General features: G+C 47.1%; 40 protein-coding genes and 1 tRNA gene (2 of these 41 cut by a window edge). 18 read left to right on the forward strand and 23 right to left on the reverse strand.

All coding sequences use genetic code 11. The features are described 5' to 3' along the window. The 4 genes from SGRA_RS06115 to SGRA_RS06135 all read right to left on the reverse strand — a co-directional run. Positions 1–6,856, reverse strand: partial view of a T9SS type A sorting domain-containing protein gene (locus SGRA_RS06115; RefSeq protein ID WP_041329525.1) — the 5' portion only. Its footprint begins 305 nt before the window's first position; 6,856 of the gene's 7,161 nt are visible here — the first part of the coding sequence; the start codon lies at positions 6,854–6,856; its stop codon lies beyond the left edge, outside the window. Between the two features lie 516 nt (positions 6,857–7,372). Continuing rightward, a complete protein-coding gene (locus SGRA_RS06120) occupies positions 7,373–9,313 on the reverse strand; it encodes an OmpA family protein (protein WP_245538648.1) in 1,941 nt (646 codons plus the stop codon). A 653-nt stretch (positions 9,314–9,966) separates the two neighbouring features. Further along, positions 9,967–10,524, reverse strand: coding sequence for a cob(I)yrinic acid a,c-diamide adenosyltransferase (locus SGRA_RS06130; protein WP_015691744.1), 558 nt, complete (start codon positions 10,522–10,524; stop codon positions 9,967–9,969). Positions 10,525–10,530: 6 nt separating this feature from the next. After that, positions 10,531–11,097 (reverse strand): CopD family protein, encoded by a 567-nt coding sequence (locus SGRA_RS06135; RefSeq protein ID WP_015691745.1) that lies wholly within the window; start codon positions 11,095–11,097, stop codon positions 10,531–10,533. 65 nt (positions 11,098–11,162) lie between these two features. Here SGRA_RS06135 and SGRA_RS06140 point away from each other — a divergent pair, with 65 nt between their 5' ends. The 3 genes from SGRA_RS06140 (at position 11,163) to SGRA_RS06150 (ending at position 13,397) form a co-directional block, all read left to right on the forward strand. Continuing rightward, positions 11,163–11,576, forward strand: coding sequence for a secondary thiamine-phosphate synthase enzyme YjbQ (locus SGRA_RS06140; RefSeq protein ID WP_015691746.1), 414 nt, complete (start codon positions 11,163–11,165; stop codon positions 11,574–11,576). A gap of 353 nt (positions 11,577–11,929) precedes the next feature. Then, positions 11,930–12,502 carry an RNA polymerase sigma factor gene (locus SGRA_RS06145; protein WP_015691747.1) on the forward strand — a complete coding sequence of 191 codons (573 nt, stop codon included), beginning with the start codon at positions 11,930–11,932 and terminating at the stop codon, positions 12,500–12,502. A gap of 4 nt (positions 12,503–12,506) precedes the next feature. Continuing rightward, entirely contained in the window at positions 12,507–13,397 is an 891-nt protein-coding gene (locus tag SGRA_RS06150) for a hypothetical protein (RefSeq protein ID WP_015691748.1), read from the forward strand. A 16-nt stretch (positions 13,398–13,413) separates the two neighbouring features. Here the strand turns inward: SGRA_RS06150 and SGRA_RS23780 are convergent, their stop codons facing one another. From SGRA_RS23780 to SGRA_RS06185, 6 genes are all read right to left on the reverse strand, one after another. Continuing rightward, entirely contained in the window at positions 13,414–14,022 is a 609-nt protein-coding gene (locus tag SGRA_RS23780; protein WP_187288185.1) for a hypothetical protein, read from the reverse strand. A 57-nt stretch (positions 14,023–14,079) separates the two neighbouring features. Then, positions 14,080–15,762 (reverse strand): TonB-dependent receptor, encoded by a 1,683-nt coding sequence (locus SGRA_RS06165; RefSeq protein ID WP_148268286.1) that lies wholly within the window; start codon positions 15,760–15,762, stop codon positions 14,080–14,082. Positions 15,763–15,967: 205 nt separating this feature from the next. Next, positions 15,968–19,117 (reverse strand): tetratricopeptide repeat protein, encoded by a 3,150-nt coding sequence (locus SGRA_RS06170; RefSeq protein ID WP_015691752.1) that lies wholly within the window; start codon positions 19,115–19,117, stop codon positions 15,968–15,970. A 417-nt stretch (positions 19,118–19,534) separates the two neighbouring features. Then, positions 19,535–20,245 (reverse strand): tRNA (adenosine(37)-N6)-threonylcarbamoyltransferase complex dimerization subunit type 1 TsaB, encoded by a 711-nt coding sequence (tsaB, locus tag SGRA_RS06175; protein WP_015691753.1) that lies wholly within the window; start codon positions 20,243–20,245, stop codon positions 19,535–19,537. A 264-nt stretch (positions 20,246–20,509) separates the two neighbouring features. Then, entirely contained in the window at positions 20,510–22,357 is a 1,848-nt protein-coding gene (gene rpsA, locus SGRA_RS06180; RefSeq protein ID WP_015691755.1) for a 30S ribosomal protein S1, read from the reverse strand. A gap of 129 nt (positions 22,358–22,486) precedes the next feature. Continuing rightward, positions 22,487–24,427: an ABC-F family ATP-binding cassette domain-containing protein gene (locus SGRA_RS06185; RefSeq protein ID WP_015691756.1), complete on the reverse strand. Its 1,941-nt coding sequence runs from the start codon at positions 24,425–24,427 to the stop codon at positions 22,487–22,489. A 373-nt stretch (positions 24,428–24,800) separates the two neighbouring features. Here SGRA_RS06185 and SGRA_RS06190 point away from each other — a divergent pair, with 373 nt between their 5' ends. After that, the gene (locus SGRA_RS06190) at positions 24,801–27,053 is read left to right on the forward strand and encodes a hypothetical protein (RefSeq protein WP_015691757.1); all 2,253 of its coding nucleotides are present in this window, start codon (positions 24,801–24,803) and stop codon (positions 27,051–27,053) included. Between the two features lie 382 nt (positions 27,054–27,435). On the opposite strand, the gene SGRA_RS06195 is transcribed toward SGRA_RS06190, so the two are convergent. Then, positions 27,436–30,708: a fibronectin type III domain-containing protein gene (locus SGRA_RS06195; protein WP_015691758.1), complete on the reverse strand. Its 3,273-nt coding sequence runs from the start codon at positions 30,706–30,708 to the stop codon at positions 27,436–27,438. A gap of 238 nt (positions 30,709–30,946) precedes the next feature. On the opposite strand from SGRA_RS06195, the gene SGRA_RS06200 reads away from it, so the two are divergent. Next, complete coding sequence (locus tag SGRA_RS06200) at positions 30,947–31,354, forward strand: hypothetical protein (protein ID WP_015691760.1); 408 nt, start codon at positions 30,947–30,949, stop codon at positions 31,352–31,354. Between the two features lie 13 nt (positions 31,355–31,367). Then, the gene (locus tag SGRA_RS06205) at positions 31,368–31,787 is read left to right on the forward strand and encodes a hypothetical protein (RefSeq protein WP_015691761.1); all 420 of its coding nucleotides are present in this window, start codon (positions 31,368–31,370) and stop codon (positions 31,785–31,787) included. 438 nt (positions 31,788–32,225) lie between these two features. Here the strand turns inward: SGRA_RS06205 and SGRA_RS06215 are convergent, their stop codons facing one another. Next, entirely contained in the window at positions 32,226–34,259 is a 2,034-nt protein-coding gene (locus SGRA_RS06215; protein ID WP_015691762.1) for an OmpA family protein, read from the reverse strand. Positions 34,260–34,416: 157 nt separating this feature from the next. Next, the gene (locus SGRA_RS06220) at positions 34,417–35,874 is read right to left on the reverse strand and encodes a S1C family serine protease (protein WP_015691763.1); all 1,458 of its coding nucleotides are present in this window, start codon (positions 35,872–35,874) and stop codon (positions 34,417–34,419) included. Between the two features lie 352 nt (positions 35,875–36,226). Between SGRA_RS06220 and SGRA_RS06225 the strand changes: the two genes are divergently transcribed. The 3 genes from SGRA_RS06225 to SGRA_RS06235 are packed head-to-tail and all read left to right on the forward strand — an operon-like array spanning position 36,227 to position 37,714. Then, the gene (locus SGRA_RS06225; protein ID WP_015691764.1) at positions 36,227–36,508 is read left to right on the forward strand and encodes a hypothetical protein; all 282 of its coding nucleotides are present in this window, start codon (positions 36,227–36,229) and stop codon (positions 36,506–36,508) included. A 42-nt stretch (positions 36,509–36,550) separates the two neighbouring features. Beyond that, positions 36,551–37,348 carry a diaminopimelate epimerase gene (gene dapF / locus SGRA_RS06230; RefSeq protein WP_015691765.1) on the forward strand — a complete coding sequence of 266 codons (798 nt, stop codon included), beginning with the start codon at positions 36,551–36,553 and terminating at the stop codon, positions 37,346–37,348. Between the two features lie 9 nt (positions 37,349–37,357). Next, positions 37,358–37,714 carry a gliding motility protein GldC gene (locus tag SGRA_RS06235; protein WP_015691766.1) on the forward strand — a complete coding sequence of 119 codons (357 nt, stop codon included), beginning with the start codon at positions 37,358–37,360 and terminating at the stop codon, positions 37,712–37,714. A gap of 50 nt (positions 37,715–37,764) precedes the next feature. On the opposite strand, the gene SGRA_RS06240 is transcribed toward SGRA_RS06235, so the two are convergent. After that, a complete protein-coding gene (locus tag SGRA_RS06240; protein ID WP_015691767.1) occupies positions 37,765–38,901 on the reverse strand; it encodes a hypothetical protein in 1,137 nt (378 codons plus the stop codon). A 906-nt stretch (positions 38,902–39,807) separates the two neighbouring features. Then, entirely contained in the window at positions 39,808–41,310 is a 1,503-nt protein-coding gene (gene hutH, locus SGRA_RS06245; RefSeq protein ID WP_015691768.1) for a histidine ammonia-lyase, read from the reverse strand. Between the two features lie 102 nt (positions 41,311–41,412). Here hutH and SGRA_RS06250 point away from each other — a divergent pair, with 102 nt between their 5' ends. Together SGRA_RS06250 and SGRA_RS06255 are read left to right on the forward strand one after the other, a co-directional pair. After that, positions 41,413–42,090, forward strand: coding sequence for a hypothetical protein (locus tag SGRA_RS06250; RefSeq protein ID WP_015691769.1), 678 nt, complete (start codon positions 41,413–41,415; stop codon positions 42,088–42,090). After that, positions 42,083–42,673: a carbonic anhydrase gene (locus SGRA_RS06255; protein ID WP_015691770.1), complete on the forward strand. Its 591-nt coding sequence runs from the start codon at positions 42,083–42,085 to the stop codon at positions 42,671–42,673. Before SGRA_RS06250 ends, SGRA_RS06255 begins: the two co-directional genes overlap by 8 nt. Positions 42,674–42,815: 142 nt before the next feature. On the opposite strand, the gene SGRA_RS06260 is transcribed toward SGRA_RS06255, so the two are convergent. The 5 genes from SGRA_RS06260 to SGRA_RS06280 form a co-directional block, all read right to left on the reverse strand. Further along, positions 42,816–43,739: a hypothetical protein gene (locus SGRA_RS06260; RefSeq protein WP_015691771.1), complete on the reverse strand. Its 924-nt coding sequence runs from the start codon at positions 43,737–43,739 to the stop codon at positions 42,816–42,818. 691 nt (positions 43,740–44,430) lie between these two features. Then, the gene (locus SGRA_RS06265) at positions 44,431–45,714 is read right to left on the reverse strand and encodes a beta-ketoacyl-[acyl-carrier-protein] synthase family protein (RefSeq protein ID WP_015691773.1); all 1,284 of its coding nucleotides are present in this window, start codon (positions 45,712–45,714) and stop codon (positions 44,431–44,433) included. Continuing rightward, complete coding sequence (locus tag SGRA_RS06270; protein WP_015691774.1) at positions 45,701–46,162, reverse strand: 3-hydroxyacyl-ACP dehydratase FabZ family protein; 462 nt, start codon at positions 46,160–46,162, stop codon at positions 45,701–45,703. Before SGRA_RS06270 ends, SGRA_RS06265 begins: the two co-directional genes overlap by 14 nt. 6 nt (positions 46,163–46,168) lie before the next feature. Then, positions 46,169–46,954, reverse strand: a complete 786-nt coding sequence (locus SGRA_RS06275; RefSeq protein WP_015691775.1) for an enoyl-ACP reductase FabI — start codon at positions 46,952–46,954, stop codon at positions 46,169–46,171. Between the two features lie 27 nt (positions 46,955–46,981). After that, positions 46,982–48,040 carry a type III polyketide synthase gene (locus SGRA_RS06280; protein WP_015691776.1) on the reverse strand — a complete coding sequence of 353 codons (1,059 nt, stop codon included), beginning with the start codon at positions 48,038–48,040 and terminating at the stop codon, positions 46,982–46,984. A gap of 139 nt (positions 48,041–48,179) precedes the next feature. On the opposite strand from SGRA_RS06280, the gene SGRA_RS06285 reads away from it, so the two are divergent. From SGRA_RS06285 to SGRA_RS06305, 5 genes are all read left to right on the forward strand, one after another. After that, on the forward strand, positions 48,180–49,085 hold the full coding sequence (locus SGRA_RS06285; protein WP_015691777.1) for a pyridoxal-phosphate dependent enzyme: 906 nt from the start codon (positions 48,180–48,182) through the stop codon (positions 49,083–49,085). A gap of 3 nt (positions 49,086–49,088) precedes the next feature. Then, entirely contained in the window at positions 49,089–50,018 is a 930-nt protein-coding gene (locus tag SGRA_RS06290) for a bestrophin family protein (RefSeq protein WP_015691778.1), read from the forward strand. 689 nt (positions 50,019–50,707) lie between these two features. Then, positions 50,708–50,792, forward strand: a tRNA-Leu gene (locus SGRA_RS06295). A gap of 170 nt (positions 50,793–50,962) precedes the next feature. Next, complete coding sequence (locus tag SGRA_RS06300) at positions 50,963–52,366, forward strand: trigger factor (RefSeq protein ID WP_015691781.1); 1,404 nt, start codon at positions 50,963–50,965, stop codon at positions 52,364–52,366. A gap of 256 nt (positions 52,367–52,622) precedes the next feature. Next, positions 52,623–52,958, forward strand: a complete 336-nt coding sequence (locus SGRA_RS06305) for an ArsR/SmtB family transcription factor (RefSeq protein ID WP_015691782.1) — start codon at positions 52,623–52,625, stop codon at positions 52,956–52,958. Positions 52,959–53,085: 127 nt separating this feature from the next. Here SGRA_RS06305 and SGRA_RS06310 read toward each other — a convergent pair whose 3' ends face one another. Beyond that, entirely contained in the window at positions 53,086–54,282 is a 1,197-nt protein-coding gene (locus tag SGRA_RS06310) for an IS256 family transposase (protein WP_015691783.1), read from the reverse strand. Positions 54,283–54,344: 62 nt separating this feature from the next. On the opposite strand from SGRA_RS06310, the gene SGRA_RS06315 reads away from it, so the two are divergent. Continuing rightward, positions 54,345–54,683 (forward strand): ArsR/SmtB family transcription factor, encoded by a 339-nt coding sequence (locus tag SGRA_RS06315; protein ID WP_245538650.1) that lies wholly within the window; start codon positions 54,345–54,347, stop codon positions 54,681–54,683. An 86-nt stretch (positions 54,684–54,769) separates the two neighbouring features. Here SGRA_RS06315 and SGRA_RS06320 read toward each other — a convergent pair whose 3' ends face one another. Together SGRA_RS06320 and SGRA_RS06325 are read right to left on the reverse strand one after the other, a co-directional pair. Beyond that, positions 54,770–55,291, reverse strand: a complete 522-nt coding sequence (locus SGRA_RS06320) for a hypothetical protein (RefSeq protein WP_015691785.1) — start codon at positions 55,289–55,291, stop codon at positions 54,770–54,772. 38 nt (positions 55,292–55,329) lie between these two features. Continuing rightward, positions 55,330–56,445 carry an endonuclease/exonuclease/phosphatase family protein gene (locus SGRA_RS06325; protein ID WP_015691786.1) on the reverse strand — a complete coding sequence of 372 codons (1,116 nt, stop codon included), beginning with the start codon at positions 56,443–56,445 and terminating at the stop codon, positions 55,330–55,332. 459 nt (positions 56,446–56,904) lie between these two features. Between SGRA_RS06325 and recJ the strand changes: the two genes are divergently transcribed. Continuing rightward, positions 56,905–57,671: the start of a single-stranded-DNA-specific exonuclease RecJ gene (gene recJ / locus SGRA_RS06335; protein WP_015691788.1), read on the forward strand. Its footprint extends 928 nt past the window's final position; the window shows 767 of its 1,695 coding nt (coding positions 1–767); the start codon lies at positions 56,905–56,907; the stop codon falls past the right edge of the window.

Below are 57,671 nucleotides of genomic sequence, written 5' to 3' on the forward strand. Positions count from 1 at the left end.
CGTTAAAGTCGACTTGTCGCAGGCGGTAGTAAGTTGTATTCTCGTAGCTATTATAGTCGGTATAGCTATAGTAGTTGGCGGTTGAGCTATTGCCTTGACCTTGGACAAAATCGATTTGGCTAAAGTCGGTTTCATAGTCAAACATGCGTTCTACCTCAAAGCCGCGGTTATCTCTTTCTGTTTCGCTGGCCCAAGAGAGGAGCACTTCAGAAGAAGACTGGCGTTCGGCATCGAAGAAGAGCCATTCGATGGGGAAATCGACATAAGTATTGGCATCGCGCCAGTCATTATCGTCGAGTCCGTCATTGTTGGGAGTTGGAGCGGTAGTACCGAGGGCGCTACCATTCACATTATCGTCAAAAATATCGGCGAGACCATCATTATCGGCATCGATCCAGAAAGGAGAGTTAGGATCGAGGAAAGGAGGTGTTTGGTTATTGGTATAGCCATCTCCGTTGAGGTTATCTAGCCAATCGGGTAGGCCATCGCCATCGCTATCGGTATTGGGATAGTGAGCGGGGTTACCGCCGTTGGCGACATAGGCTGTGGCCATTTGGATAATTTCGTCGGCGGCATTGCCATCGCCAGCGGTGGCGGTACCGAAGCCATTATCAAAGCCTTCGGCCCAGTCGAAGCCGCTATCATTATCAGAGTCGAGATCTAGATAATCTGCGGGAGCGGTGCCATCATTATTATCCTCATTGGGCGTAGCGCCGATATTTGCGCCTGCTGCTTGGTTGGCAGCATCTAGGCCTTCGTAGATATCGAGTACACCGTTTCCATTAGCATCGGCGCCAGAAGGCGTCATGCCGAAGGTGGGGCAAGTTGAGCAAACGGCTTCTAGATAATCTGGGATACCGTCATTATCGGCATCGATATCATAGAGGTCGGCAATACCGTCGCCATCTGTATCTAGGAGGTTAATGGTTCCATTTTGGAGGTCAGACCAGCCGTCGTTATTAGCGTCGGTAATGGGACCATCTTCAATTTGGCCATCGAGGGTACCGTTGGCGGGAGAATCGGTATTAGCGGCTCCGGTTACTGCTCCTGCTGCGGCTTCTACTACATCGGTAACTCCATCATTATCGCTATCGAGATCGAGGAAGTTAGGTGTAGCGTCGGCATCTGCATTAGCATTTGGATAGCTATCTGGAGTGCCATCATTGTTATTGTCGGCGCCAGTCAAAATGAGTACGGCAGCGCTATTATCGGCAGTACCATCATTATTGGGGTCACCGTCTACGGCATCGGCAAAGCCATCGCCATCGGCATCAGTAAAGACATCTACTTGGCCGTCTCCATCGGCATCCGTTCCATAGGCTTCTAGAATATCTTGGACTCCATCGTTATCGCTATCGAGGTCATAGATATTAAGAATACCGTCGGCATCGAAATCGCCATTGGGGTAGCTATCGGGTTCGCCATCATTATTATTATCGGCTCCAGTAAGGATAAGGACTTGGGCGCTATTCTCGGCGGTACCGTCGTTTCCGACATCGCCATCGAGGACATCATGCAGGCCGTCATTATCGGTATCGACAAAGTCGTCGGCAAAACCGTCTCCGTTGGTATCGGTTCCGCCAGCTTCTACCACATCTGCGATACCGTCATTATCGCTATCGAGATCATAGATATTAAGGACTCCATCGCTATCTGCGTCTCCGTTAGGGTAATTATCGGGGGCACCGTCATTATTGACATCATTGCCTGTAAGGATAAGAGCTTGAGCGCTGTTTTCTGCGGTGCCATCGTTTCCGACATCTCCATCGATAACATCATGCAAACCGTCGTTATCGGTATCGACAAAGTTATCGGCTAGGCCATCGCCATCGGCATCTGTTCCGCCGGCTTCTACTAGATCGGGTATACCGTCATTATCGCTATCAAGATCGAGGTTATTCGGAATACCGTCACCATCGACATCATTGTTAAGATAACTATCGGCTAGGCCATCATTGTTATTATCGGCACCAGTAAGTTGGAGTGCATTAGCGGTATTTTCGGCGGTGCCATCGTTTCCGACATCGCCATCTACGGCATCATGAATACCATCGCCATCGGCATCGACAAAGTTATCGATTCTGCCATCGCCATCGGCATCAGTTCCGCCGGCTTCTACGGCGTCTGGAATACCGTCATTATCGCTATCGAGGTCAAATTGGTTAGGAATGCCATCGCCATCATTATCGGCGAGGAATTCATTGCTACCGTCGGCATCGCGGTCGAGCAATACAGAAGTAGAATTAGCGGCAAGGCAGCTAGGTTGGGGGCCACAGGGGCTAGTGCCTTCTGGGCCATCGGTATCATCATTATCTACTGCATCGGGAAGGCCATCGCCATCCGAGTCCGTTAAATCATCGAGAATACCGTCTCCATTGGTATCTACGCCACCAACTTCAACTAGGTCAGGAATACCGTCATTATCGTTATCCAGATCTAGGTGATTGGGTACGCCATCGCCGTCGAGGTCGAGGTTAGAGCAAGTCCCGTTAGCGTTGAGTCCGCCACAAGTGGGGAAATCAACATCGGCATAATTGGGTGTGCCATCGCCATCTAGGTCGCCATCGGGATCGGGGAGGCCATTGGCACAGCTCCAGCCGTTCACGCCATCGAAGAAGGCGGCGCAATAATCGGGATCGGCATAATCGGGAGTACCGTCGCCATCATGGTCACCATTATAGGCTTCCACTGCATCGGGGATACCGTCATTATCTTGGTCGAGATCAGCTTTAGGATCTCTCCAATCGAGTTCGGCATTACCGGCATCTGCATCGGGATGGCTATTGGGAGTAAGTCCTGTATTTGTAGCATCTGTGCTGCTGGTATTATTATCAAAACCATCAAGGAGGCCATCGCCATCGGCATCAACAGCCCCTCCGACACCTGTATTAGCATTGGGGCTATCGCTAGCATCTACAAGGCCATCGCCATTTGTATCATGTCCTTCGATAAGGTCGCCTTCACCGTCATTATCGGTATCGAGGTCGAGATAATCGGGATTATCGGTAGCATCTGTATTTACGGGAGTAAGGCCAGAATTATCGCCACCGAAGAGGCCATCATTATTATCGTAAGCATCATCGATACCGTCGCCATCGGCATCGCTACCTGTGGGAGCGATATAGCTGCCTGTAGCTTGGGCTTCTGTATTATCTACGATACCATCATTATCGGCGTCAATATCGAGGAAATTGGGATTATTATCGCCATCCTGATTAGCTGTAGTATAGCTATCGGGATAGCCATCATTATTGCCATCGGTAGTTGTAATGGGCGTAGTTCCAGCATTAGCGGCATCGCTAGTATTTGACCAACCGTTGCCATCGGCATCATTAGTAGTGGCATCATCCATTTGGCCATCGGCATTAGCGTCAGAGGCGGCTAGGCCAGCTTCAACGATATCGAGGATACCGTCATTATCGCTATCGAGGTCATAGAGGTTGAGTACGCCGTCGCCATCGAAGTCGCCTTCATTGTAGTTATCTGGGCGGCCATCGCTTCCAGCATCGGGACCGGTAGCAATCAATGGGTTAGTGCCTGCGTCGCCAGCTACGCTATCATTATTGGCATCTGAGTCATATTGGTTAGAGAAACCGTCATTATCAGTATCTGTAAAGTTATCTACTTGGCCGTTGCCATCTACATCAGCTCCTCCAGCCTCTACTAAATCAGGAATACCATCATTATCTGAGTCTAGATCATAAGCGTTGAGGTAATTATCGCCATCGGCATCGGCTGTAGGATAACTATCGGGATGGCCATCATTATTGCCATCGGGGCCAGTAACTACCAGGGCGCCGGCTGTATTTTCGGCGGTACCATCGTTTCCGACATCGCCATCTACAGCATCATAAAAGCCATCATTGTCCGTATCGCTAAAGCCATCAATAACGCCATCGCCGTCGGCATCTACGCCACCAGCTTCTACCACATCAGGGATACCATCATTATCGGCATCTAGGTCTAGATGATTGAGCAGGCCATCACCATCGGCGTCGGCATTGGGGTAGCTATCGGGAGCGCCATCATTATCATTATCGGCTCCAGTAAGGACAAGGGCATTATTAAAGTTATCGGCAATACCGTCATTATCGGGATCTCCATCAATAGGATCATGGAAACCATCGCCATCGGCATCGGCAAAAGCATCGACTTGGCCATCGCCATCGGTGTCTGTTCCGCCAGCTTCTACCAAATCGGGAATACCATCATTATCGGCATCTAGGTCATAAACATCTAGGATACCGTCGCCATCAAAGTCTCCTTGAGGAAAATCATCGGGTTGGCCGTCGTTATTGCCATCGGCACCTGTAGGTTGAAGGGCTTGAGCTAGGTTTTCTGCGGTGCCATCATTACCTACATCACCATCAACAACATCATTGAATCCGTCTCGGTCTGTATCTACATAATTGTCCGAAATACCATCGCCATCAGTATCTGTTCCCCCTGCTTCGACAACATCGGGAATACCATCATTATCAGCATCTAAATCCAAATAATTAGGAACACCATCATTGTCGGTATCTAGGTTGGCGATAGGAGTGCCAGCAGGCAGGCCTAAAGTATACTCCAAAGACACAGATTGTACACAAGAAGAAATTGTATTTCCTCCACAAGTTGTATTTACGTTATTATTTGCATCCAAAGTCAACTGAATAGTCCCATCATCATTCCAACTATTCCATAAAGCAACTGGAATAGTAAATGCAAAATTCATATACGGGGTTACACAGTCAGCATAAGCAGGATTATCAGAATTAGAGCGATCTATAGTTAGTAATACATTGCCCAATTCATCTAGAAGTGAAATCTCTTCTCCTGCGTTACCATAGTCTCCAGCCAAGGAAAATCGCCAAACAGCATTCGTAGTAATATCAACGGTTGATACAGTAAAATTCATTACATGATTAGGACCATTTCCCCCCAAACATTCATCAGGAGAAGTCGCAACCTCATTGGTAACAAGTAAATCATCATAAGCATCCGCCAGACCATCGGCATCAGCATCTACAAAAGTATCTACTCGGCCATCGCCATCAGTGTCTACTCCTCCAGCTTCCACTATGTCAGGAATACCATCACCATCGGCATCAAGATCATAGGCATTGATAATACCATCGCCATCAGCATCATAAAAATCGCTAACGCCATCAAAATCGGCATCTACAAAGTTTACATCATCGGGGTCGAGATAGTTGGGGATACCATCACCATCAGTATCATCTTCAGGATCTAAACCATTATGTTCTAAAAGGTCTGGAATACCATCATTATCATCATCAGTATCTACAGCATCGGCGATACCATCACCATCAGCATCACAATCAGGTGTACTTCTAGTAAAGGGAGCAGATGAAACATCGTAAGACCAGAACCAAGTAACAATAGTTCGGGCATTACCATAGTCATCGCAAAGGTCTGCAGGAGTTGCTGAGCCAGCTCCTGCTGTAGGGGCAGGAGAGGCAAAGGTAGCTGCTCCATCCCAAGCATGTGTTGGGCCTAAGAAGCCCTCCAACATATTTGTTGAAGCCACACCAGTGGCTGTACTGTTGTGATTACCTACATCAGAACAGTCTCCGATAGGGTTTAAGTTAGTATCATCCCAATAAAGTTTTCTATTTCCTAAAGCTGGAAAAAAAGCATTTACAGAAAATCCACTAGAGTTTAGCTCGGCATCATGCATAGGAATAGCTGTTCGCCCTCGAAAAAGAGTAGCCGTAATTTCAAAGCTAGTGGCTCCAGAAACAGGGTTTCCTTGGCCATCTAGACCATCCCAGTTTAGTACGTGATTACCTGCGGCTAAATCATAAGCCTCAAGAACTCTATCTGCCGTTCCTGACTGATAGCCTGCAACACCATTTAAATCTAAAAGAAGTGCCGCATCTCCTGGATCAGGTAAAAACAAAGGGATATAGTATGCACCTGGACAACCATATACATTGGCTGGAATAGCTGGGGCAGCTGAAGGAGGTACTACACGAAAAATGCTTGTATCAGGCACTGCCAAAAAAACCTCATAGCCATCAGCAAATGCAGGGGAGTTTTGTCCCGAATAAACTGAAGCCCGATCATTGACAAAATCTCCATTATCAACAACTCCATACTTGTTCATCGCCAATACATATCCCAAAGGGCGAAAGCCAGTTTGAAAATTCATCCGAACAACAGAGCTATCTGAAGTATACGCATAATAATCTCCTTCAAAAGAAAAGTTAATAGAAGGCGTAAAGTCTGGACTTGCAGGGTCATATGTAATAAATGACCAGCGCTGACAGTGTAAACGTCCCTCTAAGAAAGTATTGGTCCCATTCTCTGCTACTGTAATATCAAAGTAGGGAAAAAAGATTTCGCCGTTGGCAGAGGCATCTGCTGTAGCTCCACCATCTGTACTTTGAAATAGCTCAATACGATAATCCCCGTTTTGAGTGGGGGTAAATGTAAGCGGAGTATAGCCAGCAGGATTTGTTCCTCCAATATTTGGCCCTGCTACTGCTTCATTATAGGTATTGATGAAGCCAGCTCCTGCTGTTTGTAATAAAAAGGCTGGAACGACTACAGTACCTAAGGGGTCGATAACTCGAATATAGACATTATTAGGTCTGCTCACTGCAGGAAGCCGCTCGTACATATTAAAGCCCAAATAAATTGTCTCCGTACTAAAGTCAGAAATAGAGACCTTTAAGCCATTGTTTACCCCAGAGTTGAGGTAAGAGCCATTTCCCAAGGACTGCCGAATCCAGAGGGCCGTTCCATTGGTACTGTTAGGCATTACCTGGGCTGTCCCTTCTGCTCTTAACTGGGCAGAAAAGAACAAAAGCAATGCACTTAAAATTAAGTGATAGTAAATTCTTTTCATATTGGTGGTTTTGGTTTAGTAATCGACTAGGCAATACAAATATGATACGATTAGGGCGATTTTGTGACATAATCAAAATCTAAAAAACTCATTCATTATCAATACCCTAAATTTCACTGATCAACATATATAACATAAAATCATGAGAACAAATAATTTAAGCTGTAAAATGTGACTGAGTTTTTTATCTCTGCAGAGATCCTCTCCTTTCCAATGCGTCACTTTTTTCAAATTTTATTTTCATATATTTTTTTACCTAAATTATAATAAATATCATATTTTATCAAAACAATTTAATAAAGTCCAAAAACAAGGCTTTTCAGCTTATACAGTCCTTTCTCCAAACTGTACAAATACTGGACAGGCCCCTCTTTTATAGTCTTCTCTGCCATTACGACTATTTTGTACCTACGGACTTCTAAGCAGAAATAAAAATCTGATAATCAGCAAAAACAAGGGGTTGGCCCGCATTATAATGCGGGCCAACCCCTAAATACGAGCTGCCTATTTTAGATCCTAGCGATTGAGGATGATGATCTCTACCTTCCGCTTTTGATGCTTGGCCATATTACTTTCTATTACGCCTCGGCCATCGGTTGTAATTTGGGCGCTTGTGATGCCCAGCTCCTTCATAAACTTAGTGACATAACCCGCCCGTTTCTGCGAAAGGGATAGATTGAACTCCTTATCCCCCACATCATCGGCAAAGCCTGTTACCTGAATTTTTAGACTTTCTGGATCTTCAAATTGCTCTAGTAGTTTTTGTATTTGCTCTTTTTGCAACTCACTCAAATCATATTTTCCGGTCTCAAAGTAGACCGATAAGTTTTTGCGCAAACGAGGCTTGGGCGGCTCGGCCATTACGGGCTCTTCTTCAGGGATTTTTCCGTTGGGGCTGAGCTGTACATCTATTCGCTTGATGGCCTCCCCTGCCGCTCGCTCAAAGTAGTCGGCCCCAATAAAGTTATCATAGCCCTCTTTAGAAATAATATAGGAGTAAGAAGCTCCACTAGGCAAACAAAGGAAAAATCGGCCCGCCTTATCCGTTTCAAAGATGCCAATGTTTTCGCCTTCATTTCTCAGGCGAACTCTAGCCCCGGCCAAAGGTTCGGCTGTGGCCTCATCATAGAGGTAGCCATCCAAAAATACATGCTCTACGGCAGGAGCCATAGCAGCGGGAATATGACAGCTATAAAGGTCCAAGCCCCCTTTTCCTTCTGGTCGGTCAGAAGAAAAGTAGGCATACTCGCCATCAGGAGAGACCACAATGCCCGCTTCGCGGAAAGGAGAGTTGACGCCCTCTCCCATATTTACTGGTCTAGACCATTCACCATTTTCTAATAATAAGGTCCGAAAAGCATCGGCTTCGCCCAATCCCGGATGTCCATCAGACACAAAGTAGAGGGTTTGACCATCTGGCGCAATAAAAGGCGCTTCTTCATCTCCTTCTGTGTTGATTTTTGGTCCCAAGTTCTCAGGCACTCCCCAACGCCCATCGGCCATTAGCTCCGAAACCCAGATATCGCTGCCGCCAAAGCCCCCCTCTCGAGTAGAGACAAAGTACATTTTATAGCCATCGCAACTAATAGAGGGCTGAGAGTCCCAGGCTTCGCTATTTAGGCCTATTGCTGGCCCCACGCTATCTACTATTTCATTTTCGCTATCATATTCGGCCACATAAATATCGCAGCCGCCCTGCACATTTTCCCAGGCACAGGCGGCAAAGAAAATCCGTCGACCACAAACTGTAAACTTGGCCATGCCTTCATTATAAGGTGTATTGATGGCTGGTCCAATAGATTTTGGCGATTTCCATTCGCCCTTCTCGTTTTTGCGCAGCATCAAAATATCTTCATCTCCCGAGCGGTTGGAGGTATAGAGGAGCATATCGCCATTGGCCCGCAAGGTGGGCAAAAACTCATCAAATTTGGAGTTGGCCATGCCGGGCAAAAGCTCGGCCTTGCCCGTAGAGCCGGTATATTCCATTTCTATAGCATATTCGCAGCTCTTAATGTTTCGGTCCAAATACGCATCATAGTTGCGGGCCGCCCCCTCTTCTTTGATGCTATAGTTTTTGGGGTCTGCATATTTGTAGAGCTCAAAGTACTCTAAGGCTTTAATATAATTATAGGCCTTCATCTGTAGTTCGGCGGCCTCAAAATAGGCAGATCTAGACAAAAGCGGATTTTGCTTAAAGAGCTGCTCATAAGCCATTCTTGCCGTTTCATAATCGCCTGTTTCTTTGGCCACCACCCCCAACAAGCGCTGAGCCGCAGCAAAGTTGGGCTTTTGCTTAATGGCTTGCTTTAGACTAGCTGCAGCCGCCTCATATTTGGCATTATTAAAATAGTATTCGGCATCTTCCATATGTTCTTTGGCCGATTTGCTCAGGGGCTGGGCCCTAAGACTGAGGCTACAGAAGAGCAGTAAAAAAAGGAGGTGTATAGCTTTCATCATGATTATTGTTTGCCTTAGTTTGTTTGGCGGTCTGGGCGGGCCGAAGGCCCGCCGGCCTAGCGATGTGCAGCAGTGCGGCGCAGCCGCAGACCCAGGCCGTCAGGCCGCAGGGCCGAGCAGACCTGCGAGCTGCGGAACGTAGCGCCGACGAGCGAAGGGAGGCGGAGGCCCCAAAACAGCAGCGAGCTGCGACAACCAGCCTCGAAGAGGCGCCAGTTCGACGACCAAAGGGAGTAAACGTAGCGCCGACGACCGAAGGGAGGCGGAGGCCCCAAAATAGCAGCGAGCTGCGACAACCAGCCTCGAAGAGGCGCCAGTTCGACGACCAAAGGGAGTAAACGTAGCGCCGACGAGCGAAGCGAGGCGGAGGCCCCAAAATAGCAGCGAGCTGCGACAACCAGCCTCGAAGAGGCGCCAGTTCGACGACCAAAGGGAGTAAACGTAGCGCCGACGAGCGAAGCGAGGCGGAGGCCCCAAAATAGCAGCGAGCTGCGACAACCAGCCTCGAAGAGGCGCCAGTTCGACGACCAAAGGGAGTAAACGTAGCGCCGACGAGCGAAGGGAGGCGGAGGCCCCAAATCTCCTACAGCATTTTATAATAAACGCTTCTGCCATAAAAAAAAGGGCCAAAAGGCCCTAAAGTTCTCTTAAAATCAGCCTCTTGGCTTCCAAAGTACTTCTTCTGCCTGATGGCAATGGGCGGCAAAGCGGCCAAAAATAAAGAGGTAATCGGATAGGCGATTGAGGTATTGCAAGACCACCGCAGGCAGGGCCTGTTCTTCATTTAGGGCCACGGCTAGGCGCTCGGCACGGCGGCAAACGGTACGGGCAATATTGGCCCGAGACACCTGTGGGTGCCCACCTGGCAAAACAAAATTTTTGAGGGGCGCCAAATGTTCATCCATGGCATCCATCCAGTTTTCGAGCTGCAAAACATCCTCGGGCAAAACATCGGGCTGCTTGACCTTATCGGCCTTTTCGGGGGCGGTGGCCATGATGGTCCCTAGACTAAACAAACGTTCCTGAATCTGCAAAAGCTGCTGCCGCTGTTCTTCCTGCTCGCAAAAATCTCTTAACAATCCTAAGTTCGCATTCAGCTCGTCTAGGCTGCCATAGGCCTCAATTCTCAAATGGTATTTGGGTAGGCGCCCCCCGCCCCAAAGTGCGGTAGTCCCCTTATCTCCAGTTTTGGTATAAATCTTAAACGACATAATTTACTATACTTCTCCCTTTTGCTCCCGATAGCGCTTATAGGCCTTAATGCCTATCATCAGGCTTATTCCAAAGGCAATCAAACTCAAAAAGGCAATCAAAAAATCAGTTCTACTTTTATAAACGGCCAAAAGCACAATGGCCAAGAGCAAGAGGGTGGCAATCTCATTGTACATCCTAAATTTGGCCGAACTCATCACAAATTCATTGCGGGCCAAACGCTGCATAATGCCCTTGCTGTAATAATGATACCAGACCAAAAGCACAATAAATCCCAGCTTCCAGTGCATCCAGATATTGGCCACAAACCAATCCCAACCATAATAAATGAGCATCATGCTCCCCCCAAAAAAGGTAATAAACATGGCCGGCGTCATAATAATATGATACAATCGGCGCTGCATAATGGCGTATTGCTCCGTCAAAACTCCCCGCTCTGCCTCGGGCCGCTCCAAAGCCTCGGTATGATAAATAAATAGACGAGGCAGGTAAAATAGGGCCGCAAACCAGCTAATGAGCCCAATAAAGTGAATAACTTTACCCAAGTTATAGAGCCATGGCGTATCAAACATATTGCTTAGTTATTTTTTTCAAGGGCGAAGATAAGGATTATTAACGCTCAAAATTGTGATTTTCTATGTCTATTCAACATCATTCTATTGCTCTTCGGGCCAAAAGCCGAGGCTTCCACCTCATTACCGCAGAGGTTTTGCAACAATTGCCGGCCCTACCTCAAAACGGACTGCTACAGCTTTTTATCCAACATACTTCGGCCGGCCTGACCATTAACGAGAATGCCGATCCCGATGTCCGTATGGATTTTGAAACGATTTTTAATCGCCTGGTCCCCGAAAACCAAAAGGGCCTTTTGCATACCCTAGAAGGCCCCGACGATATGCCCGCCCACATTAAAACCGCTTTTACAGGCACAAGTTTAAGTATTCCCATTATTCAAGGCCAACTCGCCCTAGGTACTTGGCAGGGCCTCTATCTTTGCGAGTTCAGAAACCAAGGCGGCCGCCGAAAACTGATCGCTACGATTATGGATTAGGATTTGGGAAGTCTGTTTATTATCTCTGTAGGTTAAAACCTCATAAAGCTAATCCTTTGAATATACAGGATAGTGAATAGTTGGGGATTTTGGGGCCTCCTGCCTGCGGCAGGCGCTACGTTTCGCAGCTCGCTATTCGCTCGGCCCTGCGGCCTGACGGCCTTGGTCTGCGGCTGTGCCGCACTGCTGCACATCGCTAGGCCAGGCTGGCCGAAGGCCAGCCTTCTAGATCCAAACAGATTTGGCCCTTTCTACAGACTTTTGTAATTTTTTAGGCCCTTAGGGCTAACCATCAGCCCCTTTGGGGTATTACTCATTGAGCCCACAAGCTTACCCCCAGAAACCTCTTTTTTATGGATATTTCAATTGCGGCCCTTCGGGCTGGAGACCAAAGGGCCTACAAAGCCCTCTATGAACAGGCCTATTGGTATTGTGCTAGTTATTTGCTCCAACAGGGCGCCCAAGAAACCGATGCCAAAGCCACTTTTAATCGTGCCCTAGAGATTTTTTGGACCAAAATGCAAACGCCCGATTTCGAGCTCAGTTGCCAACCCAAAACCTATCTCTATGCCGTTTGCCGAAACCTCTGGCTCAAACAGCTCCGCAAACAAAAGAAAAACCCCATCCTCCAAGATGAGGAACGCCTGCTGCAAGAGCCCCTCCCCCATTTGGTCCAAGAAGAGGTCTACTTTTTAGAAGAAGAAGAGGCCGACCCCCTACTCATGACCGCCATGAAAGCCCTAAGCAGCATGAAGAATACCGATTGCCAAAAAGTGCTGGAGCTCTACTATTTTGAGAAGAAGTCGCATCGAGAAATTGAGCAAATTATGGGCTTTGCCGATAATTACTCTAAGGTGAAGAAAAATAGCTGTATCAAACAGCTCAAAAAACAATTGCTGCGCCTGCTGGGCCAGCCCAAAGCCTAAATTTATGGATTTTCATAGCCCCGAATGGCTGGATGCTTTCCAGCAAAACCAACTCTCTGCCGAAGAGCGAGCCGCTACCCTTGCCTTGGCCCAAAAAGATGCCGCCTATGCCGCCCAGCTGCAGGCCCATGGCATCGCTATCCAAGCTATTCAGGCTTTTGGCCGCCAAACTGCCGTAGAAAAAATGGCCCAAGAACTTGAGGAGGAAGGCCTTTTTGAACGCCCCATAGAACAAGCCCTACAGACCCAAGCCGCACAAAACCAAATTGGCCAAATTGCCCAAGAGTTAGAAGCAGAAGGCTTTTTTGCCCAAAAAGAAGAAAAGGAAGAGGAGATTAAGGTGCGCCCCCTCCCCCGCTGGCGCCCAATTATGGGTATTGCCGCTAGCCTAATTTTATTGGTGAGTCTAGGCTATTGGTGGCAGAAGTCGCAAAGCCTGCCCAGCTGGTCTCAAGAATATGCTATCGCTAGCGCAGAGTCTACCCAAAAAGAATTACAACTGCTTTTAGGCGCCCAAGGCTTTGGCCAAAATGAAGAAGCCCTCAGACAGTTGCAGCTTGGCCTCGATGCCTATGAGAAAAAGGATTGGACCAAAGCCAAAACAGAGTTGCTGGCCTACCAAAAGGCCAATTCTATCTTTGCCCAAGAAGAAACCCAGTTTTATCTGGGCCATATCGCTTTTGAGCAAGGAGAACTAGGCAGCGCAAAGTCCTACTGGCAAGAGCTGGCCCAATTGCCTAGCCTGCCCCCCCATATTTCCGAAAAACTCAGTTGGTATCAGGCGCTCTTGGCCCTACGCGAAAACCAAAAAGAACTGGCCAAAAGCTACCTGAAAAAGGTCCCTCAAGGCCCCTATCAAGAAAAAGCCAAAGAGCTCTTGCAAACGCTAGAGTAATACAAGGCCTTGCTCCTTAGTAGAATATTAGATGATCCCCTCCTCGGAGGGGATTTTTTTTGTCCCCTATTCGATAGAGATCAAATACCCCATCAAGGGCTTGATGCCCTATTCGACAGAGATCAAATACCCCATCAAAGGCTTGATGCCCTATTCGACAGAGATCAAATACCCCATCAAAGGCTTGATGCCCTATTCGACAGAGATCAAATACCCCATCAAAGGCTTGATGCCCTAGTTGACAGAGATCAAATACCCCATCAAAGGCTTGATGCCCTATTCGATAGAGATCAAACACCCCATAAAAGGCTTGATGCCCTATTCGATAGAGATCAAATACCTCATAAAAGGCTTGATGCCCTATTCGACAGAGATCAAATACCCCATCAAAGGCTTGATGCCCTATTCGACAGAGATCAAATACCCCATCAAAGGCTTGATGCCCTAGTTGACAGAGATCAAACACCCCATCAAAGGCTTGATGCCCTATTCGACAGAGATCAAATACCCCATCAAAGGCTTGATGCCCTAGTTGACAGAGATCAAACACCCCATCAAAGGCTTGATGCCCTATTCGACAGAGATCAAATACCCCATCAAAGGCTTGATGCCCTAATTGGTCCAAAAACAAAAGGGGCTGCTCGATATCGAGCAGCCCCTTTGCAGCAGGTCCTAAGCGATCTTAGAACTTAGCAATGACACCAATTTTTCCATTGATGCCCAATTGCTGATAGAGGTACCAGCGTTGGTATTTGTTATTGAGCAAATTGTTGCCTTCTACAAAGAAAGCAAAGCGTTGTTGCTCTCCTTTTCCTAGCCAATAAGTAGCATTGAGGTTAAGGTCAAACAAACCGCCAAGGGTTTCGCTTTCAGTGCCTAAGGCAGGAAGATAAGGCACGCCAGCATTGACAAAGAGGTCGGCCCCAACTTCTAGATTACCTTTTTTATATTTTAGGCCAAAGCTAGACTCCAAAACAGGCAGATGATAAGCCACTTCAGCCGTTCCGCCGCTATAATTATTGAAAGCTAGCGCCCCCTTAAAGTAGAGTTCCTCCATAATTTGGAGCTCCACATCTGCGGCCACAGTCAAGCGGCTGAGTGTATCATAGGCCAGACCAAATTTCAGATAATTGCTTTCTACGGTATTATAGAAAAGGGGTTGTTGGCTCAAATTGGCATAAGAGACATTAAAGTCGTAGCCTAGGCGCTTAATCTTCCCTTTGAGTCCCCCATAAAAGCGGCTTTCTTGGGTATGTTCCCAATGCAGGCGCTCTGTATCCAAGAAAGGATTATAAGTAGAGAGCTGCATGAGGGTATTTTCACGGATACTGCCCGACCAACCTGCATAGGGAATAAATTGGCCCCCTAAAACGGCATAGCTAAGCTCGATATCGGGCAAAACGAAGAACTGTCCGGCATTGCTTCCTAAGCGGGCGCCCAAACGGCTCTTAAAGTTGCCAAAATTGAGGTCGGCTCCAGCATGCAATTGGGCCAGGCTGCGGCTTTGGCTGCTATCGGTGGTGGTATAGCGGCTATACAGCAGCTCGGCATTGGCAAAGAGGCGATGTTGGGGGCTGCGGCTATTGCCCAACCATTTTTCAAAAACAAGGCGGGGGCGGATATTGAGTTCGCCAACGCCATGATAAGAACTGGTATTATAGAGGTCCAAATCGGCTCTATAGTTCATCTCTTGTTTATTGCTTTTGGCATTAAAGAGATGAATATTGGCCCCTACCGTAAGGTAGCGCTGTTTGAGGCTATCTTCGGCTAGGCCAGAGCTATCTTGAGCGAAGGGATAAAGGCTATCGCCTAGATTTTCGAGCAGTTGGTGGTAGCCATAATAGCGATAATTATTGAGGTCCATATTTAGGGCACCGCCAACAGCAAGGCCATTAGACAGAAAATAATCGCCCTGTAGATTTAGCGAAGTTTCGCCAAAAACTTGGTCCTCTAAGTTACCTTGGCTGCTATGGTGTTTGGCTGTTGCCCCAAAGCGAAATTTATCGCTATTGCTATTGTGGTAAGAGAGTTCTAGCAAGGGGGAAAGCGGGTAACCAATGCCAGCCTTTGTATAAAAGTTGAGACTTTTGGGCGGCTTAGGCACGGGCATAGCCAGCGGGCGGATATTGGGTTCTGGATAATTAACCGAGACGATCCGTTCGGGGACCAAATAAGTTATTTTTTGGCCAGCGCTGGTATCCAAATCGGGTAAAAGAGGCTGAGCCTCCTGCTTTTTACTTTCGGCCAATTGGGCCTTAAAGGGTTTGACTAGCTCGGTCCCTACATCATTGATTTGGGCCTTTAGGCTGGGGGCAAACAGCCCAACAGCCAAAGCTAAACAAAGAGATTTACTATATTTTATCATTTGATTTTTCTTTAGACGATCTATTTTGGAGAGGACAGGTGGCGAAGCCGCCGCAAAGGAGCGCAGCGACGCGGCTGAGGGATGGGCAGCAGTGGCCCGCGGGGCCAGACCCAGCCGCCAAAGGCGGCGCAGGGCCGAGCGAATAGCGAGCTGCGATACAGCCCGACCCGCCCGCAGGGCGGGGCAGCCCCAAAAAAAGAAAGATTTAATCAATCATTTCTAGTTCGCCATTGCCATCATTTCGGCGCAGGCGGCTATTAGAAGAAATAGCTTGCTTGACTTGGGCCAGTTTATCTTGGGCCTCCTTCACAATTTCGGCTTCTCCGTCGAAGTTGCCCAAAAGGCTTTCTAGAGTACCTTTGGCCGCATCTAGTTTGCCTTGTTCGGCATAGATATCGGCGATGAGGATAAAGTTGCGCGCCAACCAATTGAGGTGTTGGCCCAGCAGCTTATTGTTTTGGAAGGCCAGCTCTAGAGCGCCATCCAAATCGCGTTGGATATAAGTAATTTTGGCGATTTGGTAATGGGCTTCAGAGGCGTTGATATCGTCATCGACCAGCTTGAGGCTCTCCTTATAAGACTGCATCGCCTTGGCATTATCGCCAGCGGCTTGTTGGGCCTTAGCGAGATAAAAATGGGCCTCGGCCTTGTTGGCAGCGCTAGCATTGGGTTCTTTGAGGAAGTTGGTGGCCAGTCCCTTTAGCGACTGATAATTTTGGCCATAATAGGCAGAGCGCATACCGAATAGGCGAGCTTCCGATCGGTTTTCGGGGCTAGAAGCAAACTGTTCTAGGCCTTGAAAATAAGTGAGGGCCTTGGCATAATCCTCCGTAATATGGTAACAAATTCGGCCTGCCAAGAGGTTGGCTTCCTCCGCCATAGCGGGGGGCGCTTTGGGGTCCTTGGCCTCTGCCACATAGGCAAAATCGCCTAGTGCTTTGGGGTATTCCTTGAGATTATAGTAGGCAATCCCTCGGTTGAGGTGGGCCGACATACTATTGAGGCCCTTTGGAAAGCGATCGAGATATTTGCTGTAATTATCCGCAGCGGCTGGCCAGTTTTCCTGATCGAAAGAAGAGGCGGCCGACTCATAAAGGAGCGAATCTGCGGCCATATCGGAGAAATTATAGCCCTGCAAAGTAGAGGCATAAGCCATAAAGCCGTCGGGATCGCCTTGATCGATATAGATTTTTCGGATAAAATTGAGGGCCGCTTTGGCTTCCTCTGTTTGGACATTATTGCTCACCACCGTCTTAAAATAATCGAGGGCTTCGCGGTTCATATCGCGGCTATAAGAGAGCACGCCCAATTTGTAGAGGGCTTTGGCGGTATACTCGCTATCGGGATATTTCACGATCAATTGGTCAAAACTTCCTTTAGCCTGATCGAATTCATTTTGGTTAATCTGCGTGCTCCCCATGGCATAAAGCGCATCATCGGCATAGATTGAACTGGGGTGTTGGCCCACCAAATCGGCTAGGGTGCGCAGTTGCTTTTGGGCTTGATTGGTCAAGCTATAAATCAGGCTCAGCTGATACATGGCATAATCCTCATTGGGGAAATTATTGGCCACAATCCGCTCATAATAGCCAGCGGCGGCCGTATAATTATTCGTTCCGCCCAAATAAAGGTAGCAATCGCCAGCCCGGCCGAGGGCATCGGGATAGACAAAATTAGAGACATGTCGATCATTGATTTTGCTCAGGCGGGGCTCAATATATTTAACCGCCTTCACGAACTCGCCCACGGCATTATCGTAGCTATTTTTGCGAAGATAATTGTAGCCTAGGCCATAATGGGCCGTTCCTTTAGAGGAATTGGCGGGTAATTGGGGGGCCGCAGCCGCTACCGTCGTAAAGCGGTTATACTCATCAATACTTTTATCAAATTGGTCCAATTGGAAAAGCGCCTCGGCTTTCCAGAAATGGGCCAGGGCCGTGGTTTCGGTATGCACGGCAGAGCCCAGAGACTCATTAAAGCGCTCTACGGCCTTGGTAAAATTACTGGCCTTATAATGCTGCACGCCACGGAAATAGGCCACTTTTTGGAAAGCCTCTTTGAGAGAGGGCTCGCTGCGGTCGATTGTTCTTAGGATGCTCAGGGCTTTTTCATAATCGCGAGTATTGAGGAAGAGCTGGCTCATCAAATTTTGCGACTCGTTGCTGTATTTTGTATTGAGTAGCTCCATAAAAGCCGAAATAGCGTCATTGTCTAGGCCCAATTCATAAGACAATTTGGCATAATTCATTTTAGCGTCAATCTGCAGCTCTTTGTCCTGCTTCATTTCTGCGGCCTGCTTAAAGGAAAGGCGGGCCTCCTCTTTTCGGCCTAATTTGAGTTGGCAATCGGCCAGATTGTAGCGGGCATTTTGGCCCAACTTATTATCTAATCGAGCAATTTGCTCAAAGTTACCAGCGGCATCCTCATATTTTCCAGCTCGATATTGGGTATAAGCCAATTGATAGAAGATATCTTCTGTCATTTTTGGCGTCTTGCTGGCGTATTCTTCCATAAAAGGAAGCGCTTTTTGGTAATTCTTCTTTTCGTAATAGGCTTGGCCCACCGCCTGTACAATTGTCATACGTTCCCGCACCGTATTGCTTTTGGTGTAGGGTTCTCCGTAGGCAATTGTTTTATCATAATCCTTTTTCATGAAATGGATCTGCGTGATATAGGTAGGGACCACCTTTTCGTAGCGGCTCGACTTATTGGCAATTTCAAAGCTAGCCAGGGCGGCATCAAAGTCTTTGAGGAAGAAAGAGCAGAGGCCATAATAGTAATTGGCGGGAAAAGTATACTCGCTTTTGGTCCCTTTGATTTGGGCAAAAACGGGTTGGGCTTTTCTAAAGTCCTTAGAGACAAAATAGCAATAGGCCAGTTGGAACTTGGCCTCGATCAGCTCCTCATTGCTCAGGTCATTGAGGTCCTTAAAATTGATGCTACTGAGGTATTTAATAGCCTTTTTATAATCTCTTTGGGCATAATAATAACGGCCCACCTCCAATTTGGCCTGAGCGGCCACCGACATAGGCTCATATTTCTTAATCAGGACCAAAAGTTTGTTTTCGGCATCGGGCCGTTCCAAGCGCAGGGCGGCCAGAGCGGCATAAAGTTCTGCTTTGGGGCGGTAGGATTCGGGCAAATCCCAATCATCATAAAGGGCTTGATCGGGGGCGAGCAATTGGCCCAATTCATCTTCGGCCTTGCCATAAAGGGCTTGTTCATAAAATTCGATGGCGGCATGATATGCGGCCTGGGGGTCTTTATAGACGGCTGTTTGCTGCGCTTGTATGCCCTGCAAACTTGCAAGACTCAGCAGTCCGCCATAGACCAGTTTTTTCAGCTTTGGTTGCATGAAGTTCTATTTAATTTTAAAGGAGTCTTTCCTAGAGAATCATTCTAATAAGTTCTTAGCTCAAGATACAGTTTTTTAACTGTTTTATGATTTTGGGGCCTCCGCTGCGGCTTCGCCTTGCGGCGCTACGTTTCGCAGCTCGCTGATCGCTCGGCCCTGCGCCAGCAAGCTGGCTAGGTCTGGCCTACGGCCACTGCTGCACATCGCTAGGCCAGATGGCCTACGGCCAAGGCGGCTTTGCCGCCTTCTGCTCCAAGAAATCAGTTTAGTTATTTAGGCCCAAAAATAATGCCTTGAGGGCATAAAAAAAGCGGCCCGGCGAATAATCGTCGGCCCGCTTTGATGAATCTTTTTCATTAGCCCTAGCGATTAAAAGTTTTCTATGGCAGAGCTTTTGGCAGTTCAGAGAAAGTCAGGCTATTTTTTGCTAAAAAACTTATTCTTTTTTGGCTTAGTCAGATGTGGGGCCCTTAAATAGAAGGGTTCGGAGTAGGCGAGCTCGGCAAATTCTTGTTTTTCGTAGGCATTTTGGGCCAATTGTTCAAAAAAGCGGGCAGATGCGGTTTTTAGGGGCAACAATTCTAAATTACATTCTGGCATCAGTTCTTGGTAACTCCTAGCAGCAGAGCCTAGTACATACAGACTATGCTCTTGTTGATAAATACTCAGGTCTAATTCTTTTAGTGACACAAAAAAGGGGGATTTGATAATTTCTAGTTGGCTATTATAGATAGCGGCATAGGCATTTCCACGGCGGGCATCTTCTAGGCAGATCAGCAAGCTATTTTTGGGCAGGCTTTGGTTCCATTTTGCGCCATAGGCCAGGGCGGCTAGGGTATCGAGGGCCAAGAGGGGGAGTTGCCAGGCAAAGGCCAGGCCTTTGGCGGTAGAATAGGCAATGCGCAGGCCGGTATAAGAGCCGGGGCCTTTGCTCAGGGCAATAGCGGCCAGATCTGTTCCTTTGCATTTGGCTCGCTGCAGTATTTTTTGGACAAAGAGCGTAAGTTCTGCGGCGGGGTCGCCAGCATCAAGAGAACTTTCTTCTACTAGCCAGCAGTGGCCATTTTTAATCAGTGCCACCGAAGTTTTTCGGCTGCTGCTTTCTAAAACGAGTATCAATTGGTCCATAACAAATATAGATTCTAGCGTGGTGGGCAAAATAAGGGCTGGGCTGGGGCGCCAATGGCCTAGCGATGCGAAAGGGTGGCCGTCAGGCCAGACCGAGGCGCTTTGCGCCGAAGGGCCGAGCAGAGCTGCGAGCCCTGTAGCGTAGCGCCTGCCGCAGGCAGGAGGCCCCAAAAATAACAGCAGTAAGTTAAAAAACAAAATAGCCCCTCAATTTGCATTGAGAGGCTAGGGGCTTTATTATGAATCGGAATGAGGAGTTAGATCTTACTCTTCGTCCTGATTATCTTTCTCTTGATTTTCGATTTGCTCACGCAATTGGGCAAAAACGTTGAGGTCACCCATAGTGCTACGCTCTACTTTATCTTGCTGTTTGCGGAGTTCATCTTGTGCTTCGCGGTTTTGGCGACGTTTGTCATCGCGTTCTTGGCGGTCAGCATCTTTCTTGCTATCGTTGTAGTAGCGAGAGTGAGACACGAGGATACGCTTATCATCGCGGTTAAACTCGATTACTTTGAATAGCAAAGTTTCCTCTACTTCTGCGAGGCTACCATCTTCTTTCTTCACATGGCGGAGGGGAGCGAAAGCCTCTAGGCCGTAAGGAAGTTGAACGATAGCACCACGGTCGTCACGGCGGAGGACAGTGGCTTCATGCACAGAGCCTACAGGGAAAACATTCTCGAAAGTATCCCAAGGGTTTTCTTCGAGTTGTTTGTGGCCCAAAGAAAGTTTGCGATTCTCTACATCGATGTCAAGGATCATGATATCTAGAGTCTCCCCTACTTTGGTAAACTCGGCAGGGTGGCCATAGCGCTTCGTCCAAGAAAGGTCAGAGATATGGATCATACCGCCGATACCTTCTTCGAGCTCCAAGAATACGCCATAAGGAGTAAGGTTTTTGACCTCGCCCTTGTGCGTGCTATTTTTGGGATAGCGCTCTTCGATAGTTGCCCAAGGATCATCGCTAAGCTGCTTAAGGCTTAGAGACATCTTGCGCTCTTCGCGGTCGATAGTTACCACTTTAGCTTCGTGGATAGTTCCTTCTTTGAAGTAATCGCGAGAGTTGATAGGCTGGCTGCTCCAAGATACCTCAGAAACGTGGATAAGCCCTTCAACACCGGGAGTGATTTCTAGGAAAGCACCATAATCCTCGATGTTTACGATACGGCCTTTAACGGTAGAACCGGGCTGCACGTCTTCAGGCAATACGTCCCATGGATGGGGCTGTAGTTGCTTGAGGCCCAAAGAGATACGTTTTTTGTCATCATTGAAGTCAAGAACAACAACGTTGAGCTTCTGGCCATTCTCTAGTACATCGCTGGGGTGCTTGATACGGCCCCAAGAGATGTCCGTGATATAAAGAAGACCATCTACACCACCCAAATCGAGGAAGGCACCAAAGTCGGTAAGGTTCTTTACAGTACCTTCTAGGACCTGACCGCGCTCCAATTTAGAGATGATTTCTTGACGTTGAGCTTCCAAGTCGCTTTCGATAAGCGCTTTGTGAGAAACAACAGCGTTTTTGATCGCTTCGTTGATTTTCACTACCTTGAACTCCATAGTTTTACCTACGTATGCATCATAATCAACGATAGGCTTGATGTCGATTTGAGAACCGGGCAAGAAAGTTTCTAGACCCTGAACGTCTACGATCATACCACCTTTCGTCTTGCTGATGATATGTCCTTTAACGACAGTACCTTCGTTGTAAGCGTTAACGATGCTTTCCCAAGCGCGAAGCAATTTCGCTTTGCGGCGAGACAAAACAAGCTGTCCACGCTTATCCTCTTGAGTTTCTACGTATACCTCAACAACATCGCCTACGGCGAGGTCGGGCATATCGCGGAATTCTGAAGTAGGCACCAATCCGTCAGACTTGTAGTTCAAGTCGATAACTACATCGCCATCTTGGATAGCTACTACACGACCACCAACGATTTCGTACTCTTTTACAGAGCTCAAAGTTTCGTCGTACTCGGCAGTTAGTTTGGCCATTTCTTCAGCAGAGTAAGCTGATTCACCAGACTTGCTAGAGTTCCAATCAAAATCGTCGTGAGCAACTACTACTTGCTCTTGCTGGTTCTCCAGCTCCTGATTATTAGTTTCGTTTTCCATAATTATGGAAGTTTCCCTTCCGGGACGGTTTAAAAATGTGAATAAATTAATTTACAATTCCTCTAAAAGGAAAATGCCTGCAAAAATAAGCTTTTCAAGCTTCTTTTACAAGCTATTATAGGTTTATTTTTAGTCCTCTTCCCAAAAGGCTTCTAGGGCCAATTCGGCGGCTTCCCATTTTTCCATGGCCTCTTCTGTAGCCGCTTCATTTTCTTGATGTTTGGCTAGGGCCTTTTCATAATCGGGGGTTCCAAATTTGCTGCTATCGCCCAATATTTTTTCCAGCTTATTTTTCTCTTCTTCTAGGCGCTGAAGTTGCCGCTCTGCATTCTGGATATTTCTTTTGAGTTGTTTGAGGGCCTGTTTGACGGCAGGATCGTTTTCGTCTTTTTTGGGCTTGGCTTTTTTGCTGCTGCCACTGCTGTTGGCCGTTTTGCCCAAAGAAACATCTCGAAGGCTGCCGTATTGGCGTTTTTCTAGGAAGTATTCAGAGTCGCCCAAATAGGTTTTGAGCTTCTTTTGGTCAAATTCAATGACTTTATCGGTCAAGCCATCCAAAAAGTCTCTATCGTGAGAAACCACCACCAAGGTCCCATCATAATGCAAAAGGGCCTCTTTCAAAATGGCTTTAGAAAGCATATCGAGGTGGTTGGTGGGTTCATCCAGTACCAATAAGTTGATCGGGTGCAAAAGCAAGCAGGCCATGGCTAGACGCGCCCGTTCTCCTCCCGATAAAACCGATACTTTTTTGTCTACATCCTCCCCCTTAAAGAGAAAGGAGCCCAAAATAGCCCGTAAGCGGGGACGCAGCTCAAAGGGGGCATCTTGTTCTATGGTTTCTAAAACGGTCTTTTTGGGGTCTAGGGCTTCGGCCTGGTTCTGTGCATAATAGCCCAAATGGACATTATGGCCCAATTCGCTTGTTCCGCCTGTGGGCAGTTGCTGGCCCACCATTATTTTTACCAAGGTCGATTTTCCCTCTCCGTTTTTGCCCATAAAGGCCAGGCGTTCGCCTCGGATGATGGTCAAATCTACCTCATTCAAGATCAAATTATCGCCATAGCTTTTGCTTAGGCCCTTTACAATGGCCACTCTTTCTCCAGAGCGAGGTGCTGGCGGAAACTGCAAACGCATCCGACTGCTATCGCCATCTTCTAGCTCGATCCGCTGCATGCGGTCCAATTCCTTGATGAGCGATTGGGCCATTTTAGCCTTATTGGCCTTGGCTCTAAATTTATCGACTAGGGCTTCTTTGCGGGCAATTTCTTTTTGCTGCTGCTGAAAAGCCGACTGCATTTGGGCTTGTCGCTCTTCTCGCAATTCTAAATATCGAGAGTAGTTGGCTTTATAATCATGCACTTTGCCCAACTCAATCTCAATGGTGCGCTGCGTCACCTTATCCAAAAAGGCTTTATCGTGAGAAATCACAATCACAGCCCCTTCATAAGGCTGCAAAAACTGCTCGAGCCAAATGATAGATTCAATATCCAAGTGGTTGGTCGGCTCATCCAAAAGCAGGAGCTGTGGCCGCTGCAAGAGGATTTTGGCCAGTTCGATCCGCATTTGCCAGCCCCCACTAAAGGTGGTAGTTTGTCGATCAAAATCAGTAACTGAAAAGCCCAAGCCCATCAAAATTTTCTCGGCTTCGGCTTGCAAACTTTGGCCACCAATCAAGGCCAGACGGTCGTTTAATTCCGATAATTCATGAATCAGCTCCATATAGCCATCGCTGCTATAATCGGTCCGCTCCTCCATTTCTTGCTGAATCTCTTCTAGGCGTTTTTCCATGGCCTGCGCCTTGGCAAAGGCCGTCATGGCCTCTTCCAAAACCGTTTTGCCCTTGGGCAAGAGCATATCTTGATGCAAAAACCCGATGCTTAGGTCTTTAGGGGCGGCAATATTGCCTTGCATGGGCGCAATTTGCCCCGCAATAATCTTAAGCATAGTCGATTTGCCCGCTCCATTTCGGCCCGTCAGACCAATGCGGTCTTTTTCTCGCACCGTAAAGGAAACCTGGTCCAACAATCGGCGATCGCCATATTGTACATATATATTCTGAAGGTTCAGCATGATTATTTTCTTTTAGTCGCCGCAAAAATAGCCTTTTTCTTTGGAATAATAATTTTTTGGGGCCTCCGCTGCGGCCTGCGGCCTTGCGGCGGTTACTCCCTTTGGTCGTCGAACTGCGCCCTAAAGGGCTTGTTGTCGTTGCGCAGCTCGCTGCTATTTTGGGGCCTCCGCCTCCCTTCGGTCGTCGGCGCTACGTTGCGCAGCTCGCTGTTCGCTCGGCCCTGCGGCCTGACGGCCTAGGTCTGCGGCTGCGCCGCACTGCTGCACATCGCTAGGCCGAATGGCCTTCGGCCATTTTTGGATAAAAATTTCAAACTTATTTTGCGTTTATAAATTAAAGTTATTACCTTTATGTAAACACAAAAACAAAGCAATGAAAGCATTAGCCATTTTTCTCTTATCCAGTTTATTTTTTGGCCACCTAAATCTATTACAGATGAACCAGCGAGAACTTTTTTTGGCAAAACAGCAGCAGTATCAAGAAGATACAGCCCTTTATGAAGAAACCTTGGCCCAATATCAAGAACTCTATTCACTTTATCAGGAACTTCCGGCAGAGGACCCTGATCGCCCGAGCCTAAAGGCGGCTTTGCTCAAGACCAAAGAGGGTCTAAAGGCCTTTAAGCCACAGCTCAAAATGGATAAGGCCAATTTGGAGCAACTATTTTTGGCCCTTAAGGAAGAAGAAATTCCCAAAACTGATTTTTTATTAGAGTTTGCTCAGAATGCTCTAGACCTAGCAGATAAAGCAAGAAATCTGAAGGGTAATATAAAAAATGACCAGTGGGCAAAAACTAGTACTTTAAATCATTTATACATTAAATTCAAGGAAGGTAAAAAGCTCAAAGTTTGCCGTCTGATTGCGGCAGATATTAAGGCTTTAGTAGAGCAGGCAGACAACAAGCCACCTAGTATATTCTTAGAAGAGTTGGCCCAAATTTTTGAGCGTTATGATGCAGTAGAAAAGATTAAGAAGTATAGAGCTAAATCCCGCTTTATTGAGTCCACCATTGCGCCTTATGTCCTTTCCCCTAACCAACTAGAAAGCATTTTGGACCAAGCCCTGGCCAAGGATGACTTTTTGACGGAAGAGGAGTTGGAGGAGAAGGAAAAAGAATTGGAGGAGACGAGAAAGGAGAAAGAAAAAGAGAAAGAAATGGCTATAGAGAAATGGACTGCAAAAGTTGAAAACTGGAAAACCCAAAGCATAAAAACTATTTATGAGCTGATGGTCTTAGATACGCTAGAAAAATACCGCGATCTAAAAATTAACGCTATCTATGTATTAGAAGAAATAAAAGAATGGGATAAAGTTGATGACCCCAAAGTCGTTCAGCTAATTTTTGATTACAGCCGTAAACTCCTTCCGAAAGGACAACTAAGCAATGAAGATGTATCCAGTAATATGATTAAGGTCATCGATAAAACAGCTACCTTTTTAATTGCGCATCCTGAAGCATGGTATGAAAATCACAATAAAGTAGTGCTACCCAACCTTCACAAAATTCTAGCTCTTCTTGCAAGAATAGATGGTGCAAGAGCAAAATTTAACTGCTATGATATTTACTTAGATTGGGTAAGGCAGTCTAATGTTTTTGCAACTGACAATAGCGTCTATAAGCTAGATTGTTTAACTGAAAAATTAACCGCCTATTTCAAAAAAGAAGCCGCAATGGCTGCTTTTGCTCCAGCCTTGGAGGCAGAGCTTAAACAACTCAAAGCAAGCCTTAAGGGCAGAAATATAATTTTAGCCCGTCATCTTATACAGCCTTATAAAAAAGCTATAGGCAATACTTTTTTCCATAAAGAAAAAAATGGGCTAATCAGCTATATAAAAGCAAATAGGGCTAATGCAACATTGGCTGAAGACTTAGCACTAATTCTCGCTCATAATTTTCAGGAGGAAAACATAAAAGAGGCCATAAAAAGCTGTCAACAAGCAGTAGTGCAATGGGTCCCTAGCCATACCGAAGATAGCTTAACTCAAAATATTCTACTCTCTAATGATAGTACCCTCTCGCTTACTATCAAATTTCAGTTGAATAAAAACAACGGGCAGTATGCGGCAAAAGCCACAGCTCTAAGCATGAATGTTAGTCAAAAGAAGGGGCCTGACTATGAAATCAAAGCCAGTTTTAATGCTCCGCTAATTGTGGAAGCTGATGGTACTGCTTATCATGAATTTTCTGCAGAGATTAGCTACAAAATAGCTGCGGATCAAAGAACTGTAAATATAGGTGCAGAGGCTGGAGGGGAATTCGGGAATAGTAAAACAGAAACTGATAGTTGGAACTATAGTCGAACAGGTGGTTTAAGTGAAATTTTAGAATATACGCACACTAGAGAAGATGGTGGAGAAACTGCCGACGAAACCTTTAGTTCAGGAAATGTTAGTATAAATGCCTCTGTAGCTAATACAAAGACAGATGGAATGCAAGAAGGTTTTTTCAAACTTGTTAAGGGGAGCTTACAAACGGTAAAGAAAGGAAATAGCGTAGAAGTACAATGGCTACTGCTTGATCCTATTGATAACTTTGTGTATCCAAATGGAGGAATATCGGTTAAACAGGTCTTATCCAATAATGCTGATCAATTGATTAAAGAAATTCCACTCCATAAAAAATAAAAAACAGCTACTCAAAGCCCCAAACTTCCGTTTGGGGCTTTGTTCTTTCAATAAAAGATTGCGAAGCAATACCATCTGGCTGTAGGTTTCAACCTAAGTTCAATTCATGAGGGTTTTAACCCTCATTCATAGTTCATTGCGAAGCAATACCATCTGGCTGTAGGTTTCAACCTACAGTTAAAAGGGCCGAAGGCCCGAAGACTGAGGGGCTGTAGCAGGGCCGCCGCAGGCGGCAGACCGAGGCGCTTTGCGCCGAAGGGCCGAGCAGACCTGCGAGCTGCGAAATGGCCCGACCCAGCCAAAGGCTGGGGCAGCCCCAAAAAAAGAAAAGGTCCAGCACCGAAGCACTGGACCTTTAAAGGCTTAGCAAAAGCTAATTAAACTATTTGGCCAAAACGAAAGGCAATTGTAGGCGGCCATCCTTACCTTCTAGTTGAAGGATATATTGGCCAGCGGGCAAATTGCTAAGGTTAAAGTCATATTGTTGTTGGATGCTTGCGGTTTGCGTCCAAACTACTTGGCCCAAAGTATTGAAGATGCGGATTTGTTGTGCACCCTCTAGGGCTTGTTCCAGTTGGAGTTGGAACTGACCGTTGTTGGGGTTGGGGAAGAGCTTGATATTTTGCTCATTCCAAGCGGTGATGCTCGTGCTACAGTCAATGAAAGCAATGTTAATGCTAGCGCTGTTGCTACAAGCACCAGCTGTAGTATAAGTAACACTGTGGTTAGCATTGATTGGGCTATTATCAAAGTCAATTGTTCCAGTATTAGGATCAAGAACTAGGCCTGTACTACTACTGAAGGTTCCGCCTGAAACCATTGTAGTTGGCAAAGTGATAGCTTGAGTTCCTAGGCAGAAAGTTGTGGTATCATAGACAAAGCTAGCGTCATCACGAGCATTAAGTACGAGCATAACGGTATCTACATCGGGGCAATTCCCTTGTGTAGTATAAGAAATCACATAAGCACCCGCTTGGCTATTGGCGAGGTCAATAGTACCACCAAAGCTCTCGATAGCGATACCAGCTGTAGAGCTAAACAAACCGTTATTGCTGCCATTGATTTGCGCAATGGGGTTGGTTCCATCTAGGCAATAGCTGCTCATGGCATAGCTAATATCTGCGGTATCGGCTACATCGATATTGATAACAAAAGTATCGAGATCGGCACAAGCGTTGGGCGTAGTATAGACGATAGCGTGAAGACCAGCACTAGAGTTATCTACATTGACAGCACCAGTAGTAGGATCGAGATCAACTACATTAGAGAGGCTGCTAAAGCTCCCCCCTTGAGTAGCTGCAATAGTAGGCGTAACAGTACCCGCACCAAAGCAATAATTAGCCATAGGATAGCTAATATCTGCGGTGTCGGCATCTGCGATAGCTACAGCAACAGTGTCATAATCCATACAGCTCATGTTTGGACCAACAGCATAAATAACGTTGTAGGCTCCAATTGCAGAAGAACCAGCAGAAATCTCACCCGTTAGGCTATCAATGCTGAGTCCTGTAGTGCTCATGTAAGTACCGCCAAAACTACCGTTGTTAGTCACAGCAACTTGTCCAGAGTTTTGGCAAAAAGATGCAAAAGGATAGCTAATATCAGCAGAGGGACTCTCTGCATTTTGCGTGATGTTTAGGACATAAGCTCCCGTATTTGTACCTAGTCCTTCTACCATTACATAGAAAGTGTCTTGGTAGGTAACAGGCGTGCCCAAAATTTCTGAGCGCGTGCCACAGTTATCATCATTGTCAGCAAGCTGGTTGATTCCAGCATCATAGATACGGAGATAAGTATCAAAGCTAGAGCCACAAAGTGAGGCATCAATAGTGGTCACACAAGGATCAGTGATAATCAGTTGATACCATACATCAGCTGATGAATACCCCATAAAGTCCGTATAGCAACTAGCGGTACTGCTTGTATCATTAAAAGTAGCCGTAGATACCATAATAGGATCTGTGGGCGTATCTCCGTTAACAGCACAAAGTGTAGTGAAACGAGTCATCGTCCAAGCAGAGGTATCGCCAGGAGTACAAACTGCACGAACATAAACATCATAGGTTGTATTATCCATCAGGCCTGTTTGGCTGCTACTATTTGTATTGATTACTGCAGTAGTTCCTGTGGGAGTATTTCCTGCCATCACTACTTCTACTTGGAAGTTAGTTGCAGCAGCTGTCCAGTTCAAATCAGCAGAAGTAGCTGTAATATTACTTGCTGTTAGGCCAGAAACAGGCACACAAGTAGGCAAGTCATCAAATGCAACATCATCAATTAGGATGTCATTTTCAAAAGGACTGCTAGGAGCATCTTCTACTACGGTAAAACGGGCTTGTACAGGGCCCGTAATTGTAAATAGGCTCAAATCGACCATCACCTCATGCCAGTTGAGAAAGTCTTGGCGGATAGTATCTACAGTGGTCCAGTTGGCCCCATCATAGATATCAATAATCAAGGTATTATTTACCCCTGGATCATCTGTATTATTAGAGTATACCCAGAAAATAAGGCCTGGGCGAGTCAAGGCCGTAACATCTACTAGAGGAGTTTCTAGTGTAGAAATCTGAGTAGGGCCATTAGGCGTAGAACCATCAATCCAAGCATAATTTCCACCATTCCCCGTATGGTCGCCAGCATTTGCAGCGGCATAATCGGCAGCAGTGCTATACTTCCAAGCCTCAGAACCACTCTCGGTCCAACAGTTAGGCGTAGCAGAACCATCAAAGGTTTCTAGATAAGGTGCAGAGAATACACTACAAGCTGTTGTGAAGCTTCCTGCAATAAAACTATAACTAGAAGTATCTCCCACAGCACAAATTGCACGAACATAAAACTCATAGTCAGTACTTGCAGCAAGGCCAGTAAGAGTAAAAGGTAGCGTGTTAGCCAATACTGAAGTTCCAGTTCCTTGAGCAAATCCCAATGGTCCATACTCAACTACATAAGAACCCGCAGCAATAGCATTATTATCTGTCCAACTTAAATCCACTGTAGTTGCACTAATATTTGAAGCAGTCAACACCGATGGAGTAATACAAGAAGGTGCCTCCCCTACAACTACATCATCAATAGCCATATCACCAGTATAGCTAATTCCATGTATTCCTGTAAAGCGAAATTGTACAGAATCTAAACCCGCATAAGCAGCTAAACTAACGGTTTGTACCTGCCAAACATCATTATCATCTGTAAAAGGGCCAAAAACAGAGGTCCAAGCCCCCATGCTTCCAACATGTGCTTCAACAGTTAGGTCGCCCATCGTGGCCCCATACATATGCAAGGCAAAACTAAGTTGAGGAGCTGTTAAAGCTGTAAAATCAAAATAAGGGCTGCTCAGTATTGCACTACCACCTATTGTTCCCCCTGTAGTTTCTATGTAAAGGTACTGCCCAGTAGAATTACCTGGATTAAAATCAACAGAAGGACCTGTTGACGAAGAGGTTGTCCCCCCAGCATCAGGCAACCAGTCTTGGTTGTCTGTTGTTTCATTTGTCCATCCTGCAGCAGCCATCGTATGAGCTGTAGTGGAGCTAGTACCGCTAGGCGTTTCTCCCTCAAAATCCTGCGTATAGGGAAAAGTATTTACAACCTGCGCCCTCAAGCCGGCAATGCTCAAAAAGAGACAGGCCGCAATTAGCGTATAAATTCTCATAAAGTATATGATTTAATATGAATGAAAAAGGCTTATCCAAACAAATGCTCAAAGCCTGCTATCGCTTTGAGCTCCTTACAAATTTAATCTTTTTTAGACAAAAAATTAAGCTTCTGCTCATTTAGCCCAAAACCAAAGCTTTAGCAAAAGCTTAAGTCTTTTTTGGTCAAGTTATTGCAACATTGTTGCATTTATATTTATCTTTGCCCTTATTAACACTTGTTGAAATCCATTTATCATGAACAAAACTTTATCCCTCTTGCTTTTGCTGGGCCTGTTTTTTTCTTTTTCGGCCTGTAGCAAGGAAGAGGAGGACATCCAAATCACAGAGTTTCAGGTCAGTTTTATTAGCCCCTCGGCCAATGAAACCCTAGCCGATCCCGCCAACGCCAATTTCCAACTAGAGGTCTCCACTCCAGAAAATATCCATGGGGTACAGGTTTTTCTCTACCTAGACGGAGACAGCAGCTATATCGCCCCTTTTTCTCCTTCTAGAACGCCCCGAGATGGCGATCTCTTAGAGATTAACGAGCAAATTGACCTTTCGGCCTTTCCCGCCGGTAGCCAATTTCGCCTAGAGGTAAAGGGCTGCCTAGAACATGGCTGCCCCCAACCCATTATCCAAAGTATTCCTTTTAATATCTAAAATAGCATCAATCATGAAACTTTCTTATTCTTGGCCCCTACTGCTTTTTGTCCTTCTTTTTGGCTTTTCTTCTTGCGAAAAGGAAGAAGAGGATGAGGACGATCACGACCATGCAGAAGTAAGCATCAATTTCCTTTCTCCTGCCAATGAGGGGACCGTGGCCGACCCCAGCCAAACGCATATCCATGTTCAAGTTACCTCTGATGAGGACCTACACGATATTTATGTCTATCTCCAAGTGGAGGGCGACAGCAGTTATATCGCTCCTTTTGGCCCCATGACGGTGCATGAGCATGCCACTACCGTAGACATCGAAGAGGATATCGACCTCTCTAGCTATCCCGCCGGTACCGAGTTTCACCTAGAGGTTGAAGCTTGTGAGGGCCATGATTGCGACGAAAAAGAAACCCAACATATTCACTTTTCTATCTAGGTTTTAGTCTAGCCTACTTTCTACTAGGACAGCAGCTACTGATGCAGTAGTTGCTGTTTTTTTTGGGGCCTGCCGCCTGCGGCGGCCGGGCCCTTGCAGGGCTCGCAGCTCTGCTCGGCCCTTCAGCCCTTCGGGCTTCGGTCTGGCCTGCGGCCACCCTTTCAGGCCCCTAGGCCAGTCGCTGCGCTCCTTTGCGGCGGCTCCGCCGCCTGTCTGACGCAATTGGACCAATAAAAAAAGCGCTGCTAAACGAAGTTTAGTCAGCGCTTGGGCGCTGGCTGGCCAGCGCTAGGGCCGCAAGGCCCTCATCGGCTTAGGGATGGATAGCAGTGGCCCGAAGGGCCAGACCTAGCGGGCGCAGCCCGCGCAGGGCCGAGCAGACCTGCGAGCTGCGACACAGCCCGACCCGACCAAAGGGAGGGGAAGCCCCAAAACCCCTTAATCCAACTCCAATACCTTCAATTCAATTCTTCGATTAAAGGCACGGCCTTCTTCTGTTTCATTGCTGGCCGCAGGATCATTTTCCCCATAGCCTTTGGCCTTCATGCGCTTAGCCGAAATTCCATGCTCTTTGAGGTAATCCACTACGGCCTTTGCCCGATTATTCGAAAGCGTTTGGTTGGCGGCCAAGCTTCCTCGGCTGTCGGTATGTCCCCCAATTTCAATCTTCATTTCTGGATATTGGGCCATTAGGGCCAAGAGGCGGTCCAGTTCTTTTTGGCCCTCTTCCTTGAGGTTATACTTATTGGTATCAAAGAAAATGTTGTTGAGGCGAATCTTGGCCCCCTTCTGAATGGGGTGCAAATAAAGGTCTACCACCACTTCTTTATATTCTCCGCCCTTGGGCAAATCAATTGATTTACTTTCCGAAAGGAATTTCTCCTTTTGGGCCAAAAATCCGTAGTTAGTCCCTGAAGGCAAAACCAAGCTATAGGCCCCCGTTTGAGGGTTGGAGCGGGCAATGCCAGAAGGCCCCTCTTTGCCCAAGCTTTCGTACTGCACCGAGGCCGCCAAAGGCGTGCTGTCTAGGGCATTAAATACTCGGCCACGGACCAATAATACGGCCTCTGGACGAGCCGACTCGGGCAATTGTACTTTCATGATATCAGTTTTGCCCAAAGAGTTTTCACTAGAAGAGAAAAAAGCGTACTCCCCAGAAGCAGGCAAAGAGTAATAGGCATCAAAATCAGGCGTATTGAGCTTGGGGCCCAGGTTGAGGGGCTCCGACCAATTGGTCCAGCTATCGTCCAAACGACGGCTCATAAACATATCGGCCTGCCCATAGCCTGGCCGACCAGAAGTGGCAAAATAAAGGGTTTTGCCATCGGCCGCCAAATAGGGAGACAGCTCAGAAGCAGCGGTATTCAGGACCTCTCCCGTATGCAAGGGGGCAGTCCAGCTGCCATCTTCCTCTCTAAAAGAAACATAAATATCCTTGGCCCCCTCCGTGTCATCTCGCTCAATGGCCAAGACCAGGGTTTTGCCATCATTGGCCAAACTATACTCGCCAAACTTATTGTGGTTGTAGTAGTCTTCAATTTCTAAGGCCTCGGGAAAAGACCAGCGGTCGGCCCCATCCTTATGCGAAAAAGAAAGCCCCTTCTCCGAGCCCCCATCTTTTTTATAAACATTGAGGACCAAAAGGGTTTGGCCATCGGGCGTGACCGAACAGATGGAGTTATTGCGCTCATTATTGATGGGCGCACCAATATTTTCGGCAGGCAAAAACTGCCCATCTTCGCCCAGTTTTGCGCACCAAACATCCTGATTCCCTTTGTCGCCTAGATTATCGGGATGGTTCTGGCGGGTATAATAAAGCAATTGGCCATCGGGAGAAATCAAGGGGGCCAATTCATCGGTTGGGCTATTTATATTTGCCCCAAGATTGACCGGATCATCGACCTCATCGGCTCCAGCCACAGTTTGCACCTCTACCTGATAGTCAACCTCCTCTTCAGAAATTCCAATGGCATCGATCTGATTATAGCCGTACACCATACGAGTATTGAGTTGGAGCTGAATAGCAGAGACCAGAAAATCCGTCTGTTCTTCCAATACAAATTTGGTCAATTTACCCTTGCGATCTTTATTTTCTTTGCTCAATTCGGGCGTTTGCTCAAAAATCAAGCGGACCTCTCCCTTGCTGCCATAGGCCACAATTTTTTCAATCGCACCAGGGTTAAAGGCCTCAGAAACCGTGATCTGCTTTACCTTTTGAGGCGTTTTATAGCCCACTTTAATAAACTCGCCATCTCCATTAGATTTTGACTTGGGCGTCCAAGCACAAGGTGTTCCTTTACAGTTTTCTGCAATGACAGAAGGTGGGCCCACTACTTCCTTGGCCACATACTGCCCCTTATGTTTGGGCAAGGCCAGTTCAGAAGATTTGTCGAAAACCACAGCCGCCCATTGTATAGATTGGGCCGCCAGGAGCTGAGGGATAATACAACTGAGGATGATTAAATAACGCATAAAATATTATAGATTTTGTGGAGAATTTGTTCGAAGATATAAACGCTATACAGAGTTCTATGCAATTTATACCCCAGAAAGCCAAAAGTTAGTTCCCTAACAAAAAAAGGCCCAACCTATTCATAGGCTGGGCCAGTTGTGACAGCTTAAAACTAAGCTATTTATTAAACAAATAGCTATAATCGCCACTAAAATTCTCATAAAAACCATCTAGCTTCACTTCATCCTCGGCCTGAATAATGGCCTGAATAAATTCCTCTTCGGTTTTTACTTTTTCTCCATTTACGGTCTCAATGATGAAGTCGCGGTCCATATTGGTACTTTCCATTAGGCTGCCCGAACGGATTTTAGTCACAATCAAGCCCTTCTCCAGATCCAAGCGGCGACGCTCTTTGCTATTGAGGGGGCGAATATCAATACCCAACTCTTCCAATACGGTTTCTTCATTTCTGAAGCGCTCCGAACGAGGCTTGTCCTCGATGCTATTGCCATTAGAGGCATTCTTGAGCTCTACCTTTGTTTCATAAGATTTTCCATCTCGGAAGTAAATGATGGCCACCTCTTGCCCAGGTCGGAAAAGCCCCACCTGCTCTTGCAGTTCTGGCGAGCTCTTCACCTTTACATTATTTACATGCGTAATAATATCGCCTGACTTTAAGCCGCCTTCTTCGGCTGCACTGCCCGAATTTACTCGGTCCAAATATACTCCATCTAAGGAGTTGAGCGACATTTCTTTGGCCAATTCATTGCTCACATCTCGAATCGTTACGCCCAAAAATCCTCTTTGGACCTCCCCATATTCTATCAGATCTTTGGCCACTTTACGCGCCAAATTGACCGGCACCGCAAAAGAGTAACCCTCATATCGGCCCGAACGAGTAATAATAGCGGTGTTAATCCCCACCAAACGGCCCTCTGCATCAATCAAAGCGCCACCACTATTGCCCGGATTCACCGCCGCATCGGTCTGAATAAAAGACTCAATAGAGTAAGTTCCCTCCAAAATATCAATGTTACGGCCCTTAGCCGACACAATCCCCGCCGTTACCGTAGAGGTCAAATTAAAGGGATTACCCACGGCCAAAACCCATTCGCCCACCTGCAGCTGATCCGAATTGGCAAAGCCCAAAACAGGCAGTTCGCGGCCATCCAACTCCTCTTCTTCTACCTTAATCACGGCCAAATCCGTAGAAGGATCGGTCCCAATCACCTTCGCCTTGTATTTTCTGCGGTCATTCAAGGTCACCTCTACCTGCCGAGCGCCTTCCACCACATGGTTGTTCGTCAGCATATAGCCGTCCTTACTAATAATCACCCCAGAACCCGAAGCCCCAGAACCAAAATCAAATAACTCCTCATTCCCCCCATTAGACTGAATATGCACCACCGAAGGCCGAGCCAAATTAGCCGCCGCCTTAAAATCCTTGGGCCGATCCGTTAACGGACTGCCATAAGGGCTATCATTATAATAAGTCGCTTGGTATTTAGGCACAAATTCCCGCACAATCACTTCTTGGCCGGCAGGACGTTCTTTTTCTAGACAGGTTTTATAAACCCCTAAGGTCAATCCCGAACTCAAGATCGAAACCGCCAATAGGATAATTCCATTTCTCATAGGCTATATATAGATTAGATGCTGATTTAGAAGATCTGATTTTAAACTTTAAAATCCTAACTGAAGTTCATACTTTTGCAGCTTTGAGGAGAAAAACTGCCAGAAGTTTAGTGCAAAAGGTCTTTTCTGCTTTTTTTGGGGCCTCCCCTCGCCCTCAAGGGCTCAGGGCGCTACGTTCCGGGGCTCGCTACTCGCTCGGCCCTTCACCAGCAAGCTGGCTCGGTCTGGCCCTGCGGGCCACCCCTACACATCGCTAGGCCATGATGGCCTTCGGCCATCCTTTAAAAGCTGTTAAAGCCTAAACGCTAAACAACGCCCTTAGCTCTACCCAATTTAAAACGCCTATTTAGCTATGAGAGAAAAACCAAACCCCTATGAGGGCATGAGCCGCAAAGAACGGCGAGAAGCAGCCTTAGACCAAGTCTTTGGCAAGAACAGAAAAGAATATATGGGCAATATTTGGGGCTGGAAGTTTACCTATTTTGGCCTTGTTTTCCTATTAGCCGTTTTTGCCTTTGCGGCCTATGGCGTTTGGACAGGTAAAATTGACCTCAAAAAACAACAGTTTGAGGCCACCCCCTCCCGACATATCCAACAAAATAGCTTGCACCATCAAAAAGATACAGCAAACTAGCTAGGCCTTTCTTTTTTCATCCTTTTTTAACATTGCTTTAAAATGTCAGCCATTCCTTTCTATAAATATCAAGCAGCAGGCAATGATTTTGTCATCTTTGACAACCGAAATGGGCAGTTTTCTTTTTCGGCCCAAGAAATTGCCCGCATCTGCCATCGGCAGTTTGGCATTGGGGCCGATGGCATTATGCTCTTAGAAACAGATGCTTCTACAGACTTTAAGATGGTCTATTTTAATGCCGATGGCGCCCCCAGCAGTATGTGCGGCAATGGCGGAAGAGCTTTGGTCGCTTTTGCCCATCATTTGGGCCTCTTTGAAAATAGCTGTAGCTTTATGGCCGTGGATGGCCTGCACCAGGCCAAGGTCTTAGGGCCTAATTATATTGCCCTAGAAATGCAGGATTATAAGGATTTACTCCTGGCCGATACGCACTGCTTTTTAGATACGGGCTCTCCTCACCATATTGAGTTTGTCGCCCAATCCGAAGCCGTCGATGTGGTCCAAGAAGGCCGAAAAATTCGCTATGCCGCTCCCTATGGAGAAAAAGGCGCAAATGTCAATTTTGTAGAAGTCCTCGGCCCTAAACAACTCCAAATTGCCACCTACGAAAGAGGGGTCGAAAATGAAACTTTGGCCTGTGGCACCGGCGTTACCGCCGCCGCTATTGCTCATTTTCTACAACATGGCCCAAAAGCAAAAGGCCATCATCGCATAGAGGTCCGCGCCAAAGGCGGAGAACTAGCCGTAGAGTTCGATTACCAAGAAGAAATTAAAAATATTTGGCTGTTGGGCCCCGCCCAAGCCGTTTTTCAAGGCCAGTATTTCGGCCTCCAAAAATAAAAGTAAATCATGGGAAAAGATACCAACAAAGTGGTCCAAGAAAATAATATCCAATTGACTGTCGGCCTCAATGCCGATCGCACCCCCGTCAAAATTGAATGGGAAGCCTCCGATAGCCAAAACGGCCCCGAAGAATGCAAGGCCATGCTGATCTCGCTCTTCGATAAGGCGCATAAAGATACCCTCAAAATTGATCTCTGGACCCTCGATATGCAGGTCAATGAAATGGACCGTTTTATGTACCAAACCCTACGCGGCCTAGCCGATACTTATTATCGGGCCACCAACAACCAACAACTCAGCAACGATTTTATGCGCTTTGTCCAGTACTTTGGCGAAAAAACAGAAACCCTACCCAAAAAGTAGGTCCGAATGCAAAGCCAAAGGCCCAACTCCTTATTGGAGTTGGGCCTTTTTTATTCCCGCCAATCTTCTAGCCGCCAATGTTTTGCAGGCTGCAAAAGCGGTAGTTCCCTATACATTAAGGTATTGGCCCGCCAAGAAACCTCTTGGCCCGCCCACTGCCCAAATAAGAAGAGTTGGTCACTAGTTTGGCGATAATATAAACGAGCCCAAAGGCTATCGCTCTGCAAATCGTAGAGGGCAAGGCCCTCTTTGGGCAAATAGCGCAAACGATAGCTCTTTTGCCTCCTCCCCTGCTGCATGATCCAATAGCCCCGACGATGAATATAGAATTGTTGGCCATCTTCTAGGGCATAGGCCCCATGCAAGGGCGGCCTAGTCTCCATATCATCATTCCAATGCTGCCGATGCCGATAGGGCCAAGCAATATTCAGAAGGATCAATAGGAGGAGGGCTGTTTTGAGTACTCTTTTTTGCCCTTTGCGAAAACTAGGCCCTAAGGACTGTTTTGCCGCCAAAGCCTGCCCGCTAGACCAAGCCCAAAGCCCCTTTAATCTGGGCCAAAGAAGATATAAGGCCATCCATAAAAGCCCAGCCGAATATATCTTGACGTTGATGTCAAAGCTGATATTGATGAGCAAAACCTGCCCCATGACCCCAGCCGCTAATAAAGCGCCCAATGCTCGACTAGGACGATAGAATAATGCTAATGCCGCTAAGAGTTCTACTATACCGGTCCAAAAACTATAGCTCCAAGAACTGCCCATGACCGACCAAAAAGCTAAATCCTTCTCGATATAGCCCAAAGGCTGATATAAGGTATTGGGCTCTGGCAAAAAGAACTGCTGTTTGAGCAGTTTGTCTAGACCATAACGCCCCAGTTGCATGCCTAAGTAATAGGCGATACCCAATTGTAAATAAGGCTGCAACTGCCAACTCCAGTTTTTTTTGTCCCAAACTAATAGTAAAGCCGCCCCCGCAGCCAAAACAATAAGGTGCAAATAAAAGCCTGTACTATCCGATGCTAAGACATAATAGCCCTCTTCTATCCCTAAAGCTACCCCAGAAGCCTTATAAAAGGGCTCAAATACTTCGGCCCAAAAGCTAGAGTAGGCAGGCCATAGGGGCTGTTCAATTGGAGCCGTTAGGGCAAAAAGAATTAAGTATATAGTTGTCCAACGATAAAGCATCTGTATTTTTTTAGCTTTTCTATCTAATCCAGGGAGCCAATCCGAGATGTCCGTAGACCTCCGTGGCCGCCACGGAACCAATCTGAGATGTCCGTAGCGCTCCGTGGCCACCACGGAGCTAATCTGAGATGTCCGTAGACCTCCGTGGCCGCCACGGAGCCAATCCGAGATGTCCGTAGACCTCCGTGGCCGCCACGGAACCAATCCGAGATGTCCGTAGACCTCCGTGGCCGCCACGGAACCAATCCGAGATGTCCGTAGACCTCCGTGGCCGCCACGGAGCTAATCCGAGATGTCCGTAAGCCTCCGTGGCCGCCACGGAACCAATCCGAGATGTCCGTAGACCTCCGTGGCGGCCACGGAACCAATCCGAGATGTCCGTAGACCTCCGTGGCGGCCACGGAACCAATCTGAGATGTCCGTAGACCTCCCGTGGTGGCCACGGAACCAATCTGAGATGTCCGTAGACCTCCGTGGTGGCCACGGAACCAATCTGAGATGTCCGTAAGCTTCCGTGGCTCATTTTAAGCCCCTCTTTTAATTTCCCTATGGTCCCCCTAATTAAAAAATAAAAAGCGCTTAGGCCCTAAAATAAGCGATCCTTTATTTAGAAGGATAAAAAAAGGCCCCAAACTGTAGTTTGGGGCCTTTCTGAGCCATCAAATTATTGAGCATAAAAGCTTGAGCAAGGAATTAGGCCAGCCAATAACAACAACAGCGGCAAGCAGGCCCGAAGGGCCGCAGGCCTAGCGATGTGCAGCAGTGGCCGTCAGGCCAGACCCAGCCGCTGAAAGCGGCGCAGGGCCGAGCAGACTTGCGAGCTGCGGAACGTAGCGCCGACGAGCGCAGCGAGGCGGAGGCCCCCAAAAATCGCCCTTATCCTCGGTTATTTTCTTCAGAAGTGCTCTAATTATTGGTTAATTGGGCAAGCGGGCTATCTTTTTCGGCAATAAAGTCAATAGCCTTGGCTAAATCTTGGGCAAACACCCGATCGCCTTCAATGGCGGGCACGACTTGGCGGAAAGCTTGGCGGCAATTTTCGATAGCGGCAGAGCTAGTTAGAGTTCTAAACTCTAGGCTTTGCATAGCCGCCATTAGTTCAATAGCCAAAAGGCGTTCTAGATTATGGACCAAGCGATAAAGTTTGGTGCCTGCATTGGCGGCCATACTCACATGGTCCTCTTGGCCATTGCAAGAGACCAGAGAATCTACAGAAGCGGGGGTACAGAGCTGTTTATTTTGGCTAGCGATAGAGGCCGCGGTATATTGGCCGATCATCAGGCCAGAGTGCAGGCCCGAATTGGGCGTAAGGAAAGCGGGCAGGCCTCTTTTTCCGCCAATGAGTTGATAAAGACGGCGTTCTGAGATACTTCCGAGTTCGGAGAGGGCCATTGCCATAAAATCGAGCGTAAGGGCCAGCGGTTGGGCGTGGAAATTTCCGCCAGAGAGAATCGCATCTGTTTCGGGGAAGATATTGGGGTTGTCGGTGACACTATTGAGCTCGGTAGTCAGTACCTTTTTGGCATATTCTAGGGCATCTTTGCTGGCCCCATGCACCTGAGGCACGCAGCGGAAAGAATAGGGATCTTGCACCACTTCTTTTTCGGCCTTCATCAGGGGAGAATCGGCCAGTAGAGTTCTAATATTTTTGGCCGTTTGCAATTGGCCATTATGGGGGCGGATAAGATGAAGGCGCTCATCAAAGGGGCTAAGCAGACCGCCAAAGCCATCAATAGAAATAGCGGCGATGCTATCGGCCCAAAGGCTGAGCTTTTCTGCCTTCCAGTAGCTATATATTCCATAGGCCAAAGAAAACTGTGTACCATTGAGCAGGGCCAGGCCCTCCTTCATTTCGAGAGCAAGAGGCTGCCAGCCCAATTTTTCTAGGGCTTGGGTCGAGGGCATGCGTTCCCCTTTAAAATAGACCTCTCCCTCGCCCAAAATGGGAAGAGAAAGGTGGGCCAGGGGGGCTAAATCGCCAGAGGCGCCTAGGCTACCGAGTTGATAAATGACGGGAATGAGGTCTGCATTATAGCTATCAATGAGGCGTTGGAGCAAAATAGGGCGGACGCCAGAAAACCCTTGGGCCAGATTCTGTATTTTGAGTAATAGCATGAGGCGGGCCAGCTCTTGGGGCACCAAATCGCCCGTACCAAAGGCATGAGAGCGGACCAAATTATGCTGCAGTTCACTTAGGGCCTCCTTGCCAATTTTGACATCGCAAAGGGAGCCAAAGCCCGTATTGATGCCATAAAAAGAGTCTTCTGACGCTGCCACCTTCTGCTCTAGAAAATCGCGGCAAGCCTTTACTTTGGTCCAAAGGGAGTCCGTTAATTCAATTGCTGTATGTTCAGCCCAAAGCTGATGCAATGCGGCTAATGTTAGTTCTTTTTCGGTAAGCAAATGCATAAATTGTTAGCTGTTGAGGCCCATTTTGGGCCATAAAATCAATTATTTTCTGTTTGTCGGCGGAAAATATACGGAAGAGAATTTATAAATAAATAAAGCGATATGAATAGCTCGAAAAATAAGGTCAAGTTTTTGGCCCGCGCCTACTTTTTTCTCCTTCCTTGGAGTCGTCCTAAGAGATTATGGGCTTTGGCGGCCCTACTGCTCTTACTATTTCTGAGTTTTCAGTACCTCATTTCTCATTGGCAGGCTGCGCTGGGGCCATTGGCCTCTGGGGAGGAGCTGCAGTTGCTAGATGCTCATTTTGGCATTCGGGAAAAAGAGATAATTCCCTTGCTAGAGCATTTGGGCCCCTCCTATCGACAAGCGCAGAGCTACTTATATATTAGTCTAGACTTGATTTATCCGCTTGCTTATGGATTATTTTTTTCGGCCTGGCTACTTTTTCTGCTCCAAAACTCATTTCCTCGTTATTTGGGCAGTCTTTATCAGGGCTGTTTTTTCCCTTTTTTGATCTCTATCACTGATCTTTTAGAAAATATATCTTTTATATTGTTGCTTTGGCGCTATCCTCGGCTTCCCGCTTGGCTTTGGTCCTTGGCCTCCTTTTTTAATCAGGCAAAATGGATTGGAGTCAACTTGCTGCTCATCTTCCTCCTCTTAGGATACATTGCTCGTTGGATGAACCGAGTAGAAGTGGCCGAATTTAAGGCCATGCAAAAGCGCTTTGGCTCAAAGAACTACAATCATTACACTAAAAAACAAGATCAAGATGTCTAAGAACTTATTATGGGATACGGCCTTGGCCAAATTGAAAGCGGGAAACGACCGCTTTGTCAATGAACAAGCAGAAGGGAAAAAACAGGCCATGGATCGCCGCCAAGAGCTCACTAAAGGGCAGGCGCCTTGGGCGATTATTTTGAGTTGTGCCGACTCTAGAGTGGTGCCCGAACTTGCCTTTGATACTGGCCTAGGCGAGCTCTTTGTTATTCGGGTAGCGGGCAATATTGCCAATACCTCTACCATTGCGAGTATTGAGTATGCCGTGGCCCACCTAGACGTCAATTTGATTGTGGTCATGGGCCACGAAAGCTGCGGAGCAGTTACGGCCGCCATGGCCGAGGGCGATGCAGAAAGCAATAACCTCAAGCATTTGTTGGACTATATTCAGCCGGCGCTTTCGGCCTGCCCCAACTGCCAAGATGTGAACGAAGTGGTTAAGAAAAATGCCGAACTAACGGCAGAAGCCCTAGCCGCCAACTCCAGCATCATCCAAAATGAAATCCAGAATGGGGAGCTCAAGGTCTTTTCGGCCTACTACAACCTTTCTGATGGGCATGTAGACTTTTTTGAGGAGGCTTAGGCCAAATTGAAAAGGGGAATAAAAAACGCCAGCTCGACAAAAGCTGGCGTTTTTTTGTGGTCCTATATTATTCCTTTTTTGGGGCCCGCGGCCAGCTTTGCTGGCCGCCGCTATGCTGCGGGGCTCACTGTGCCGCTAATATCTAACATGGGTATATTATTTTCTTTAACCCTTTCTTTTTGGATATACAAGGGCCAAGGACTAGGGGGCTACAGTCACAAATCTCTAATCTTTCTAAATTTTCGCATTTTAAATTAGACAAATCTGTACTAGTCGTCCCATCTCTATCAACCGTCCCAAACAAACTTAAAGACTTCAAATTGAGTTTATCTAGCCTTATTAGAGATAAAGGTATATTATAACAGCTTAACTTTTTCAAAAATCTAAGGTGGTGTATTTCTCTACAAAAATCCAGATTTATTCTACCACCTCCACCTATAGATAAATCTATTTCTCTTAAATTAGGGAGGCGATCCAAAAAAGGTATACTATCTACATACATATAGCATGAAGCTGAAAAACGCTCTAATGTGTCAGGGAGACAGATGTACCAATCTTTCAGAGATGGGAGGGAGCGTATTTCTAATTCTTTGAGTTTGTCTAATTCGATAATTTCTTCAAAATTTTTCACAGAAGAACGTAGGGACAAGCTTTCTATAGCGCTCTGCTGTATCGCTTTAAAATCTATTCTGCTAAAAGATAAATGTAGTTTTTTTAGTGTACCTAGATCTTCTACAAAGCTAATATCTTCGGTTGTTGTCTCCAAATAGGATATATCTAAAGTCTCTAATTCTGAAGGAAATGAGGCCCTACTCAAAGGTATTTCAGTAAAACCTGTAAGTATCAAATACTTTATTTGGGGCAGTCGATCTAATAGATATAGTATAGATTCATTTTCTTCATATACGGTAAGTGAAATGGTTTCCAACCAATTCATTTTTGAAATTTCATCTAGTTGTTGCTCTGTTATTAGGTCTAACCACCCGCCTCCAAACTCCTCGCATAAAAAGAGACTTCCAGATCTTTCAATATTTTCCTCTTCGATTAAACCGTCGATATTGTCCATGCAAATATTTTTAGTTAGATAATCCCATAAAGCTAAAAAAATAGTTTTTCATTTTTAGTAAAAAACTTTAAATCACAATTGCTCATGGCAAACAAAATTCTTGTTCTTAAATGAGTCGCGGACAGTAGTGGGAGGAGAATTGTTAAGCACCTATATTATTTTTTTTGGGGCCCGCGGCCAGCTTTGCTGGCCGCCGCTATGCTGCGGGGCTCACAGGCCTGTTCGGCCCTGCAGCCGCCTGCGGCGGCTTTGGTCTGGCCTGCGGCCACCCCTCCGCAGCGCTGGGCCGCTCATCAGGGCGGTTTAGCTTGGGCAGTTTGCTTTGGCCTTTTGGCCTTCCCTTTTAAGCGGTATTCGTCGCTGCGCTCCTCATTCGCCAATATGTCCCCGCCCACCCACCCCTCTGCGGGATTCCCTAAGGAATCCCTCGGGGAGGCGGGCAACAAGCTAGCTGCAGACTTGGTCCAAGTTGCCTATAAGATGACGAAGCAATACCGCTCTTGCTGTAGGTGTTCACCTACAAGCACAGATAGCAGGCGGCAAAGCCGCCACAGGCTGAGGGGCTGTAGCAGGGCCGCCGAAGGCGGCAGACCAAGGCGCTTTGCGCCGAAGGGCCGAGCAGACCTGCGAGCTGCGCAATGGCCCGACCCGAAGGCCCAAAGGGCCGAAGGGGCAGCCCCAAAAAAAGAAACTACTTCCCCTCCCAACGGGCAAAAAGCAAACAACTATTCACATCCCCAAAGCCAAAACTCGCCTTGGCCATATAGCGCAAATCGGCCGCCTCCATTTGCAGGGGAATACAGGCGGCAGAAATCTGGGCCGCAATCTCGGGATGAAGATCTTCGGCATTTTTGCTGGGGTGCAAAAAGCCATGGACCAATTGCAAGACCACCGCCACCGACTCAATGGCGCCCGCCGCCGATAAACAATGACCAATCAAGGATTTTAGGCTATTAATCTTAGGAAAATCATCGGCAGAGCGGCCCAAAGCCCGCAGCCAAGCCCCAATTTCGGCAGGGTCGCCCATGGTGGCCGTCAGATGGCCCGAAATAGCGTCTAGCTCCTGCGCAGCAATGCCCGCATCGGCCAAAGCCAAGCGAATACAGCGCTCAATCGCCTTGATATTGGGAGCCGTCATGCTGCCCCCCTGACGCTGACCGCCCGCATTTAAATGCCCCCCTTTTAGCTCGGCATAAATGTGCGCGCCCCTTGCTTGAGCCGAGGCCAAACTCTCTAAAACCAATGCGCCAGCGCCACTGCCGGGCACAAAACCCGCCGCCTGCTCGCTCATTGGGCGAGAAGCCTGCTCTGGGCGGTCATTAAACTTGCGGCAAAGCACCCGCATCGAATCAAAACCCGCCCAAATATATGGACCAGAACTGTTGCAGCTGCCGACCAGCATCCGCTCCGCTCGTCCCGACCGAATACGATCATAGCCCATTAATATGGCCTCACTGCCCGTGCTGCAAGCCGCCGAATTAGAACTCAACTGATTGCCAAGGCCCAAAAAACCGCCCAAATAAGCGCTGATGCTGCTCTCCATCGTCTGTTGAATCAAAGAAGAGCCAATGCGGCGGACCTTGCCCGCATCCACCTTATAAATTCCCTCTCGAACCACCTCAATACTAGACTGCCCGCCGCCAAAAATGCAGCCCGCCTCCCAATCGGGTTCCTCTTCCTTTTCAGAAATTGGCAAGGCGGCATCCTGCCAAGCCTCTAGGCCCGCCAAACAGCCATACATAAGGCCAGAGCCCTGAATATATCGCCTTTGTAAGGGCGTCAAAAAGCTATTAATGTACTCTTCGGTCAGCGGAGGGCTGCCTGCGACTCGACAAGCAAACTGTAGCTCCTCCAAATCTGGACGATAGCTAATTCCCGACTTTCCCGACTGCAAAGCGGCCAAAAAATCGGCCTTTCCCAAGGCGTTGGGAGCCACAACCCCCAAACCCGTAATCACGACTCTATTTTCCTGCATCATGGCTATTTTTTTTGGTCCACATTCCCGCTAATTCGGCCTTAGCGACCAGATCGCCAGCCTCATTATAGGCTGAGGCCGTCACTCGAAGCTGTTGGAGACGAAATAATTTCTTTTTGGCCTCTACCCTCAGCAGCTCTCCAGGGCGATGGAGCTGGTAAAAATTCACCTTAGAGCTACTAAAAGCAATTTTGGGGACCTCCTGCAGCTCCTCTTTCAATAAATAAATGCCTAGGCAAACCAGGCCAATTTGGGCCATGCACTCCAAGAGCAGCACCCCGGGCGTAATGGGGTCTTCGGGAAAATGGTCCGCATAAAAAGGGGCATCCTCTGCAAAGCGGTATTGGCCAATAACGCCCTCCTCATTCAGCTCCAACAACTCATCTACAAAGCAGAAGTTGGGACCATAGGGAAGCAAGGCCAAAATATCTTGATAGTTTTCTTTCATCTTTTCTTAAATCAATCGTTCTCCCCCATCTACGGGGATAATAGCGCCATTAATCCAAGCCGATTCTGCTCGGCAAAGCAGCTCGATGACTTTGGCCACATCTTCGGCCTTAGTCATTCGGCCCAAGGGGTTTCGGCTTTTGGCAAATTGGGCCAAATCATCGCTGCCTGGAATCAGTTGAAAAGAGCGAGTATTCATCATGCCCGCCTGTACAATATTGGCTCGGATGCCCAGAGGCGCATACTCTAGGGCCATAGAACGGATGATAGCCTCTAGGGCCGTTTTGGCGGCAGATACAGCCGCATAATGGGACCAAGCCCGCTGGTTGCCGCCACTACTGAGGCCCAAAATTCGGGCATCTTCGGCAAAGCGGCCTAGAGCAATTAATCCCTGCGCCCAATCGACAATACTATAGGCCATATTTTGGGCCGTGAGCTGAAAATCAGTACTCGTCAAATTATTCTGTCCTAAAAAAGCCTTGAGATTTCCCTTGGCAATACTATGCAGCAACAGCCGAAAACGCGCCTCAGCAGGCAGGCGTTCCGAGAGCTCGGCCAAAGAGCGAGCAATTTGCTCCTTCTGCGTAGCATCCACATTATAATGCAAAATGCTTACGCCCGTTTCTAGGGACAAGGCCTGAAAACGAGCTTGGGCCTCTCGGGCATCGGCTCGCCTTTCTCGATAATAAATGCAAAGCGACATGCCCTTTTTGGCCAGTACTTGAGCCGCAGCCCAACCTAATCCAGAAGAGCCCCCTAAAATGAGCCCCCAAAGTTCTTTTTCCTTATACATGGGTTTACTAATTTTCTGGGGCAAAGCCTACTCCCAATTTAATAATAGCCGCTGGGCCGAAAAGCCTGGGCCAAAGCTAAGCATTAGGCCCTTTTCGCCTGCGGCAATCTCCTTTTCTAGATAGCGCTCGAGCACATAAAGCACCGTGGCCGAAGACATATTGCCATAAAGGCGCAAGACCTCCTTGGTCTCCTCGATATTTTTGCCCAAATCGGCAAAAAGGCCCTCTACCATCTGTACAATCTTTTTGCCGCCAGGATGAAAAATCAAATGCTCAATCTCTTCGATCGTCAAGCCATTCTTTTCAATAAATGGGAAGAGGACCGATTTAAAATGTCGCTCAATTTTATTGGGCACTTCCTTGTCCAAAATCATTTGAAGGCCCGTATTGCGCAGCTTGAAGCCCATCATATCAATTTCGTCATAAAAATGATACATTTCTCCTGCAATAATGGCGGGTTTTAGCTCCTCAGAGGGCCCCAAAATGGTACAAACCGCTCCATCGCCAAAGATGGCCGCACTGACCATATTGACCATACTCATATCATCCTGCTGAAAGGTAGCCGTAGGCGACTCAAAAGCGACGATAGCCGCCCGCTTACCCGGATTGGCCAAAAGCAGATTATAGGCATAAATCAAAGCGGAGGTTCCCCCCGCACAGCCCATTTCCGTTACGGGCAAACGCATAATATCTTGGCGCATTCTCAGCGCATTAATCAAGTAGGCATCTATAGAGGGAATCATAATGCCCGTACAGCTCACACTAATGATAATATCGATATCTGTAGGCTGCAAATTGGCTTTTTTGAGGGCCCCTTCTACGGCTTGCTGCGTCAGTAGGGTATATTCCTCGGCATAGCGGGCATTTTTTTCTTCAAAAGAAGTTTGCTGAAACACCTCTTCGATATCCATAATAGAATAGCGGCGATCTACCTGCGCATAGCGAAAAATACGCTCCACCTTACGGCGAAAGCGTTCGTCTTGGCCCTTGGCCTGCAGCCAAAGATCGATATAGGGTAAAATATCTGCTGTAGATCTAGAATAGGGCGGCAGGGCCTTATGTGTGGAAAGTATTTTTATAGACAAGGGAGTGTATTTTAAGTTTTTTGGGGTAAGCGATTTTTAAAATACGAGAAAAAATAGGCTATGGAGTTATTTGCCTGCTTTTTTATCTTTCTTCAAATGGAATCACTTCCTTAAATTAAGGCCCAATAAAAACCAAATCATGCCATTACATCAAAAAACGGCCTGCCGAAAACAATGGGGATTATCTCAGCGGAGCGGGCAAAATATTTACTACAAACTAGACTGTCAGCAGCCTTCGGGCTCCTTTAAAATTCGGGGCATTGGCCATTATGCCGAGCAGCTGAAGGCCCAAGGGGTCTTGTCTTTAGTTATTGCCTCTGGCGGAAATGCGGGTTTGGCAGTGGCCTATGCGGCCCAAGCCTTGCAGCTCAAGGCCAAGGTGGTTTTGCCCCTAAGCAGCTCCCTCTTTGTCGAGCAGTTGCTGCTTGACCTTGGCGCTAAGGTCTACCGCTCTGGCGAAAGCTGGGCCGAGGCCCAAACATTGGCCCTAGAACTAGCCCAGGCGCCCCAAGCAACCTATATCCCTCCCTTCGATCATCCGATGCTTTGGGAAGGCCATAGCAGTTTGGTGGAGGAGTTGGCCGAGCAATTGCCGCAAGCGCCCGATCTCATTTTGCTATCTGTAGGAGGTGGAGGCCTTTTTAAGGGCGTGATGCAGGGCTTAGCAGCCCATGACTGGCCCACTAAGGTATTGTGTTTGGAGACGGAAGGTACGGCCTCCCTGCATCAGTCTTTGGCGGCGGGTCGACAAATTGAGTTGGCTAAAATTGAGGGCATAGCCAGCAGCTTAGGCGCCAAAAAGATTGCTCAAGCAGCTTGGGAGGCGGCCCAATCGCCCCAAGTGTATAGTCGAGTTTTGCCTGATGAGCAGGCCCTCTGGGGCGTGAAGCAACTCTTGTCCGAAACAGGACATTTGACCGAGCCTGCCTGCGGGCTGGTCCGAGCGGCCTTGGTCCAAGACTGGCCCGAAATTCAAGCTGCAAAACATATTGTGGCCATTATTTGCGGCGGAAGAACGATGCCGATAGAACAACTAAGCCTCTAAATTATGATTATCTACAAGCCTTCGGGCTCTTTCTTCAGAGACATTCGCCATTTTAATCGCACAGCGGTCATTAGACGGCTGATTGCTTATGTGTTGTTTTATGGCTTGGCGGTGGCCGCTTTGGCGGCTCTATTCCTCTGGGCCGATTGGTCCAAATACCTGAAATTAGACGGACTGAGCAGCATTTTCTCCTTTCTGGGGGTGGTTTTGAGCATCCTTTTGGTTTTTCGGACCAATACAGCCTATGACCGTTGGTGGGAGGGCCGCAAGCAATGGGGTGCCTTGGTCAATCACAGTAGAAATTTGGCCATTGTGGGACAGGTTTGCTTTCCCGAAGAGAATAAGGCCCTTCGTCATCGTTTGGCCCTGCTGATCAGCAATTTTTGTCTGGCCTTTAAGGAGCATTTGCGGGAGGGGGTGCGTTTGGAGGAGCTGATTGAATTGACTGCCAGAGATCGGCAGTTGTATGCGGAGCAGCAGCATTTGCCCGCCTATATTTCGGCCCAAATTCAGCAGTTGGTGGTGCAGGCCTACCGTCGTGGCGAAATCCGGGAGCTGGACCAGCTCAATTTTAAGCCGCACACCCAAGCCCTGCTAGATGTTTTGGGGGCCTGCGAACGCATCAAGAAAACGCCCATTCCCTTTTCTTATGAGATTTTTCTGCGGCTCTTTATTGTTTGCTATGCCCTGATTTTGCCCTTTGTGATTTTGCCCAGTTTTGGCTTTTGGGGCCTGCCTGTGCTGATGCTGATTCTCTTTGCTTTTTTGGGCCTAGAGCTCATGGCGGCCGAGATTCAGGACCCTTTTGGCCGAGATTGCAACGACCTCCCTACGGGCGATATGGCCCATACTATTCGCAAGAATGTTTTTGAGATTTTAGAGGCCAAGCATGAAAAAGGAAGTCTGACTAGCAATTATAGTAAGTTGTCTTAGGAGGAGGATTTGGGGCTGCCCCTTCGGCCCTTTGGGCCTTCGGGTCGGGCTCTGTCGCAGCTCGCAGGTCTGCTCGGCCCTGCGCCGCCAAGGGCGGCTGGGTCTGGCCCTTTGGGCCACTGCTATCCATCCCTCAGCCTGCGGCGGCTTTGCCGCCTGCTATCTGTGCTTGTAGGTGAACACCTACAGCAAGAGCGGTATTGCTGCGCAAGCTTATAGGCAACTTGGACCAAGTCTGCAGCTAGCTTGTTGCCCGCCTCCCCGAGGGATTCCTTAGGGAATCCCGCAGAGGGGTGGGTGGGCGGGGACATATAAACGAATGAGGAGCGCAGCGACGAATACCGCTTAAAAGGGAAGGCCAAAAGGCCGAAGCCTAAAGATTTGAAGCAACAAAAAAAGTGGAGCGGCCCAGCGCTGCGGAGGGGTGGCCGAAGGCCAGACCGAGCTTTTGAGCAAAGCGAAAAAGCGAAGGGCCGAACAGGCCTGTGAGCCCCGCAGCATAGCGGCGGCCAGCAAAGCTGGCCGCGGGCCCCAAAAAAAAATAAAAAAATCTTACGCTCCTAAATAGCTGATAAAAAACAACTTAGTCGGCGATTAAAAAATAAATGCAGAAAAAAAGCGGCTAAAAATGAAAAAAGATTTGCGAGATCCAAAAAGCTGCCTTATATTTGCAACGTCGAAAATGATAAGCGGATGTGGTGAAATTGGTAGACACGCTAGACTTAGGATCTAGTGCCGCAAGGTGTGTGGGTTCGAGTCCCTCCATCCGCACCAATTTAGAAAGTGCAAATTCTGATGGGATTTGCGCTTTTTTTTTGTGCAAAACCAAAGATCGGCCTTAAATCTATGCCTAGAATTAAGACAACTTCAGTATCTTTGGGCCACTTTTGGGGAAAATCCCTAAAATTAAGATTTGATTATTAAGTTATTAAAGACTAGACACGATGCCAGTTGCAACGCATACGTTTAATGAGGGGGAGCAGACCGTAGTGCTGCACCTGCAGATTGCCAAGAATGAATACATGAGCTTGGTGGATAAGAAGCTAAAGGAAGTTCGTAAAAACTTTCAGCAGCCCGGTTTCCGCCCCGGCAAAGCCCCTATGGGCCTATTGCGTAAGAAGTTTGGGAATGAAATCCTTTGGGATGAGGTAAACAAGCTTTTGGACCAAGAAGTACGTGCTTTCATCCAAGAAAAAGAACTCAAGGTATTGGGTAACCCCATGCCTCAGAATAGCCTAGAAACCAACATCAACAAACCTGTAGATGTACAACTAGATATTGAGATTGGTTATATGCCCAAGCAAGAGATTGCTGGCATTAGCGAAGAAACCGCTTTTCCTTTCTACAAAGTAGAAATGAGCGAAACAGAACTAGCTGAAGAGATCGAGGCACAGCGCAAGCAGCGTAGCCAAGACCTAAGCGAAGATGCTACCGATATTCAAGACAACGATCTTTTGGAAATCAAAGTAGTGGCTAACAATGAGGGAGCTTGGACCAATGAGTCGACTATGGTGGCTATGGACAAAGCTACTGCTGATGTACAAGCTCAACTCAAAGCCATTGAGGTAGGTGGAAGCATCGTTTGCAAATTGTCTGATTTGGATACCGCCCTCACGGCAGAGCGTCGTATGGGCATGTTCTTCCCCGAAGTAGAAACAGAAGAGGAAGACGTAGAAGTAACCGTTGAAGTACTCAAAGTAAAGCGTCAGATTCCTCGCGAATTGAATGAGGAATTCTTTGCTGAGCTTTTCCCTGAGGATGAAATCAAAACAGAAGAAGAATTTAAGGCCAAATTTGCTGAAATGGTGAGCGAGCAATTTGCTCCCGCCGCTAAGAGCATCTTCTTCCGCTATGTTTATGAGGAGTTGATGGAGAAAAACAACTTTGACCTTCCTGAGAAATTCTTGCGCAAATGGCTAGAAGAAAGCCGTGAAGAAAAGCAAGAAGAAGTAAATGACGATAACTTTGCCGACTTTATGCGTCGTCTACGTTGGTCTTTGATCATCGATCAACTCACTAACGAGCACAATGTAGAAGTAAGCAAAGAAGAAGTAGAGCATGCTATCCGTATGGCTATCGCTCGTCAGTACAACTTCCAGATTCCTCCTTACCACCCCATCATGGACAGCCAAATCGAGAACTTGATGAAGGATGAGGCTACTGTTCGTCAGTTTGGAGAGCAAGTACAAGAACAAAAAGTATTTGATGCACTCCTTCCCCTCTTTGGCAAAGCCGAAGAAACTGTAGACGCCGCCAAATTTGACGAAATCTACAAGGCTCGCTTCGAGCAAAACGAAGAAGCTACAGAAGAAGTAGTGGAAGAAGTAGAAGCCGAAGAAGCAGAATAACTACTGTCACATATATAGGCCAAGGCCTAAAGCTAAGAGCAGAACTACGAAATGTAGTTCTGCTCTTTTTTTATCTAAATGTTAAAATGCATTGATAAAATGTTAATAAATAGGGTACCTTATTGCAAAAAGCTAAAAATCAGCCCTTTTTATTTTGAACATTTAAACAATATCTTAATTTTGTACTTATAAAAAGTACTGTTGCATTTACAGCAGTAGAACTCCACGACCATGCCCCCTCATAAAACAAACTGCTATGCCTACACCAGTCAACAAAAGTTATCATTTTTCTGATCAGGAAACTGAGATTCAGTTTCAGTTTAAAGACCTGCGCAAAATTGTTTTAGATCTTCGTGCCCTTAATCATGAGCTGAGGCAAAAAATTGTTCAGCTGCTTTTAGCCAATGGACCAATGACTGTCACCCAACTCTACGTTAAGCTAAGAATTGAGCAATCTGTGGCCTCTCAGCATTTGGCGATTCTTAGAAAAGCCAATATTGTTGTGGCCGAAAGAGAAGGTAAGTTTATTCATTACCACATCCATCAAGAACAACTAGAAGCCGTCAAAGCACTGCTTTTGGGCCTACAGTAAATACACCTCTTTCCACCCTTCCAAAACTATTACCACTATGGCTGCATCTACTCTTTCGGGACTGTTCAGGATTTTGTGTATCAGAATAAAATTTGGTCAATAGAGACTAGGAGGCGAGTGGTAAAATTTAGATGACCCGGTCAGGGAAACAGACACAAAGCTGGCTGAAAACTTTGGTCCAACCAGCTCGTTTGACCTTCCATCGTTTTTGAATTTGCATAGCGGCTAAATAGATAGATTTTATGGCCGCAGCATCATTTGGAAATGAGCGTTTGTTATTGGTATATTTTCTCAGGCCAGCATTAAAGCCTTCAATAATATTTGTGGTATAAATAAGCTTTCTGATTTCTTGAGGATAGTATAAAAAGACAGTGAGATTGTCCCAGTTTTTCTCCCAAGATTTAATGATGTAAGGATAGCGATCACCCCATTTTTCTTCAAAATCTTGAAGCCGATTTCTGGCCTCAGCTTCATTAGGAGCTGTATAAATGAGCTTAATATCTTTGGCCACTTTTCTTCTATTAGAGGCTTCAACAACCTTCATAGAATTGCGAATTTGATGGACCACACAAATTTGATGAGCTGCCTGAGGAAAGACGGCCTCAACGCTTTGGTCCAAGCCAGCTAGATTGTCTGAGCAGATAAATAAAACATCCTTTACCCCTCTTGTTTTAATGTCATTCAAAGTTGTAGCCCAATTTGCAGCAGTCTCTTTTTCAAAGAGATACATGCCAATAATGTCTTGGTAGCCTGCTAAATTAACCCCAAGGACAATCATGCAAACCTTGCTCTTAATCTGCCCATCTTCTCTAATTTTATAGTGAATCCCATCAATCCAAAGAATCGCATATTTCTCATCAAGAACCCGATTTTGCCACTCTCGAATACTATCTAAGAGGCTATTAGTAATGGTTGTAATTTGACTCTTAGAGTACTGCTGCCCATAAATTTCATCCATATACTCTACTATATCAGACAGGCTCATACCTTTAGCATACAATAGTGTAATCACACTCTCCAGCTTAGCCGTCATCGACTTGTGTTTGGGGACCGTTACAGGGTCAAATTTACCCTCTCGATCTCTTGGTATTTCTATTTGTAATTTGCCACTTTCCGTCTTGATCTTCTTTGAAGAATGGCCATTTCTGCGATTTTCTCCTTGGACTTCTTCGCCACGAGCATACCCTAAATGCGCTGACATTTCTCCTTCTAACAAACTTTGAATTCCTCGTTTTTTGAGGTCATCTGTTAGCTTGTCTAGCTCCTCAATGTTCTTCACATCTCCTAGTAGGCGGTTTAATAACTCTTCTTGTTTCTTGTCCATAGCGGTACTTTTTTTCTAAGTAATTAAATTGATATTAAACCTCCTAATCTTTACCCCTTTTTTTGCCCATACACAAAATTTTAAACAGTCTCACTCTTTCTGACGATAATACGAATCCCTTCAACTTAGACAGTTTAGCAAAAGCAAACCAAACTATCCGCGCCTTGGCGCATGCCCTTCGTCTAGATATTCTATCTTATATTGACCAACATCCAGGCACAAATGTGAATAGTATTTATAATGCTTTAGAACTCGAGCAATCAATTACCTCTCAGCATTTGCGCATTCTTCGCCAAGCAGAATTGGTCAATTGTGTGCGAGAAGGAAAACAGATTCTCTATAGTCTTAACTACCCCAGACTGCATTCGTTACAGTCTGCGATCCAAGAATTTTTAAAATAATGCCCTTTTTTTCTTAGGGTCCAAGAAAACAAAAGCTCCTGCGAGAATCTCGCAGGAGCTTTTTCTGGTCCAAAATGAAGCCTTCGCTAAAAACGCTCCTTAAAGTCCAACCGGTTTTTGTCTTTTTGGTAAATGCTCGTCTTGACACTACGCTTGCCCGTTTTGCTATCTACAGACTCTTGCTCAAAACGCAAAAGCTCGTTTTTATAGGATAAGCGCCCCCCTAAGTTTTGGCCAAAGTCTTCACCTACTTGCAAAAGATAACTCAAGCTCTCTACTTTGGCGCCCTTTTTCTTAAAGGAAACCGCATCTACGGTAATCATTTTTCCAGCCTCTTTTTTGCTGGCATAAAGCAATACCCAGCCCTTTTTTAAGGCAATTTTACCCAAGGGAAAATAATTGGTCCCGGCAGGAATATAGCCCAAACCCAATTTGGCCACTTCTGAAGCAGGCAAGGCCTGCGCCGATTGGCTACAGATTTTTTCTAGTTGCTCGGCCTCTAAACTGCCCGAAAAATCTTTAAAATGGCCCAATAAAGCCTCATCAATTTGTGCAGAAAGCCCTAGGCTCAACAACATGCTCAGAGAAAATAATAGGAAGTTTTTCATCTTTTCGTTTTTTTATGCGTTTCCTACAAAAAGAAGGCCTACTCATAGATTAGGTCCACATAAATAGGCAAATGATCGCTAAATCCACCCAAAAACTTGGGCCCGCCATAGGTCCGAAAGGGCTGCAAGCCCATATACGCCCGATCTTCTTCTAGTAAAAAACGAGCAGAAAAAATTTGTGCCCCCAAAGGAGCGGCCCGCAAACGCCCTTTGCGGCTTTCCTGAACCAAAGGCGTAGACACCACCATATGGTCTAAGGTGCCCCAATGCCCCCTAAATTTATGCGAGCCCAATTGCCAATTCTTAGAAAGGGCGTGCATATAATTATACATATCGCCCGGCCCCAAGTCTTCTTTTTCGGGCACAGCACGCAGTACTTCGGTCAATGAAATATTTTCGGCCTCATCGTTAAAATCTCCCATAACGGCTATCTTAGCCTCCGGGCTCGCCTTGTAAATAGAGTCTATTTTGGCCCGAACCAAGCCCGCCACAAAAACCCGTTTGGGCTCGCTGGCCGCCTGTCCCCCTCTTCGAGAAGGCCAGTGATTGACAAAAATGTGCAGGCTGTCTTTGCTCCCCAATACTTTGCCGCAAACATAAAGAACATCCCGCGTTTTGACCGCCGTATCAAAGGGAAAAACCACCCGAATAGGCTCATGATGCAAGACCTCAAATTTGTCGGAGCGATAAATAAAGCCCACATCAATTCCCCGCCGATCAGGCGATTCTTCATGCACAATTTTATAGCGAAATTTCTGCAAAGGGGTCAAACGAAGCAGATCTTCCAATACTTTTCGGTTTTCTAGCTCGCAAAATCCCACCATTTCGGGCGGGCCGCCCCAGCCCCCTAGGGCCGTCAACACCTTATAAATATTGCTCAATTTCTGTTTATAACGGAAATAGCTCCAGCCCTTCAGGCCCCTTGGCGTAAACTCATCGTCTCGTTTTTTGGGGTCATCTTCTGTATCAAAAAGGTTCTCGACATTATAAAAGGTAAGGCGAACGGCCCGCCCTTGTCGGGGTCCATCATCAAAGTTTTTGAGGCCCAATTTGAGGGCGCCTTCTTCGGCTGCACGGGCCGCACTGCTGTCTGCCTGGGCCGAAAGCTGCCAAAAACTAGCACAACACCATAGTAAAGCTAGATAATACCGCATTTTCTATAATTTTAAAGTAGACTAATGTATTTTTGATTTGGGGCCTGCGGGCCTTTGGCCCGCCCTTACGCTTCGGGGCTCGCAGGTCTGCTCGGCCCTGCGGCGGCTGCGCCGCCTGGGTCTGGCCTTCGGCCACCCCTACGCATCAGTAGGCCGCTCATCTTTTTGGGGAGCTCGGGGCGGGGCGGCTGCGGCCGCTAATTGGTCCAGAAAGGCGCGAAGCGCCTTGGCTTAGGGATGGAAAGCAGTGGCCCGCAGGGCCAGACCCAAGTTTTTTGAAGCGAAGCGAAAAAAACTGCAGGGCCGAGCGAACAGCGAGCTGCGACACAGCCCGACCCGACCGCAGGGAGGGGAAGCCCCAAAAAAACGACTCCCCTACCCTAGCTAAATTACACAAAATGCCGGGCTCTACCTTAGCCCATCTAGAATCTTTACCCTTTTTTAATTTGCGCAGGAAAAATGAAAGCTTGGAAACTTCGGTCTTTTAATAGCACTACCGCTCAGCAGCTACAAGAGGCGCTGAAGGTGCATCCTGTTTTTTGCCAGTTGTTGGTCCAAAGAGAGGTGCATAATTTTGAGCAGGCCAAGGCCTTTTTTCGGCCCAATTTGGCCCATTTGCATGCCCCCAATTTGCTGCAGGGCCTGCCTGCTGCCTTGGCTCGTTTGGGGCAGGCCTTGGCTAGAGGAGAAAAAACCCTGCTTTTTGCCGACTATGATGTAGACGGCCTGGCGGCCTTAGTTATTTTGCATCGGATATTGGACCAAAAGCTGCCCTTAGACTACCTTTTGCCCGATCGTTTTGAGCAGGGCTATGGCCTTTCTGTTTATGCGGTAGAGTTTGCGCAGGCCGTCAATTGCTCCCTTATTATTGCTTTAGATTGTGGCAGTAGGGACCATAAAGCTTTGGCTTTGGCCAAAAAGCTGGGCATTGATGTGATTATTGTGGACCATCATGAATTGGCTCGTCAGCAGCAGCCCAAATCGGCCGCTTTGATCAATCCCAAGCAGGCCAACTGCAATTATCCGAATCCAGAAATTACGGCTGCGGGCTTGGCCTTTAAACTCGCTCAGGCCTTGGTGGAGCAAGAAAATTGGTCCGAGGCGCCACTTTGGCCGCTTTTGCAGTGGGTAGCGCTCAGTTTGGCGGCAGACCAAGCCCCATTGACTGGCGAAAATCGAATTTTGGCCCATCATGGATTGCGTTTTTTAGAGGAAGAAGGCGAAGA

This window comes from Saprospira grandis str. Lewin (assembly GCF_000250635.1).
Classification (GTDB): Bacteria; Bacteroidota; Bacteroidia; order Chitinophagales; family Saprospiraceae; genus Saprospira; species Saprospira grandis.

Excerpts from the sequence above, each read along its gene's own strand:
- SGRA_RS06120 (WP_245538648.1), bottom strand. The coding sequence starts at position 9,313 with ATGATGAAAGCTATACACCTCCTTTTTTTACTGCTCTTCTGTAGCCTC.
- SGRA_RS06130 (WP_015691744.1), bottom strand. The coding sequence starts at position 10,524 with ATGTCGTTTAAGATTTATACCAAAACTGGAGATAAGGGGACTACCGCA.
- SGRA_RS06135 (WP_015691745.1), bottom strand. The coding sequence starts at position 11,097 with ATGTTTGATACGCCATGGCTCTATAACTTGGGTAAAGTTATTCACTTT.
- SGRA_RS06140 (WP_015691746.1), top strand. The coding sequence starts at position 11,163 with ATGTCTATTCAACATCATTCTATTGCTCTTCGGGCCAAAAGCCGAGGC.
- SGRA_RS06145 (WP_015691747.1), top strand. The coding sequence starts at position 11,930 with ATGGATATTTCAATTGCGGCCCTTCGGGCTGGAGACCAAAGGGCCTAC.
- SGRA_RS06150 (WP_015691748.1), top strand. The coding sequence starts at position 12,507 with ATGGATTTTCATAGCCCCGAATGGCTGGATGCTTTCCAGCAAAACCAA.
- SGRA_RS06165 (WP_148268286.1), bottom strand. The coding sequence starts at position 15,762 with ATGATAAAATATAGTAAATCTCTTTGTTTAGCTTTGGCTGTTGGGCTG.
- SGRA_RS06170 (WP_015691752.1), bottom strand. The coding sequence starts at position 19,117 with ATGCAACCAAAGCTGAAAAAACTGGTCTATGGCGGACTGCTGAGTCTT.
- tsaB (WP_015691753.1), bottom strand. The coding sequence starts at position 20,245 with ATGGACCAATTGATACTCGTTTTAGAAAGCAGCAGCCGAAAAACTTCG.
- rpsA (WP_015691755.1), bottom strand. The coding sequence starts at position 22,357 with ATGGAAAACGAAACTAATAATCAGGAGCTGGAGAACCAGCAAGAGCAA.
- SGRA_RS06185 (WP_015691756.1), bottom strand. The coding sequence starts at position 24,427 with ATGCTGAACCTTCAGAATATATATGTACAATATGGCGATCGCCGATTG.
- SGRA_RS06190 (WP_015691757.1), top strand. The coding sequence starts at position 24,801 with ATGAAAGCATTAGCCATTTTTCTCTTATCCAGTTTATTTTTTGGCCAC.
- SGRA_RS06195 (WP_015691758.1), bottom strand. The coding sequence starts at position 30,708 with ATGAGAATTTATACGCTAATTGCGGCCTGTCTCTTTTTGAGCATTGCC.
- SGRA_RS06200 (WP_015691760.1), top strand. The coding sequence starts at position 30,947 with ATGAACAAAACTTTATCCCTCTTGCTTTTGCTGGGCCTGTTTTTTTCT.
- SGRA_RS06205 (WP_015691761.1), top strand. The coding sequence starts at position 31,368 with ATGAAACTTTCTTATTCTTGGCCCCTACTGCTTTTTGTCCTTCTTTTT.
- SGRA_RS06215 (WP_015691762.1), bottom strand. The coding sequence starts at position 34,259 with ATGCGTTATTTAATCATCCTCAGTTGTATTATCCCTCAGCTCCTGGCG.
- SGRA_RS06220 (WP_015691763.1), bottom strand. The coding sequence starts at position 35,874 with ATGAGAAATGGAATTATCCTATTGGCGGTTTCGATCTTGAGTTCGGGA.
- SGRA_RS06225 (WP_015691764.1), top strand. The coding sequence starts at position 36,227 with ATGAGAGAAAAACCAAACCCCTATGAGGGCATGAGCCGCAAAGAACGG.
- dapF (WP_015691765.1), top strand. The coding sequence starts at position 36,551 with ATGTCAGCCATTCCTTTCTATAAATATCAAGCAGCAGGCAATGATTTT.
- SGRA_RS06235 (WP_015691766.1), top strand. The coding sequence starts at position 37,358 with ATGGGAAAAGATACCAACAAAGTGGTCCAAGAAAATAATATCCAATTG.
- SGRA_RS06240 (WP_015691767.1), bottom strand. The coding sequence starts at position 38,901 with ATGCTTTATCGTTGGACAACTATATACTTAATTCTTTTTGCCCTAACG.
- hutH (WP_015691768.1), bottom strand. The coding sequence starts at position 41,310 with ATGCATTTGCTTACCGAAAAAGAACTAACATTAGCCGCATTGCATCAG.
- SGRA_RS06250 (WP_015691769.1), top strand. The coding sequence starts at position 41,413 with ATGAATAGCTCGAAAAATAAGGTCAAGTTTTTGGCCCGCGCCTACTTT.
- SGRA_RS06255 (WP_015691770.1), top strand. The coding sequence starts at position 42,083 with ATGTCTAAGAACTTATTATGGGATACGGCCTTGGCCAAATTGAAAGCG.
- SGRA_RS06260 (WP_015691771.1), bottom strand. The coding sequence starts at position 43,739 with ATGGACAATATCGACGGTTTAATCGAAGAGGAAAATATTGAAAGATCT.
- SGRA_RS06265 (WP_015691773.1), bottom strand. The coding sequence starts at position 45,714 with ATGCAGGAAAATAGAGTCGTGATTACGGGTTTGGGGGTTGTGGCTCCC.
- SGRA_RS06270 (WP_015691774.1), bottom strand. The coding sequence starts at position 46,162 with ATGAAAGAAAACTATCAAGATATTTTGGCCTTGCTTCCCTATGGTCCC.
- SGRA_RS06275 (WP_015691775.1), bottom strand. The coding sequence starts at position 46,954 with ATGTATAAGGAAAAAGAACTTTGGGGGCTCATTTTAGGGGGCTCTTCT.
- SGRA_RS06285 (WP_015691777.1), top strand. The coding sequence starts at position 48,180 with ATGCCATTACATCAAAAAACGGCCTGCCGAAAACAATGGGGATTATCT.
- SGRA_RS06290 (WP_015691778.1), top strand. The coding sequence starts at position 49,089 with ATGATTATCTACAAGCCTTCGGGCTCTTTCTTCAGAGACATTCGCCAT.
- SGRA_RS06300 (WP_015691781.1), top strand. The coding sequence starts at position 50,963 with ATGCCAGTTGCAACGCATACGTTTAATGAGGGGGAGCAGACCGTAGTG.
- SGRA_RS06305 (WP_015691782.1), top strand. The coding sequence starts at position 52,623 with ATGCCTACACCAGTCAACAAAAGTTATCATTTTTCTGATCAGGAAACT.
- SGRA_RS06310 (WP_015691783.1), bottom strand. The coding sequence starts at position 54,282 with ATGGACAAGAAACAAGAAGAGTTATTAAACCGCCTACTAGGAGATGTG.
- SGRA_RS06320 (WP_015691785.1), bottom strand. The coding sequence starts at position 55,291 with ATGAAAAACTTCCTATTATTTTCTCTGAGCATGTTGTTGAGCCTAGGG.
- SGRA_RS06325 (WP_015691786.1), bottom strand. The coding sequence starts at position 56,445 with ATGCGGTATTATCTAGCTTTACTATGGTGTTGTGCTAGTTTTTGGCAG.